This window comes from Colwellia sp. TT2012, assembly GCF_001440345.1.
Classification (GTDB): Bacteria; Pseudomonadota; Gammaproteobacteria; order Enterobacterales; family Alteromonadaceae; genus Colwellia.
Genome location: NZ_LJYX01000013.1, coordinates 1 through 57,238, shown reverse-complemented (window position 1 = coordinate 57,238; position 57,238 = coordinate 1). Strand labels below are relative to the sequence as shown.

62 protein-coding genes, 1 tRNA gene and 2 pseudogenes (1 of these 65 cut by a window edge) are annotated in these 57,238 nt (G+C 37.4%); 37 read left to right on the top strand and 28 right to left on the bottom strand.

Annotated elements, in window-relative coordinates; genetic code table 11:
- The 3 genes in view from ASU03_RS07925 to ASU03_RS21425 are tightly spaced (at most 49 nt apart) and all read right to left on the bottom strand, a layout consistent with a single transcriptional unit that may run on beyond the window.
- A protein-coding gene (locus tag ASU03_RS07925; protein ID WP_057831327.1) for an IS91 family transposase crosses the window boundary here: on the bottom strand, positions 1-696 show its 5' portion. Its footprint begins 369 nt before the window's first position; the window shows 696 of its 1,065 coding nt (coding positions 1-696); the start codon lies at positions 694-696; the stop codon falls past the left edge of the window.
- Positions 689-1,390, bottom strand: a complete 702-nt coding sequence (locus ASU03_RS07920) for a tyrosine-type recombinase/integrase (RefSeq protein ID WP_231731532.1) — start codon at positions 1,388-1,390, stop codon at positions 689-691. The genes ASU03_RS07925 and ASU03_RS07920 overlap by 8 nt, the downstream gene beginning before the upstream one ends.
- A 49-nt stretch (positions 1,391-1,439) precedes the next feature.
- Complete coding sequence (locus tag ASU03_RS21425; RefSeq protein WP_231731531.1) at positions 1,440-1,604, bottom strand: hypothetical protein; 165 nt, start codon at positions 1,602-1,604, stop codon at positions 1,440-1,442.
- Positions 1,605-1,827: 223 nt separating this feature from the next.
- Here ASU03_RS21425 and ASU03_RS07915 point away from each other — a divergent pair, with 223 nt between their 5' ends.
- The 5 genes from ASU03_RS07915 (at position 1,828) to ASU03_RS07900 (ending at position 4,181) form a co-directional block, all read left to right on the top strand.
- Positions 1,828-2,106, top strand: coding sequence for a type II toxin-antitoxin system RelE/ParE family toxin (locus tag ASU03_RS07915; RefSeq protein WP_005502904.1), 279 nt, complete (start codon positions 1,828-1,830; stop codon positions 2,104-2,106).
- The gene (locus ASU03_RS07910; RefSeq protein ID WP_057831326.1) at positions 2,106-2,402 is read left to right on the top strand and encodes a HigA family addiction module antitoxin; all 297 of its coding nucleotides are present in this window, start codon (positions 2,106-2,108) and stop codon (positions 2,400-2,402) included. The genes ASU03_RS07915 and ASU03_RS07910 overlap by 1 nt, the downstream gene beginning before the upstream one ends.
- Before the next feature lie 358 nt (positions 2,403-2,760).
- Positions 2,761-2,937 (top strand): hypothetical protein, encoded by a 177-nt coding sequence (locus tag ASU03_RS20660; protein WP_157465855.1) that lies wholly within the window; start codon positions 2,761-2,763, stop codon positions 2,935-2,937.
- Between the two features lie 131 nt (positions 2,938-3,068).
- A complete protein-coding gene (locus tag ASU03_RS07905) occupies positions 3,069-3,725 on the top strand; it encodes a c-type cytochrome (RefSeq protein ID WP_057831325.1) in 657 nt (218 codons plus the stop codon).
- Positions 3,726-3,785: 60 nt separating this feature from the next.
- A complete protein-coding gene (locus ASU03_RS07900) occupies positions 3,786-4,181 on the top strand; it encodes a rhodanese-like domain-containing protein (protein ID WP_082627206.1) in 396 nt (131 codons plus the stop codon).
- A gap of 73 nt (positions 4,182-4,254) precedes the next feature.
- On the opposite strand, the gene ASU03_RS07895 is transcribed toward ASU03_RS07900, so the two are convergent.
- Positions 4,255-4,515, bottom strand: a complete 261-nt coding sequence (locus tag ASU03_RS07895) for a Txe/YoeB family addiction module toxin (RefSeq protein ID WP_057831323.1) — start codon at positions 4,513-4,515, stop codon at positions 4,255-4,257.
- Entirely contained in the window at positions 4,512-4,763 is a 252-nt protein-coding gene (locus ASU03_RS07890) for a type II toxin-antitoxin system Phd/YefM family antitoxin (protein ID WP_057831322.1), read from the bottom strand. The genes ASU03_RS07895 and ASU03_RS07890 overlap by 4 nt, the downstream gene beginning before the upstream one ends.
- A gap of 480 nt (positions 4,764-5,243) precedes the next feature.
- Here ASU03_RS07890 and ASU03_RS07885 point away from each other — a divergent pair, with 480 nt between their 5' ends.
- A complete protein-coding gene (locus ASU03_RS07885) occupies positions 5,244-5,585 on the top strand; it encodes a DUF6694 family lipoprotein (RefSeq protein ID WP_057831321.1) in 342 nt (113 codons plus the stop codon).
- Between the two features lie 127 nt (positions 5,586-5,712).
- Positions 5,713-6,915 (top strand): alpha/beta hydrolase-fold protein, encoded by a 1,203-nt coding sequence (locus ASU03_RS07880; RefSeq protein WP_057831320.1) that lies wholly within the window; start codon positions 5,713-5,715, stop codon positions 6,913-6,915.
- A gap of 177 nt (positions 6,916-7,092) precedes the next feature.
- Here ASU03_RS07880 and ASU03_RS21420 read toward each other — a convergent pair.
- Positions 7,093-7,209 (bottom strand): annotated as a pseudogene (locus ASU03_RS21420) (IS110 family transposase); the annotation flags it as partial.
- Positions 7,210-7,378: 169 nt separating this feature from the next.
- On the opposite strand from ASU03_RS21420, the gene ASU03_RS07870 reads away from it, so the two are divergent.
- Positions 7,379-7,627, top strand: coding sequence for a hypothetical protein (locus ASU03_RS07870; RefSeq protein WP_082627205.1), 249 nt, complete (start codon positions 7,379-7,381; stop codon positions 7,625-7,627).
- A gap of 439 nt (positions 7,628-8,066) precedes the next feature.
- Entirely contained in the window at positions 8,067-8,459 is a 393-nt protein-coding gene (locus ASU03_RS07865) for a hypothetical protein (RefSeq protein ID WP_231731530.1), read from the top strand.
- Between the two features lie 133 nt (positions 8,460-8,592).
- Here the strand turns inward: ASU03_RS07865 and bioA are convergent, their stop codons facing one another.
- A complete protein-coding gene (bioA, locus tag ASU03_RS07860; RefSeq protein WP_082627204.1) occupies positions 8,593-9,930 on the bottom strand; it encodes an adenosylmethionine--8-amino-7-oxononanoate transaminase in 1,338 nt (445 codons plus the stop codon).
- Positions 9,931-10,017: 87 nt separating this feature from the next.
- On the opposite strand from bioA, the gene bioB reads away from it, so the two are divergent.
- The 4 genes from bioB to bioD all read left to right on the top strand — a co-directional run bounded on the left by bioB (position 10,018) and on the right by bioD (position 14,142).
- A complete protein-coding gene (gene bioB / locus ASU03_RS07855; protein ID WP_231731529.1) occupies positions 10,018-11,133 on the top strand; it encodes a biotin synthase BioB in 1,116 nt (371 codons plus the stop codon).
- Between the two features lie 73 nt (positions 11,134-11,206).
- The gene (locus ASU03_RS07850) at positions 11,207-12,367 is read left to right on the top strand and encodes an aminotransferase class I/II-fold pyridoxal phosphate-dependent enzyme (protein WP_057831317.1); all 1,161 of its coding nucleotides are present in this window, start codon (positions 11,207-11,209) and stop codon (positions 12,365-12,367) included.
- A complete protein-coding gene (gene bioC / locus ASU03_RS07845; protein WP_057831316.1) occupies positions 12,367-13,164 on the top strand; it encodes a malonyl-ACP O-methyltransferase BioC in 798 nt (265 codons plus the stop codon). Before ASU03_RS07850 ends, bioC begins: the two co-directional genes overlap by 1 nt.
- Positions 13,165-13,308: 144 nt before the next feature.
- Positions 13,309-14,142, top strand: coding sequence for a dethiobiotin synthase (gene bioD / locus ASU03_RS07840; RefSeq protein WP_057831315.1), 834 nt, complete (start codon positions 13,309-13,311; stop codon positions 14,140-14,142).
- Between the two features lie 24 nt (positions 14,143-14,166).
- On the opposite strand, the gene ASU03_RS07835 is transcribed toward bioD, so the two are convergent.
- Complete coding sequence (locus ASU03_RS07835; RefSeq protein WP_057831314.1) at positions 14,167-14,589, bottom strand: type II toxin-antitoxin system HicB family antitoxin; 423 nt, start codon at positions 14,587-14,589, stop codon at positions 14,167-14,169.
- A gap of 675 nt (positions 14,590-15,264) precedes the next feature.
- On the opposite strand from ASU03_RS07835, the gene ASU03_RS07830 reads away from it, so the two are divergent.
- The 4 genes from ASU03_RS07830 (at position 15,265) to ASU03_RS07815 (ending at position 17,277) form a co-directional block, all read left to right on the top strand.
- The gene (locus tag ASU03_RS07830; RefSeq protein WP_057831313.1) at positions 15,265-15,999 is read left to right on the top strand and encodes an EAL domain-containing protein; all 735 of its coding nucleotides are present in this window, start codon (positions 15,265-15,267) and stop codon (positions 15,997-15,999) included.
- A 72-nt stretch (positions 16,000-16,071) separates the two neighbouring features.
- Positions 16,072-16,608: a peroxiredoxin family protein gene (locus ASU03_RS07825; RefSeq protein WP_057831312.1), complete on the top strand. Its 537-nt coding sequence runs from the start codon at positions 16,072-16,074 to the stop codon at positions 16,606-16,608.
- 64 nt (positions 16,609-16,672) lie between these two features.
- Positions 16,673-16,924, top strand: a complete 252-nt coding sequence (locus ASU03_RS07820; protein ID WP_057831311.1) for a hypothetical protein — start codon at positions 16,673-16,675, stop codon at positions 16,922-16,924.
- Between the two features lie 137 nt (positions 16,925-17,061).
- Positions 17,062-17,277, top strand: coding sequence for a hypothetical protein (locus ASU03_RS07815; protein WP_057831310.1), 216 nt, complete (start codon positions 17,062-17,064; stop codon positions 17,275-17,277).
- A gap of 169 nt (positions 17,278-17,446) precedes the next feature.
- Here the strand turns inward: ASU03_RS07815 and ASU03_RS07810 are convergent, their stop codons facing one another.
- Positions 17,447-19,900 carry a TonB-dependent receptor plug domain-containing protein gene (locus ASU03_RS07810; protein ID WP_057831309.1) on the bottom strand — a complete coding sequence of 818 codons (2,454 nt, stop codon included), beginning with the start codon at positions 19,898-19,900 and terminating at the stop codon, positions 17,447-17,449.
- A 537-nt stretch (positions 19,901-20,437) separates the two neighbouring features.
- Complete coding sequence (locus ASU03_RS07805; protein WP_057831308.1) at positions 20,438-21,073, bottom strand: hypothetical protein; 636 nt, start codon at positions 21,071-21,073, stop codon at positions 20,438-20,440.
- Positions 21,074-21,291: 218 nt separating this feature from the next.
- On the opposite strand from ASU03_RS07805, the gene ASU03_RS07800 reads away from it, so the two are divergent.
- Complete coding sequence (locus tag ASU03_RS07800) at positions 21,292-22,155, top strand: RluA family pseudouridine synthase (protein ID WP_057831307.1); 864 nt, start codon at positions 21,292-21,294, stop codon at positions 22,153-22,155.
- A 101-nt stretch (positions 22,156-22,256) separates the two neighbouring features.
- Here the strand turns inward: ASU03_RS07800 and sigZ are convergent, their stop codons facing one another.
- Positions 22,257-22,787: an RNA polymerase sigma factor SigZ gene (gene sigZ, locus ASU03_RS07795; protein ID WP_057831306.1), complete on the bottom strand. Its 531-nt coding sequence runs from the start codon at positions 22,785-22,787 to the stop codon at positions 22,257-22,259.
- 208 nt (positions 22,788-22,995) lie between these two features.
- Between sigZ and arsH the strand changes: the two genes are divergently transcribed.
- Entirely contained in the window at positions 22,996-23,670 is a 675-nt protein-coding gene (arsH, locus tag ASU03_RS07790; protein WP_057831305.1) for an arsenical resistance protein ArsH, read from the top strand.
- Between the two features lie 27 nt (positions 23,671-23,697).
- On the opposite strand, the gene ASU03_RS07785 is transcribed toward arsH, so the two are convergent.
- Entirely contained in the window at positions 23,698-24,288 is a 591-nt protein-coding gene (locus tag ASU03_RS07785) for a phage integrase N-terminal SAM-like domain-containing protein (protein ID WP_197411221.1), read from the bottom strand.
- Positions 24,289-25,444: 1,156 nt separating this feature from the next.
- Between ASU03_RS07785 and ASU03_RS07775 the strand changes: the two genes are divergently transcribed.
- Positions 25,445-25,870 (top strand): GNAT family N-acetyltransferase, encoded by a 426-nt coding sequence (locus tag ASU03_RS07775; RefSeq protein ID WP_057831302.1) that lies wholly within the window; start codon positions 25,445-25,447, stop codon positions 25,868-25,870.
- A 22-nt stretch (positions 25,871-25,892) separates the two neighbouring features.
- On the opposite strand, the pseudogene ASU03_RS19800 reads toward ASU03_RS07775, so the two are convergent.
- Positions 25,893-26,493 (bottom strand): annotated as a pseudogene (locus tag ASU03_RS19800) (IS110 family transposase).
- Positions 26,494-26,819: 326 nt separating this feature from the next.
- On the opposite strand from ASU03_RS19800, the gene ASU03_RS07760 reads away from it, so the two are divergent.
- Positions 26,820-27,365 carry a hypothetical protein gene (locus tag ASU03_RS07760; protein ID WP_057831300.1) on the top strand — a complete coding sequence of 182 codons (546 nt, stop codon included), beginning with the start codon at positions 26,820-26,822 and terminating at the stop codon, positions 27,363-27,365.
- A gap of 257 nt (positions 27,366-27,622) precedes the next feature.
- Positions 27,623-28,462 carry an alpha/beta hydrolase gene (locus ASU03_RS07755; protein WP_231731528.1) on the top strand — a complete coding sequence of 280 codons (840 nt, stop codon included), beginning with the start codon at positions 27,623-27,625 and terminating at the stop codon, positions 28,460-28,462.
- Between the two features lie 748 nt (positions 28,463-29,210).
- On the opposite strand, the gene ASU03_RS07750 is transcribed toward ASU03_RS07755, so the two are convergent.
- The 3 genes from ASU03_RS07750 to ASU03_RS07740 form a co-directional block, all read right to left on the bottom strand.
- Positions 29,211-29,287 (bottom strand) — tRNA-Pro (locus ASU03_RS07750).
- A 153-nt stretch (positions 29,288-29,440) separates the two neighbouring features.
- Positions 29,441-31,201 carry a DUF3413 domain-containing protein gene (locus ASU03_RS07745; RefSeq protein WP_057831299.1) on the bottom strand — a complete coding sequence of 587 codons (1,761 nt, stop codon included), beginning with the start codon at positions 31,199-31,201 and terminating at the stop codon, positions 29,441-29,443.
- Between the two features lie 41 nt (positions 31,202-31,242).
- Positions 31,243-31,449 (bottom strand): DUF1414 domain-containing protein, encoded by a 207-nt coding sequence (locus ASU03_RS07740; protein ID WP_057181043.1) that lies wholly within the window; start codon positions 31,447-31,449, stop codon positions 31,243-31,245.
- Between the two features lie 123 nt (positions 31,450-31,572).
- Between ASU03_RS07740 and yejK the strand changes: the two genes are divergently transcribed.
- The 8 genes from yejK (at position 31,573) to ASU03_RS07700 (ending at position 42,439) form a co-directional block, all read left to right on the top strand.
- Entirely contained in the window at positions 31,573-32,643 is a 1,071-nt protein-coding gene (yejK, locus tag ASU03_RS07735; RefSeq protein WP_057831298.1) for a nucleoid-associated protein YejK, read from the top strand.
- Between the two features lie 150 nt (positions 32,644-32,793).
- Positions 32,794-33,861: a dihydroorotase gene (pyrC, locus tag ASU03_RS07730; RefSeq protein WP_057831297.1), complete on the top strand. Its 1,068-nt coding sequence runs from the start codon at positions 32,794-32,796 to the stop codon at positions 33,859-33,861.
- A gap of 108 nt (positions 33,862-33,969) precedes the next feature.
- Positions 33,970-34,860 carry a 6-carboxytetrahydropterin synthase gene (locus ASU03_RS07725; protein ID WP_057831296.1) on the top strand — a complete coding sequence of 297 codons (891 nt, stop codon included), beginning with the start codon at positions 33,970-33,972 and terminating at the stop codon, positions 34,858-34,860.
- The gene (locus ASU03_RS07720) at positions 34,853-35,728 is read left to right on the top strand and encodes a M23 family metallopeptidase (RefSeq protein WP_057831295.1); all 876 of its coding nucleotides are present in this window, start codon (positions 34,853-34,855) and stop codon (positions 35,726-35,728) included. The genes ASU03_RS07725 and ASU03_RS07720 overlap by 8 nt, the downstream gene beginning before the upstream one ends.
- Before the next feature lie 20 nt (positions 35,729-35,748).
- On the top strand, positions 35,749-39,576 hold the full coding sequence (locus tag ASU03_RS07715) for an ATP-binding protein (protein ID WP_057831294.1): 3,828 nt from the start codon (positions 35,749-35,751) through the stop codon (positions 39,574-39,576).
- Positions 39,569-40,192 carry a hypothetical protein gene (locus tag ASU03_RS07710; RefSeq protein WP_057180971.1) on the top strand — a complete coding sequence of 208 codons (624 nt, stop codon included), beginning with the start codon at positions 39,569-39,571 and terminating at the stop codon, positions 40,190-40,192. The genes ASU03_RS07715 and ASU03_RS07710 overlap by 8 nt, the downstream gene beginning before the upstream one ends.
- Before the next feature lie 25 nt (positions 40,193-40,217).
- Entirely contained in the window at positions 40,218-41,480 is a 1,263-nt protein-coding gene (locus ASU03_RS07705) for a hypothetical protein (protein WP_057831293.1), read from the top strand.
- Positions 41,481-41,524: 44 nt separating this feature from the next.
- A complete protein-coding gene (locus ASU03_RS07700) occupies positions 41,525-42,439 on the top strand; it encodes a DUF7281 domain-containing protein (RefSeq protein ID WP_057831292.1) in 915 nt (304 codons plus the stop codon).
- Positions 42,440-42,894: 455 nt separating this feature from the next.
- Here the strand turns inward: ASU03_RS07700 and ASU03_RS07695 are convergent, their stop codons facing one another.
- The gene (locus ASU03_RS07695; protein WP_057831291.1) at positions 42,895-43,158 is read right to left on the bottom strand and encodes a hypothetical protein; all 264 of its coding nucleotides are present in this window, start codon (positions 43,156-43,158) and stop codon (positions 42,895-42,897) included.
- Positions 43,159-43,381: 223 nt separating this feature from the next.
- Between ASU03_RS07695 and ASU03_RS07690 the strand changes: the two genes are divergently transcribed.
- The 3 genes from ASU03_RS07690 (at position 43,382) to ASU03_RS07680 (ending at position 44,699) form a co-directional block, all read left to right on the top strand.
- On the top strand, positions 43,382-43,795 hold the full coding sequence (locus tag ASU03_RS07690) for a DUF2892 domain-containing protein (protein ID WP_057831290.1): 414 nt from the start codon (positions 43,382-43,384) through the stop codon (positions 43,793-43,795).
- The gene (locus tag ASU03_RS07685; RefSeq protein WP_057831289.1) at positions 43,792-44,151 is read left to right on the top strand and encodes a hypothetical protein; all 360 of its coding nucleotides are present in this window, start codon (positions 43,792-43,794) and stop codon (positions 44,149-44,151) included. Before ASU03_RS07690 ends, ASU03_RS07685 begins: the two co-directional genes overlap by 4 nt.
- A 149-nt stretch (positions 44,152-44,300) precedes the next feature.
- The gene (locus ASU03_RS07680; protein WP_057831288.1) at positions 44,301-44,699 is read left to right on the top strand and encodes a hypothetical protein; all 399 of its coding nucleotides are present in this window, start codon (positions 44,301-44,303) and stop codon (positions 44,697-44,699) included.
- 79 nt (positions 44,700-44,778) lie between these two features.
- On the opposite strand, the gene ASU03_RS07675 is transcribed toward ASU03_RS07680, so the two are convergent.
- Complete coding sequence (locus ASU03_RS07675; protein WP_057831287.1) at positions 44,779-45,150, bottom strand: helix-turn-helix domain-containing protein; 372 nt, start codon at positions 45,148-45,150, stop codon at positions 44,779-44,781.
- Between the two features lie 218 nt (positions 45,151-45,368).
- On the opposite strand from ASU03_RS07675, the gene ASU03_RS07670 reads away from it, so the two are divergent.
- The 4 genes from ASU03_RS07670 (at position 45,369) to ASU03_RS07655 (ending at position 49,428) form a co-directional block, all read left to right on the top strand.
- Positions 45,369-46,625 (top strand): phage/plasmid replication protein, II/X family, encoded by a 1,257-nt coding sequence (locus ASU03_RS07670; protein ID WP_157465854.1) that lies wholly within the window; start codon positions 45,369-45,371, stop codon positions 46,623-46,625.
- A 288-nt stretch (positions 46,626-46,913) separates the two neighbouring features.
- Positions 46,914-47,090, top strand: a complete 177-nt coding sequence (locus ASU03_RS20655; RefSeq protein ID WP_157465853.1) for a hypothetical protein — start codon at positions 46,914-46,916, stop codon at positions 47,088-47,090.
- Positions 47,090-47,401, top strand: a complete 312-nt coding sequence (locus ASU03_RS07660) for a hypothetical protein (protein WP_057831284.1) — start codon at positions 47,090-47,092, stop codon at positions 47,399-47,401. Before ASU03_RS20655 ends, ASU03_RS07660 begins: the two co-directional genes overlap by 1 nt.
- Positions 47,402-48,174: 773 nt before the next feature.
- A complete protein-coding gene (locus ASU03_RS07655; RefSeq protein WP_057831337.1) occupies positions 48,175-49,428 on the top strand; it encodes a tyrosine-type recombinase/integrase in 1,254 nt (417 codons plus the stop codon).
- A gap of 197 nt (positions 49,429-49,625) precedes the next feature.
- Here ASU03_RS07655 and ASU03_RS07650 read toward each other — a convergent pair whose 3' ends face one another.
- The 10 genes from ASU03_RS07650 to ASU03_RS07595 all read right to left on the bottom strand — a co-directional run bounded on the left by ASU03_RS07650 (position 49,626) and on the right by ASU03_RS07595 (position 57,093).
- On the bottom strand, positions 49,626-50,108 hold the full coding sequence (locus ASU03_RS07650) for a hypothetical protein (RefSeq protein WP_057831283.1): 483 nt from the start codon (positions 50,106-50,108) through the stop codon (positions 49,626-49,628).
- 161 nt (positions 50,109-50,269) lie between these two features.
- The gene (locus ASU03_RS07645) at positions 50,270-50,620 is read right to left on the bottom strand and encodes a cupin domain-containing protein (RefSeq protein WP_057831282.1); all 351 of its coding nucleotides are present in this window, start codon (positions 50,618-50,620) and stop codon (positions 50,270-50,272) included.
- A gap of 129 nt (positions 50,621-50,749) precedes the next feature.
- Positions 50,750-51,973, bottom strand: a complete 1,224-nt coding sequence (locus ASU03_RS07640) for a S41 family peptidase (protein ID WP_057831281.1) — start codon at positions 51,971-51,973, stop codon at positions 50,750-50,752.
- Positions 51,974-52,234: 261 nt separating this feature from the next.
- On the bottom strand, positions 52,235-52,507 hold the full coding sequence (locus tag ASU03_RS07635) for a hypothetical protein (RefSeq protein ID WP_057831280.1): 273 nt from the start codon (positions 52,505-52,507) through the stop codon (positions 52,235-52,237).
- A 43-nt stretch (positions 52,508-52,550) separates the two neighbouring features.
- Positions 52,551-53,060: a hypothetical protein gene (locus tag ASU03_RS07630; RefSeq protein WP_157465852.1), complete on the bottom strand. Its 510-nt coding sequence runs from the start codon at positions 53,058-53,060 to the stop codon at positions 52,551-52,553.
- A 725-nt stretch (positions 53,061-53,785) separates the two neighbouring features.
- Positions 53,786-54,181, bottom strand: a complete 396-nt coding sequence (locus ASU03_RS07620) for a DUF3465 domain-containing protein (protein ID WP_157465851.1) — start codon at positions 54,179-54,181, stop codon at positions 53,786-53,788.
- A 116-nt stretch (positions 54,182-54,297) separates the two neighbouring features.
- Positions 54,298-54,675 carry a TipAS antibiotic-recognition domain-containing protein gene (locus ASU03_RS07615; RefSeq protein WP_057831277.1) on the bottom strand — a complete coding sequence of 126 codons (378 nt, stop codon included), beginning with the start codon at positions 54,673-54,675 and terminating at the stop codon, positions 54,298-54,300.
- 312 nt (positions 54,676-54,987) lie between these two features.
- Positions 54,988-55,890, bottom strand: a complete 903-nt coding sequence (locus ASU03_RS07605; RefSeq protein WP_082627202.1) for an alpha/beta fold hydrolase — start codon at positions 55,888-55,890, stop codon at positions 54,988-54,990.
- A gap of 211 nt (positions 55,891-56,101) precedes the next feature.
- A complete protein-coding gene (locus ASU03_RS07600; RefSeq protein ID WP_057831274.1) occupies positions 56,102-56,728 on the bottom strand; it encodes a glutathione S-transferase family protein in 627 nt (208 codons plus the stop codon).
- Positions 56,729-56,892: 164 nt separating this feature from the next.
- Positions 56,893-57,093 (bottom strand): hypothetical protein, encoded by a 201-nt coding sequence (locus tag ASU03_RS07595; RefSeq protein ID WP_057831273.1) that lies wholly within the window; start codon positions 57,091-57,093, stop codon positions 56,893-56,895.
- Positions 57,094-57,238: the final 145 nt, after the last annotated feature.

Below are 57,238 nucleotides of genomic sequence, written 5' to 3'. Positions count from 1 at the left end.
GAGGTAGGTTAAGGCTTCACTGCCTTTACCGACATATTCACAGTCAGCATTCCATTCGCTGGGTGTTTTACTTGGCAGGTAGTATGAGGCATCCCTCATCATCGCTATAAACTTACCGCGAAATACCTTGGCTAAGTTATCCGCAGTAAAAAGGTATTTACCTGCTTTGCTTAGCCAGCAGGTTTTACTTTTGTTTAATCCTCCCGCGGGCACGATAAAGTGCACATGGGGATGAAAATTAAGTTGGCGAGAATGCGTATGCAATACCGCGACTAAGCCGTTGCATTCACCGAGTTTTTTATCGTTTTTAAAGAAGTCATTGAGCGTTTCTTTGGCCGCAAGGAACATCGCCTGATACGCCCACTTTTGATGAGACCAAACAAAAGGCCGTAACTGTGCTGGTAAGGTAAAGGTTGCGAGGTAGTAATCGAGTGGCAATAATTTTTGTTGTTGCATGGCTAACCAATGACTGTTGCACTTATGTTGACACGCAGGGCAATGACGATGACCGCAAGAAGGTAATACAGTTTTATCTTCATGACAATCATCACAGTGGTATAACATCGCTCCGGCAGCAGGTGTATGACAGGCTATAATTTGTTTAAGCGCGTAGTGGTGTTTGGCTTGTAGCTTTTTACCGTAGCGCTGTTCAAACATAACGTGATATTTATGGGCGATGGTGGCTAAGTTAATCATGGTTTTGCTCCTGCCAACGAATACTCAACGTATTGATAATGTTATTAAGCATTACCGCACTGTTGTGTTTGGCTTCTTGGGTCATGCGGGTATACCTGGCGGTAGTTATTGGACTTGCGTGACCCAGGAACACTTGAATAGCACGTAAACTCAAACCGTGCTCAAACAGGTGTGTCGCAATGGAATGGCGCAGGGTATGGACATGAACATTCTTGCTAATTCCGCAGTCTTTGGCGACGATTTTAATGGTTTTTTGTATGCCACCTCTTTCCATCAACCAAGGTTTAATGGCGTTATTCTTAGGGTCAACCCTACCAGGAAACAATAGGCTTGGATGACGATGGGTTTGCCAATAACGCCGCAAGGCTAACAAGGTTGCTTGTGGTAAAGGCACGAGTCGGTCACTTTTAGATTTAGTATTACGTACATGCACCTGCATTAATTCACTGTCGATATCGGCAATGGTCAAGTTGAGCGATTCACTTAAACGTAAACCTAAGCTGTAGGTAGTGAGATAAAACACCTGATAGCGAAATTTACGGGTGGCATTGATAATCGCCGCCACTTCGTTAAGGGATAATACCGCTTGAATTACTTGGTGTTTGGGCGGTTTAACAATGTTAACCCATACCCAAGGCCGCCCTAAAACATGGCGATATAAAAACTGAATGGCGCAACGACTAATTTTAACCATGCTCCAGGATTTATGTAGCACTAAGTAGTGAAAATAAGTCTTCAGCTGCTCAGGTGTTAAAGTTAACAGGGCAGACATCAAAAAAGGTGGCCACTTGGCGAATACAGCGACTGTAACTGTCGATAGTTTTAGTACTTTTTCCTTGTAAGGTCAGTTCGTTAAGGTAAGATTGGTAGATTGAATTAAAGTAAGCTTGCTCTTGTGTATTCATCATGAATACCTCCCGTTAATCACCGCCGTTATTGACGGATAGTTTAAGTAGAGACAAGTTTGGTTTTTCTGCCGCATAGCGGCTTCGTTCAACAAGCGTTTTAATAAGGACAAAAACAGTTGGCTTTTGCTCCTGCGTCGCTTATTTTAGCCAACTATTTTATTGCCCATTAAACGGGCGTTATATTTTTATCGACAAGTGATGCGCATCACGCTACACTTATTGCATGATTAAATCTTTCAAGCACAAAGGTCTTAAGAAATACTTCCAGACGGGTAGTATTTCAGGTATTCAGGCAAAGCATCAACGTAAGTTACGTATGCAACTTGCTGCAATCGATACCGCACAAGAAATTGATGATATCAATTTACCTGGCTTTAAATTACATCCCTTAAAAGGGAATCGTGACGGGGTTTGGTCTATTACTGTAAATGGTAATTGGCGCATTACTTTCGAGTTTATCGATGGTAATGCTTATATTCTCAACTATGAGGACTATCACTAATGAGTATGCATCATAATCCGCCACACCCTGGGGAGTTTATCTATGACGTTTATTTGGAACCATCTGGTATTAGCTGTCGTTATTTAGCTAAACAGCTAGATGTTGCATCGTCTACTTTAAATAGAGTTCTAAAAGGCCAAAGCGCTATCTCACCAGAAATGGCACTTCGCTTATCGAAAGCAATTGGTAGAACTCCTGAGAGTTGGCTATCAATGCAAGACAACTACGATCTCTGGCATGCTAAACAGCAAATCAATTTAACCAATGTCCACTTTGTAAATTTTGCAGTGGCATGAAAAATATAACAAGCTGTTCAAACGGAAAATCTGATAAATGTATTGAAGCTAAAATAGATTTGGCTATTGCTGAAACAGATAAAAATACCAGTGAAATTAAAAAGCAAAGTGCACTAATTAGCAGTACGTGCATATAAGGGTTTTCAAGACGGAAAAATTACAGTTGGCTTTATGTTCGTGCCTCAGTTTACCTAAACTTGTTTTACAATAGAATTAAAAGATGGGTATATTATCCATACAAGAACATCAAACGGAAAAATTACAGTTGGCTGTTTTTCGTTCCTCAAACATTTTAGCCAACTATAATTTTCCGCTTATGTAAGCGTTAGCAGTATTAGTTCTATATGGAGTATGCATCATGGATAGAGATCAAAAAAATAAAATCAAAGAGCCAAGTCTATTTGAGCAATTATTACCTACTGAAATGGGGTTAATGCAATCACTAGGTGCATCTAAAACGTTAATAATAATGTTGGTGGTTATTTTAACTTTATTCTGTGGGTTAGGTTTGTTTTTATTAAAAATGTCGACCTAGAGGTTAGTGGTACAAACTGCTAACAAGCAAATTAATCAGGACAAATAACAGTTGGTTTTTGCTCCTACGTCGCTATTTTAACCAACAATCTTTTGCCTGTTAATTAGGCGTTAGTTTTACAAGGATGTTTTGTGCACAAATTAAAGTTAGCATTAATCGCAGGTGTTTCTTTCATTATTTTAATGGGTGGAATCAGCCAAAGGCATATAATAGAATGCCAGCTCATTACACCTTCAGGGTATTTAGAAATAGAGCCGAACATATTTTTTTGTCCTTCAATTAATAATATCCAAAGTGATGAGTTACTTTCTAATATCAACTTGGCAAAGTCTCGAATAAATAACACATTTGGAAATATGACATCCTCTCCTAAGGTAATCATTACTGTAACTGAAAACGAAGCAGTAAGCTTTGGTTCTAACCCATACGGAGTCACACATTTAAGCGTCCTTGGTCAATGTATTGTCTTGGGCCCTGAAGGTCAAAATATTGATGTGATTGCTCAAAACGAAAATATAACTCCTATTGATTTGGATGAGTCTCCTATATCGGGTGACGCTTCAAAAGGTAAAAAGATTTTTTCTAAAAATTGTGCAAGTTGTCATGGTGCAGAAGGAGAGGGGATCACTGCGCCTGCTTTAGGTGATCAATTATTCCTTTCAAGCGCTACTGATAGCTATCTAAAACACGCTATTGTAAATGGTCGGGATGGTACGCCGATGCAGAGTTTCAATGAAATTATAGAGGTTCAGGGTATTAACGATGTCGTGGCGTACCTAAGAAGCTAAGCGTCAGGTTGGAGCCGTAAACCTGCTCAACTTGCCAAGTGGCCGAATCCAAACGAGTACATTATCAACCCCATTGGTGAATCACCGCAATTTAGTTTAAGAGAAGGCAGGTATGTCCCAGCACGTGAGGTTGAAAAAGCATTAAGAAATAAGAAAAGATTTATTATTTTGGATACACGCCCAGGTTCAGCTTGGCAACGTATCCATATTTCTGGCGCAGTTCCGATGCCTTATTATCGAGATAAATCAAGAATTGCTGAAGACTTACCCAATGATGATACTTGGATCATTGCTTATTGTGCATGCCCTCATGCTGCGTCAGATTCGGTGATAAACCACCTTCGCAGTTTAGGGTACAAAAATACTGGAGTTATTGACGAAGGTATTCTCAAATGGATAGATATGGGCTTACCGGTTGTTGCAGGAAAGGACAAAATCAACCGCATAATTGAATAATATCAGGATCGAATGCAGGGGAGCATAACAAGCCATTCAAAAGAACAAAAAACAGTTTGCTGTTAATAGGGCGTTATGTGCCGTAATGGTAGCGGAGTTGTGCAATTAGAATTGAGCCGTCTTGTTGCTTATAAACTATTCTATGTTCATCATTTATACGACGAGACCAATATCCTGACAATCCATGTTTTAGGGGTTCTGGTTTTCCAATACCTTCATTTGGAGATCTTTGAATATCTTTAATAAGTAAATTAATACGTTTTAGTATTTTTTTATCGGTAGTTTGCCAATACAGGTATTGCTCCCAAGCTTTGGTTGAAAAAGTTAGCTTCATTCAATAAGCTCTCTTTCAGTACCATTACCAGCTTCAAGCTCAGCAATTGATTCTAATAGGTTTCTTGCATTGGCTGGTGATCTAAGTAAATATGTTGTTTCCTGCATTGCGTTGTAGTCTTCCAAAGACATCATAACAACAGGATCTTCACTTTTACGAGTAATAATAATTGGGGCATGGTCGTTACAAACATGCGCCATTGTGCTTGCTAAATTTGCTCTTGCTGCCGTGTAGCTTATTGCATTCATGTAGTACTCCAAAGTGTTCATGTACGTTTATTTGTACATGGTAGCGTAGTGGCACATAACAAGCAATTAAACAGGGACAAAAAACAGTTGGCACCGCTAATCAAGTGAAGTTTTATTGTAAAAGCGGTGTTTTATAAATAGGCTTGGTATGTGTTTAGGTGAGTTTTCGCCATTCTGTTTTGTTCTTTAATCAGCGAAATTCAACCTCATTTGTCAATATTAAGGTTTCATGCGTTCGCTTCAAAACGGCTAATTGCGTGGCTCAAAATTCAACTTTATTTTGTGGCGGTACGGGTATTCTTTATTATTTTTTATACAGTATGTTATGGTAATGCATTGTTATCGTAGGGATTTTAACCAAAACAACTAACAAGGCAATCAAACGGACACGCAACAGTTGGCTCGTTTCCGCTTCGCTTCACATTTTAGCCAACTGTTACTTAGCCGCTTATTCTGGCGTTATATTTATAAGGATATTCGATGAAAAATTTACTGGTAGTTATCACAATTTTTATTCTTAGCGCTTGCGCTAGCACAAAAAAGGATTTTTTATTTGACGGTTCAACAATTGAATCAACTCAACAAGGTATTTCTAAAGTCTCCAAACGTTTAAAACCAATGCAGCAAATAGAATTTATGATGGCTCTAATGGCTATTCAATTTTCAGATGTTAGTAGTGTTAATGAAATAATTGGTGATCCTACAATGACTAGTGAAATGAACTATTTCATTATTGGCAAAAAAATTGACGGTTTAAATTACTACGGTGTCCTAGATTTAGCTAAGTCTTCACCGACTAAAGTTAGTGTAGGTGCAAAATAAATATAACAAGGCATTTAAACGGAACTTGATCTTACCCCGCTTTTAGGGGGTAATTAATAACAAACGAGTAATTCTACAAGCTCGTTAAGTGCTTAGTGTAACTTTCCAATTGGAGTCATAATTAATAATGTTAAAGCTTTTATGTGCCTTTTTGTCTTTTGTTTCGCTGTGTGTTTCTGCTGAAGCTATTAATATAGGCGAGAAGTTTTCTCTTGATTCAAAAATATTAGGAGAACAAAGAGGATATTGGATTTCGTTACCAGACTCCTATAAAAAAAATGGATTCAAAAAGTATCCTGTATTTTATTTTCTTGATGCCGATCAAAATCATTTTTTTCAAACCTTTTCAGGAATGGTGAAGCAGATGGGGTCTGATGCCAGCCCTCAAATTCCAGAAATGATATTTGTCGGTATATCCATGGGGTCAGGTTCAAAACGTTATTTTGACGCCACCCCGACCGAATCAACTGTTCAATACGGGGGTAAGAAAAACGATTCTATAAAGACGGGGGGAGCTAGCAAGTTTCTTAAATATCTACAACAAGAGCTAATCCCTCACATTGATACTACATATAGCACATCAGATTATCGCTTACTTTCAGGATATTCCGTTACAGGAATGCCAGTCATTCTCGCTCTGTATACGATGCCGGAAATATTTAATGGTTACATAGCTGTAGACCCAAGTATATGGTTTGACAATCATGTGATGCTACGTCGCACCGAAAATTTCATTAAGAATGTTAAGTTAAATAAACGTCGATTATTTTTAGCTTCCTCGCACAGAGTGGGTGCAGTTTATCCTAAAGAAAATTTTACACTCGAGTTGTTGGAAAAGATGAAAGTAACACCCAAAGAAGGGTTGGATTTTGGTTCTGTAATTTACGGCCTTGAAGAAAATCATCAATCAATGCCTATATTAAGTTTTTACAAAGGCCTTCGTCATATCTTTGATGGTTACATGATCGACGAAGAAGCACGTTTTCGACCAGCCAATGAACTCAAGAATCATTTCCAGAAATTATCTGAAAAACTTGGTTCAAGTTTTTTTCTAAATGAAGGAGTAGTACAATATTTTGGATATGATAATTTGTACAATACTCAGTTTGGTAATATAAATATAAATCAAGCTATTGAATATTTTAAACTTAACGTTGAGAACTACCCTAAATCTTATAGTGCATGGGATAGTCTAGGCGAAGGATATTTAGTTAATGGGGAAAATTCTCTAGCATTATCTGCATATAAAAAAGCGCTAGAATTGAGTCCAAACAACAAAAGTATAGAAGTTCAAATAGAAAAAATTAAATTGTTAAAACAGAAAAATTAAAACGGTGCACTTAACACATATGAGCCTATCTCTCGTCAATAGCCAATAGTGTTCTTTTAGCTGCCGTTAGGCAGCTAGTTGTTATCAATCAGTAAATTCGCCTTCTTCGTTATGTCGGTCAGTCGTTAAACGCTCGTTTACGGCAAACACATATCGAAGTAAAGCCAGAGGGTCTGGGCCAATCTTTTGATGAACAAGTATATTTCCTTGTTGATCTAAGATGCAAACATAAAGAATTTTGGCATGTAAGTCGATTCCGCAATAATATTTATGTAAAGTAGTATAGAATTTCATCGAGCTTTCTCCTTTTGGTTTTGTCACCTTAAAGTTTAGCTAAACGCTGAAATTTGGGGAGGAGGCTCAATTAGTATCAAGCACTTCAAACGGACAAAAAATATTTGGTTGTTTTAACTCCGTTCAACAGTTTAACCAGCTATATTTAGCCGCTTAGCAAGGCGTTATAGTGCAAAATTTTGTCGATTGGTACAACAACAAACATAGGCATAGTAAAATAAACTTCGTTACTCCAGCGCAGCGTCATCGTGGCGAAGACAAAGTAATTTTAGCTAATAGAGCGTTAGTACTAAAAAAGGCAAGAGAGGCAAACCCAATACGCTGGTCTCGTGAGGTCAGAAATTGCGAACCAGCAGGCTCAGTATCATTGAATCCAGAAAAGGAAAGTATAAAAAATGAACAAAAAGAAGGCGCTTAATAAAATTAGGGTAAACACCGCCCATACCTATACAAATTTAGATTTACTCTATATAACCAAAAAATAGGATGCTTTGTAAAATACCGGACCAAAAAATAAATAATAATACCTTTATATTTTGTTTAATGGAAATTTTATATTTAAAACACACTCAGTCTTAATTACATCAGTTATTGCTACACCTGATGTATTAACCTTTTATTCTTACCTAATTGATTAAAAGAGCTTTATACCAAGTTGACGCTATTATTTACCCTTCACGCTAAGTGAGGGATAAATTTAAACTAAATTGCTATTATGCTAAAAATGGGGTGATATGCTACCGTGACAAGGCGTAAATGTAATGAGCAATACCAAAGTAAGGCAATGAACAATAACAAATAGTGCTTGATAGCAATAAAAAGTACATAAATGGCTGCAAACAAGTTGAATTACACCAATGATGACACAAAAGAGTGATGGAGAAAGGAAAGTGGCGCGAAGAGAAGAGCGCAGAAAAAACACCGACTTTTGGATTTACCTGCAAACAAGTTTAGCCCTGTTCAGTTGGATATTTTTTTTGGTCGCACTGATCATGTCATATTATGCGGCACCCGATCAATATTATGGGATATTACGTTATTATGATATTGAAATTCGACAATTTTGGTTAACGCCACTAACCGGGTATTTATATATACTGTTATGGCTGAGTACCTTGGGCGCTTATATAGCGCTGATGACGGATAAATATCGCTGTCGCCGGTACATTGATAACCGCCATTACCACTTGATGTTCTTAATTGTCGTTAACCTTATTTGGTTAGTGTATCTATTAGTTGAGGCTCCTTAACTAATGAACCAGAACTAAGGCACTGAAGGTAAGGCCAAATGATTATCCTGTGCCAATGGCTTTAAGGCAGATGCCTCTAAGCCATTTAAATCTTGATGAGTGGCAATTCACTTTATAGACTTGCTATCACACTCTAACTAAAACAATCATCTTCGTCTAACACAGTAGCGATGGCATGTACTAATGTTGTTAACTGCTCAGTATTAATGATCAGTGGCGGAATAATATAGATTAAAGTGCCAAAAGGTCGGATCCATACACCTAATTCAACAAAGCGTTTTTGTATCTTAGCAACGTTAACCGTTTGTCGACATTCTATTGCACCAATGCTGCCTAACACACGTGCATCGATAACTCTTGGGTGGTTATGCAAAGGTTTTAGCAGATTAATAAGCGTACTTTCAATTTTTTGTACCTGAGCTTGCCAATCATTTTCAAATAATAAATCAATGCTAGCATTAGCAACGGCGCAGGCGAGGGCATTACCCATAAACGTTGGACCATGCATAAAGCAACCAGCAACACCCTCACTAATGGTTTTGGCAATGTTTGTAGTACATAAGGTTGCCGCTAGGGTGATATAACCACCTGTTAATGTTTTACCTAAACACATGATATCTGGGCTAATGCCTGCCCATTCACAGGCAAATAGTTTACCGGTACGGCCAAAACCGGTGGCGATTTCATCAACGATAAGCAAGACATCATACTGATCACATAAGTTTCGACAGGCCTTTAAATACTCAGGGTGATAAAAACGCATACCACCCGTCCCTTGTACTATGGGCTCAATAATAAAGGCGGCTATCTCGTGATGATGCTGAGCGAATAAAGCCGAGAGCTCAGTGACATCATTACTGTCCCATACTTGACCAAATTTAACTTTCGGCGCGGGGGCAAAATAATGCTGCATTAATACTTGTTCAAATATTTGATGCATGCCGGTCACAGGATCACAAACCGACATGGCCGCAAAGGTATCACCGTGATAACCATTTTTAACCGTTAATAATTTGGTTTTAGTTAACGTATGCTGGCTTTTTTCGGCCTTAGCATGTTGATATTGCAAAGCCATTTTCATCGCTATTTCAACACTGACCGAGCCGGAATCAGATAAAAATACTTTTTCCAGACCTGGCGGAGTTAACTTCACCAACTTCTCACATAAGCGGATAGCACTTATATGTGTTAAACCGCCAAACATCACATGCGACATCTTTGCCGCTTGCTGTTGCAGGGCGGCATTTAACTTAGGATGATTATAACCATGTAAAACAGACCACCACGAAGACATGCCATCAATAAGTTGTTCACCGCTGGCTAAATTGATGGTTACCCCTTGGGCACTGTCAACCAAATAGCTTGGCAGTGGCTCAGACATTGAAGTGTAGGGATGCCAGACATGTTCTTTATCAAGGCGCAGTAAGGAATTTTGATCCGACGGGGTTATGTTTGTATGTTTATTGTTCATTTGTTAACTAAAAATCTTATTAATCGTTGACATCATGCTTAGTCTGGCTAGACTACCCGTTAAGTTAACTAGATGCAATTGAGTTCTATGTCAGATTTAAATATGTCCGAAGCAGTATTAACACCGCAAATAACACCACCCGTATCAGCACCAACACAGTCACTAAATTCAATCGTTCGTCACAATTGGAATTTAAAAGAAGTCCAAGCATTATTTGCTATGCCTTTTAGTGACTTAATGTTTAAAGCGCAAACAATACACAGAGAAAACTTTAATCCCAATGAAGTACAAGTGAGCACTTTATTATCGATTAAAACCGGTGCTTGTCCTGAAGATTGTAAATACTGTTCACAAAGCGCACGTAATAAAACTAACTTAGAAAAAGAAAGTTTATTAGCCGTTGATAAAGTATTAGAAGCGGCACAACGCGCTAAAGACATGGGCTCAACTCGTTTTTGCATGGGCGCTGCATGGCGTAACCCGAAAGAACGTGACATGCCTTATGTACTTGAGATGGTTAAACGTGTTAAAGCCATTGGTATGGAAACATGTATGACTTTAGGTATGTTATCTGTTGAGCAAGCAGGTCGACTAAATGATGCTGGTTTAGATTACTATAACCATAACCTAGACACTTCACCTGAGCATTACAATCAAATAATTACCACCCGTACCTTTCAAGATAGACTCGATACTTTAGGTAATGTCCGCAGTGCCGGTATGAAAGTTTGTAGTGGTGGCATTGTCGGTTTAGGTGAAAAAGCAACAGATCGTGCCTCTTTATTAATACAACTCGCTAACCTAAGCCCACAACCAGAAAGTGTGCCTATTAATATGTTAGTGAAAGTTGAAGGTACACCTTTAGCCAATGTTGATGATTTAGACAGTTTCGATTTTATTCGCTGTATTGCCGTTGCCCGTATTATGATGCCGAAAAGCCATGTACGATTATCCGCTGGACGTACCGCTATGAATGAACAAATGCAAGCCATGTGTTTCCTTGCCGGCGCTAACTCAATCTTTTATGGTTGTAAGTTACTGACTGCCGATAACCCTGAAACAAATCAGGATATGGCTTTGTTTAAAAAGTTAGGCATCAATACCGAAACGGTGGTTGATGATAGCGCTTCAACAGAGCAGATACTTAATACCGCCATTGTTGATCAACAACATAGCGATCAGTTTTACAACGCATCTACATAACAACAGTCTTTGAGCTAACGATAAACTTTGTTAGCTCATTGTTGAATTTATCCTTTCAGGAAAATATTCATTTATGACCTTTGATTTTATTCGCACTGACGTTGAACAGCAAAAATCTAAGTCTCGCTATCGTCAATTGGTTTGCAATAGTATGGCTAGCCAAGGCAATGAAATCGTTATTAAAGGCAAGTGTTACTTAAATTTTTCTTCCAATGATTATTTAGGCCTAAACGGTCATGCGCAAATAAATAAAGCGCTACAAGAAGGCGTAGATAAGTTTGGTACTTGTGCAAGCAGCTCAAGTTTGGTCACTGGCTATCATTATGCTCATCAAGCATTAGAAGAGGATATATGTCAGTGGTTAAATAAGCCAAAGTGCTTGCTTTTTACCAGTGGTTTTAGCGCTAACTTAGCACTATTTCATGCCTTAGGTAAAAATGAGCACAGCCACTTTTATCTGGATAAGCTAAGTCACGCGTCAATGATCGATGGTGCTTATCAAAGCAAAGCCAAAGTAAAACGCTTTAACCATAATGATATTGACCAGCTTGCTCGACTACTCACACGTACTGACCACAGTGCACTGGCTAGTAGCAATAAACTGATTGCCTCAGAAGGGGTGTTTAGTATGGATGGTTGCCAAGCGAAAGTGTTGCAACTTGCTCAGCTAGCAAAATCGCACCATGCTTGGCTTTATTTAGATGATGCCCACAGTATTGGTGTCATTGGACCTAAAGGTCAGGGCAGTAATAGCTTTGCTAATATTGATATTACCATGGCCACGTTTGGCAAGGCCATTGCAACGAGTGGCGCCTTTTTAGCCTGTGATGAAAATTTACATGAGTACTTGGTCAATTTCTCTCGGCACTACATTTACTCTACGGCAATGTCACCCGCCATGGCTTGGGCAACAAAAAAAAGTATTGCCCTTATCCAAACTGAGCATTGGCGCCGAGAAAAAATTAGTGAACTAAGTGCATTATTTAGTGTCCTACTGGCAGACAATATTGAGTTAGTCACCACACAATCTTCAATTCATGCCATAATAATTGGCGATGAAAAAAAAGCGCTTATGGTCAGTGAAAAACTAAAAACTCAGGGTATTTGGTTAACAGCTATTCGTCCACCCACGGTGGCAGTCAACAGTTCTAGGTTACGCGTTACCATTTGCGCCAATCATAATACCAAAGATATCAAGTATTTAGCAGAATGCATTAATAAGGCTATCGCTTAATGGCTCAAACAGAACAAACAAATACAGACAGAGTAAAGATTGCCAAAAGTTTTGGCTCTGCCAGTAAATCCTATGATGTATCCGCAAGGTTACAACGTTTTTCCGGTAAACATCTGATGCCTTGGTTACCTAATCGCAATGATCTGACCGTGTTAGATTTAGGCTCAGGCACAGGATTTTTTACCGACTTGTTAGCCGGGTCTTATGAGCAAGTTATCGGTTTAGACATTTCAACTAAGATGCTCAATTTTGCCAAAGAACATCGTAATAAAAAAATAATATGGCTTGAAGCGGATGCCCATGACATTCCGCTTAAAGATAATAGTATCGATTTTATTTACTCAAATTTAGTGATTCAATGGTTCGAGCCACTCGATGAAGCCATTACGGAAATGTTAAGAGTATTAAAACCCGGCGGATTACTTATCTTCACCACCTTAGTGGATGGTACGTTACATGAATTAAAATCTTCTTGGCGACAAGTGGATGATGATCAACACGTCATTGATTTTAAAACCGTCACTGAGCTAAATACTTTATTCAATAATGATAACGGTAAATTGGTCGAGCAAAAATGCCAAGATATTATTTTAGAATATCAAAATGTTATTCATTTAGCGCGTGAGTTAAAAGGTTTAGGGGCTAATCATCTGGCGCAGAAAAAAAATAGAGGCCTGTCAGGAAAAGATAAGTGGTTTAAAATGACCGAGCATTATAAAGATTTTCTTGAACCCAGTGGTATTTATCCCGCCACGTATCGTTTATTTTCTGGTTTGGTTGTTAAGTTAAATAACTAACAATAACAATAACAGTAAAAAGTTAAATTCTTCTACTATTCACCTTAGTATTAATAAACACTAAGGTGCTACTATTAACAAAACAATGAGCAAAATATCCGCCAAGCTATCCTCTCGTATAGAAAGCCTATTTAAGCAGTTTTTATGAAACAATTTTTTATCACCGCCACAGATACTGATGCCGGTAAAACGTTTGTCAGTTGCGCTTTAATTAAGGCGTTAACTCAGGCTTTAATTCGTCATAACAATCACTCCACCCATAAAACCATAAGCGTTGCGGCCTTTAAACCCATCGCCGCCGGTTGTGAATTAGTCGATGGCCAGTTAATAAATGAAGATGCTAAGCGACTCAGTGAATTTGCTAATTGCCAGCAAAGTATTGCTGATATCAATCCAATTGCCTTTGAGCAAGCGATTGCGCCACACATTGCGGCAAAAAAACAAAATATACGGCTTAGCGTTGCGCAAATAAATCATCATTATCAACAAGTAAAATCACTTAACGCCGATGTTATTTTAGTCGAAGGGGCGGGCGGTTGGCGATTACCCCTTGGCCCTTTACCACGTATAACCAATTCGGTAAATACCAAAAATCACACCGATAAAAAAATTGAAAGTAATGCGGATGATATAAAACCGGCTTACCAATTTTTGTCAGACTTTGTTAAAGTGGCAGAGCTAGACGTTATTCTCATTGTTAATATGAAGTTGGGTTGTTTAAATCATGCCTTATTAACGCATGAAACGATAAAAGCAGATGGTCTACATTGTATTGCTTGGATTGCCAATTGTGCAGGGAGTGAGCCGATGAATAATTTGTCAGAAAATATCAGCGAGCTTGAACAATTATTACCTATGCCCAAAATTGCCCAGTTTGATTTCTATAGCGATATTGATAGCCAAGGTAAAGAAATAACTTTTCATGAAAAAATTCGTCTTGCGGCTCAGAAAATTAATTTAGCACCCTTAGTAACATAATTTTTTGTTTACTGATTGGCAAAACTATTTTTGTAATTCAGCAAAGCAAGCACTGGCAATGAATCCTGAGCGAGTTTTGTAATCCGATGATTTACTTACTTTGTCATCTATTTGAGCAATAAGTAATTCAGGCAGGGTAACATTTATTTTATGGCTCTTACCAAGGTAGGGGGTAATATCAATACTGACTATCGCCCAAAAAGCGTGGACAAAAGTATGTGGATTTGCCAAAATATAGTTTTTTCTATGTTGTTCTAAGCCTTGTGCATTTGGGATTTTTTCCCCGTATTCCGCCAAAATAGCAAGATGTGATTGTATTGCTTTTATCACTTCTTCCATGCCTAAATCAATGGTCTTCTCGGTAATTTGACAGCCCGGAAGATCAGGTACGGACACCTGATAATCAGTGCTTTTTTCAGCTTGAGTAAACACCACAGCATACTTCATTTTTAACTCTCAACAACAGCAAAAAGACCCATTAGTCATAATAACTCTGATAACTCATACTTACAATATATCGATAACCCCTCTAACCCCACTGAAACCGTGCAAATAACTCCGGTAACTCTATGTGCTGATAGTAATGGTAACCCCGACAACCCCGTAATCTTTCTGTAGGTGAATGTTTACTATGATTGCAACTATTTAATAATCAGAGAATGAATGCATTAATCATCGGTAAGTTAGTTTATTTTTATAAGTGTTTTTTATCTACGCTAGTTGAAACTTACCAAGTTGGACTTAATGATTAAGCTAGGTGGCTAGAGTTACCATTTATCATGGCTCAGCAATACCTAGCTCAGCCAAAGGACAAGAAAATCCCATAACATATCAGTAATATTAGCCACTATTATTAGTCGTTATAGCAAATAATTTAATTGCCGGTGTTCGATATAAATGAAGGCAAACATGGTCACAAAGTAGCCCGAATAAAGTTATGATGCGCTTAATTTTATTTATTGAGGCACGAGTATTACTGCTATTTTAGCCACATTGCGTAAATTAATGGCAATCAAGCACGATTTTCGAAACACTTCTTTACATGATAATCATTCTTATTTACAGTTGGGCTTCCATATATGTTGTAGGAATTGCTGACTAAGTAATTATCAGCTGTAGTTAATGAAAGATAAGAAATTACTCAACGCAGAGTGTTTAATTGATCTATTGGAAAATAGGCGCTTTGGGGTTGAATACCAACCAATAATTAGTTGTAAAAGCCAAGAGATTTTTGCTTATGAATCCCTCGCAAGATTCTATACTGCCAATAACGATTCAATTCGGCCTGACCTTGTTTATGAATCGCTACATACTAGCCCATTAAGTTTGTTTCAAATTGAATACCAACAAAAGAAATTACAATTATCTTATGCCGTCAATGGCCATGATATTTTTGTAAATTTAGATCAAGACTCTTACTTTGCCTGTGGTGTCATTGGTCAAAATAATCCCTTTCTAAAATTGTTTAAAGATTTCCAAAAGTCTAAGGTCGTGGTTGAGTTAATAGAAAACTCGGAAATTAATGATGCTATTAGGAGTTTGGCCATGATTGATAACCTAGCTCAAAACAATATTGCTACCGCGATAGATGATGTTTGTAATCCGCAATCCATGATTTCCACCTCTGTTATTCAACTTGTTGATTACATCAAACTTGATAAGTTCGTGATAAAAAACAAAAAAAATCGTAACTTTATGTTACTGGTTAAATCGATTATCGATTACGCCCACAGTACAAATAAAAAGATAATACTAGAAGGGGTAGAGACCGCAGAGGATTTAAATCTTGCTAAACAGCTTAACTGTGATTTTGTCCAAGGCTTTTATTACCGTCATCTTTTTAAGAAGGTAGGTTAAGGTCTGTTAATCACGTTATTAACACCATACACTGATACTTACTTACCTTTCCCCTCAATATTGAGTACTCATATGAAAAATAATATCAAAAAATCTATACGTTTACTTTGTAGTCTAGTGACTTTTGTCGGCTGCTCAGCTTTTGCCTCTGATCTAAAGGTTGGCGATAGCGCGCCAAACTTTAACTTACAAGCAACCACAGGTGGCTTTTACCAGCTGAGTGATTATCAAGGTAAACAAGCCGTCGTCTTGGCTTGGTATCCCATGGCAAACACACGTGGCTGTACTATTGAATGTAAATCGTTAACTGAGCAAGGCCACCTTATTCGTGAATATGATGTCAGCTACGTCATGGCAAGTGTTGACCCCATTGATGATAATCGCGCCTTTGCTGAGAAAACGGGTGCAGATTTCCCTATGCTAAGTGATCCCACTAAGGCCACAGCAAAAGCTTATCAAGTACTTAATATGTTTAGGGTGGCTAGTCGGGTAACATTTTATATTTCTAAAGAAGGCAAAATTTTAAAAATAGATGACGATATTACCCCCAAGTCTGCCGCGCAAGATATTGCTAATAACCTAGCAGCGCTAAATATAGATAAGAAGTAGCCTAATCGACTCAGCATGAGTTTAAAGCCTAGGTATATCAAGGCTAGACTGAAGATAATATTTTATGGCAAAACCCAATAAAAAAGGTCCAAGTAAAACAGTCGATATCTATTGCAAGGGCTGTAACTTTCTCCTGTTCAAATATAGGAAAGCCGGTAAGGGTGCTTTACTCAAATGTTTTAAAGAACGTATTAGTAAAGATTTTACCGATGTAGCTTGCACCTGCCCGCAATGCGATAAAGTATTTGCCCGAGAATGTTTAATTCGAGGCACGCCCGCGTTTAAAATGATCGGTGGTAAAGTCTGGTGTAAATAGCTTGTTAACGTATTGTTGTGGATATACTCTATTTGGTAACTAAAAACAATTGAACACATTTTTAGCACAACTTATAGCATTTATAAATTTTTTGTCCGCTATGATATGTGCACATAACTTATATTAGGATTGGCTCATTGGATATCGAACAAGCGAGAATAAAAGCTGTATCTAATCATATGACTACCATCAGCATTGATAATAAACCTTTTGTGCCATTAATTAAGGTCAAGCGAAGTGAGGCATTACTTGCTAGCAATATCAGAGTGATGCTATCGAAAAGACGTTCTAACCGTATTCATTATTTTTTGCAGATGTATTCGAATAAAATCACCTTGGTTAATGAAGATTAGGCTGAGGACGTTTATCGCTGTGACAGACCCTTCCGCTTAGTATCTGCTTTGAATTACATAAAATGTTATGTCTAATAAAAAGCACCCGCTAAAAACGGGTGCTTTTTTTATGCATAACGCTAAAAGACTTAATCGTTATTGGAATATTTATTAGCTAAATATGACTTGATCAGAAATTATACGAAGCTCTCATATAATATTCCCGTCCGGAAAGAGAGAAGGGGAAACTCGTCCAGCCATATTTAAAACCAATCTGAGGGAAAAATCCGCCGTTATCGCCCCATTCATCAGGATACTCATCGGTTAAGTTTAAGATACCGCCGCTGATGCTGACGTTATCGGTGACTTGCCATTGCGCGGTAACATCAAATAAACTTTTTGCACCCCATGTCGTTTCTTCTGTGCCATAAGAAGCTGAAGTAACTTCACCATAATAGGTCATTCGGGCTGTTACCGACCAGTTATCCATATCAAACATGGCTGATAAGGCCGCTTTGTCTTGTGGTTGTGCTTTCTCCACTAATAATTCTTGTGCATGATTGAAAATAATTTCATCAGGCACCATAGCAGAAGAAGTATTAATACCACTTACTTGGGTATTATTATGGTGATAAGAAAGCTCATAGACTACATCCATATTGCTTAGCGTTTGTGTATATTGATTAACCCAATCAAGACCAAAGGTCTCAGTGTCAATAGCATTAGTGAAAATGGAAACATTTTTCACTCCGTCTAAAGCCTGGTTTGCACCAGAGTGGCGGTCAAAAAACGCATCGATGTCAGCATTAATACCACGGGAAATATTACCAGAGTAAACAATACGATCATCAATATTGATTTGATAAATATCAAGGGTAGATGAGAAATCACCCTCATTATAAACCACACCAAAAGATATATTGGTTGAGTTTTCTTCTTGTAAGTCACTAAAGCCGAGTTCACCTGCTAATGATTCATTAGGACGTAAAGTCACTAAATCAGCAAGTTCACCATTATCTAACGATATTGAACGTTGAGTGAAATTAGCTTGTTGCATACCCGGCGCTCTATAACCGGTAGAAGCAGAAGCTCTAATGGCTAAACTATCGGTCAAACTTAAATGTGTTGATAGCTTACCAATAACCGTACTACCAAAATCATCGTAGTTTTCATAACGAACCGCACCCGTAATTAACCAATCTTCGGTCACTGATGTTTCGGTATCAAAATAGAAAGCAAAGCTATCTCTGTCGGTATCTATCTCCATTGCGGGGCTATATCCTTGGAAACCTTGCATGCCAGGAACGGTGATCTCATCGCCAGTACAATTTGTCATTGTCGGGTCGCCGCTTGGGTTAACTGATTCAGCACATAATGTATTACCACGCGCGTAAGTGACCATATCACCCGCTTCTTGGGCGAAACCATCAATTCGATATTCAAAACCAAAAGCAATAGAGGTTTCATAATAAAAACCTAAATCTACTTCTGTCACCGCATCAACATTAAAGGTAGTTTGACTGTAAACTAGCGCACCATCATAAGCGGATGTTGGGCTGTCTGGGCCATAACTGGCGTTTAAAGAGTCTAAATTACTGAATTCAAATCTATTTTCACCCGTTACTAGGCTAGCATCAAAGTCCCATTCACCGATTTGTGTTTTAAAACCAGCGGCTAAAGAAAAATCTTCTGATTTTGAGCCAAGTCTTGGGGTAATGCCTTGTGGAAATAACGCGCTCCATACTCGGTCATCCGCAGCGGGGCGATAAAAACCTAATGATTCACCCTCTTTGGTGGTATAGCCACCAAATGCATAGAACTCACTACTTTCACCTATATCGTAAGAAAAGTTAGCCCACAGACTGGTCATTTCAGTGGCGGCTTCACCAACAAGTAACAGTTGGCGCGGTTCATCAATAGAGCCAAACCAATCTGTAGGTGTTGCTCTATTTATCTCACCACTATCTGAATATTCGAAGGTTAGGTTTAACATACCTTTAGTACCAAGGGCTAAACCATAATTACCACCAAATTCAGTTGATTCACCATCACCTTCACTGGTTTGACCATATTGTGCCCAAACAGTGCCGCCTTCATCGCCTTTTAAAACGATATTAATAACACCGGCAATTGCGTCAGAGCCATATTGGGCAGCAGCACCATCGCGTAGTATTTCAATATGTGAAATAGCCGTCATTGGGATTGAGCTTAAATCAGTACCCGCACTTCCTCGACCAACATTTTCTTGTACGGCAACTACCGCTTGTTGATGGCGACGTTTACCATTGATTAGTACTAATACTTGATCTGGACCTAAACTACGTAATGTTGCCGGACGCATTAAATCTTGGCCATCTGAGGTAGTAGTATTATTCATGTTAAAGGAGGGCGCTAGTTTTCGTAACATATCAGGTATACTGGTTGCACCTGAGTTTTTAATTGCCTTTGCAGAGATAATATCAATAGGTGCTGGGCTATCAGCAACGGTGCGGTTAGATATTCGTGTACCAATACTGATAATTCGCTCAATGTCGGCGTATTTAGCGCTGTCAGAGCTCTTTGTTTCTGCGGAAAAACTTGAAGTACTGGCTAGTGATAAGCAAACAGATAAAGCGATAGTACTGTAATTAAAGCGTCTTTTCATATTCTTAATCCCATCATTATTTTTATTAAATTAGCTATTCGGTAGCACTACTACTTTGATTTTTTTTGTTATAAATTATTGCTTTTAGGTAATGAAGCGCAAATTTTTGTTACCTAAGTAACATACAATGAAAACTTTCATCTGAACAGTCATTCTTTAGTCTTAGATTAATCAGGAAAGCGAATAGTGATTTTTTGTCAGTGCTTAGTTAAGTTTTGGTAAATACAGTGGAGGGATAATTTTCACGGCTACGATCAAAAGTTTACCGGCGAATGAAAACGAGTCATAAGGTCGGTATTCTTAATAACAACTGAGGAACTTAATATTTAAAAGCGAATACTTTATATTTATCATAAAGTTAAATAGCCTATAGTGAGTATCTATAGGCTGTTTTTGAGTTATAACAGCAGTTTACGTGGTAACGCGATACGATAATTTATGGGGTTGTAACTGAATAACCCGCTAGTATGTTAGATGAACTGCCTGAATTATGGCCATCCTTATAGATAGAAATTAACCTTAATATTCCTTTAACTCTTAACGATAGATATCATCCAACTCGCCATTTTTAAGGTTTTTATTCACTGTTTTCAAACACAGGTGTGCATGGCTGATCACCTGCTGCATATTTTCATAACAACGACGCTCATTTTTTCCGTAGGCAAAAAATGTCAGTACCACTTGCTGGCCCATGCCGCCGGTATCTTCTTTATCGCCAAGGGCGAGATAACAAGTGGCCGATTGTGATAAACAAATGGCGCCAGCACGAAAACCTAGTTTGCTGCTAGCAACGTTTAGCAAGATATTTTTCATTAACCAGTCAATGCTGCGCTGCTGACAGTTTTCTTCAATATCGCGGAACAATATCATTAACCGAGCACTGCATTTTATTGCATAGGGATATTGTTCATCGGGATTTTTTTCTGCTGTATTAAAAGTACAATCATTACTCTCTAGTAATGACGACGAGCTATTGAGCCATTCGAGCAGCGAATAGAAAGTATCGGCAAAAGGCCAGTGATTAAAGGGCTGAAAATCTTCTAACGAACTACGTATCAATTTAGGATTTTTTTTGAAATCCATATAAATACTACTTTCGTCTGTTGTCATCGACGTCCAAGGATGAGATCGGCCCTCGGTGTGTTCGGTTTGCTTGGCGGTAAAAGCGTCCACGGTTTAACCCTTTAATACTGATGTCGACCAAAGTGCATGGTCTAACTTTTATGAAAGCCATATATTAACAGCAATGGATAAAATAAAAAACGCCAAAGCGGTTAGTAATCTAGCTAGTCGCTCTATTCAAAGGTACACTGCCTGCCAATATTGTAAATAGTGCTAGCCGTGCAATTATTCCCGGTTAATAGCAAAATTGTTATGAGGATATACCATTAATGTCAGACAAATTACGAGTAAGCGAGGCCGGAAGCCTGTTAATTTTTCTCAATGCCAAGTTGCAAGGTTGGTCTAAAAAGAAGATTAAACAGCGTCTGCAACTAGGTTGCGTGCTAGTCAATGGTGAGTCTGCTGTTAAACATGATCATCCACTAAATGCAGGTGATGATATTGAGGTATTGGCACAAGGTAAACGTTTTGACGCCAGTAAAACTAAGTCAGCTAGTGCAAAATTAGAAATACTGTTTAGTGATCATGATCTCATTGTCATTAATAAACCGGCGGGTTTGTTGTCTGTTGCCACGACGCAGGAGAATAAAGTGACTGCGCTGGCGATTTTGCGTAATCAGCTATCAAAGGCCAAGAAGGCAGTTAAACTGTGGCCTGTACACCGACTAGACCGAGATACCTCCGGCGTGTTGATGTTTGCTACTTCACGGGAAATGCGCGAGGCTATTAATGCCAAGTGGGCCGAAGCCGATAAAGTTTATCTGGCCGTGGTCGAAGGTGTGCCAGAGCCTAAAAGCGGTACGATAAACCAACCTCTTCGCCTAGACGACAAACAATACAAGATGCACGTAGGCGCCCATGAAGACGCTAAAAACGCCATCACTCATTTTAGTACGGTGCGCAGTGTTAATCAGCGCTCTTTACTGGAAGTTAAACTCGATACTGGCCGTCAACATCAAATACGTGCGCATTTATCTTGGCTAGGTTATCCCATCGTCGGTGATCCGCGTTATGGTAATGACGGAGATCGTATGGGACTTCATGCACAACGCTTAACCATTACTCGGCCAAAAGGCGATCGCCTGACCATTGAAGCACCAATGCCTAATGATTTGATTACCTTATTGAGGTAGGATCAGCTTGCTAAGCTATTTATTGTTATGGTGAGGGTGTTGTTACATTCAACTCCTTCACCATCAAAAAACGAGGATAATGGCAATTAGGCACAATCATCTTATCTCTTGGTCTTAACTTCATAATCATAAACATTGCCGCTCTTATCAATGTTAAAATGGCAACAATCATCAAATACCTTTTTAAGTAAGCCGCGACTTTTTTGTACACGGGATTTAAGCGTTGAATAACTTACCCCTAATTGCTCAGCATATTCTTTTTGTGATTGGTTATTCATATCAATAGCGATTAATAAGCTTGCGTGTTTCTCTGGCAGGGCGTTAATAAAAGGTGAGATACAGTTTGCTAAGTCAAGGTTGTTATCTTGAGGTTCTTCAGTGGGCCAGAGTTCCTCAATATTCGCGTTTTGCTGTCTGCTTTTCTTGCGGTAGTAGTCAATGATGGTATTATTGGCGATTTGAAATAACCAAGACTTAACGCTCTTTTGTGTTTTTACTGTATTAAGGTTGTTATAGGTTTTTATCAAAATGTCTTGCAACAAATCTTCTACATCCGCTTCATTTGAGATCTTAGCATGTAAGAACCGCTTTAACGCAGCTCGGTATGCTAACCATATATCTTCTATATTCATTTAACTGACCATCTCCAGTGCTTTGACTAGGCTTTCAAGCGTAGACATTCTTCTATTCGATATAACGCTGTTTCTATAGTAGACGAACGGTAAATTGGAAAGACCAAAAGATCGCATAAAAATCATCCTATTTACATTTATTCATAAATTTTTCGTCTTTTTGTGCGGTCAAGCGTCTTATGGGTAAATGAACTAATTAGAGAGTTTTATGAACTTCTTACAAAACGAACAATTTAACCTAAAGCCTAGCGTTAACAAAGTCAGTATACATAAACCAAGAGTATTAATGTTATATGGCTCTTTGCGCGCAACTTCATATAGTAGATTAACCGCTGAAGAAGCTGGGCGTATTTTGACAGCAATGGGCGCGGAAGTTAAGTTCTTTAACCCTAAAGGACTGCCATTATTTGATAACACTGACTCAGCTGACCATCCTAAGGTAATAGAGCTTAGAGCGTTGGTACAATGGTCTGAAGCACACGTTTGGTCGTCACCGGAGATACACGGCAATATGTCTGGTGTAATGAAGACCCAAGTAGATTGGATCCCTTTGTCAATGGGCGCAGTTAGGCCAACACAAGGAAAAGTATTAGCGGTCATGCAAGTCACTGGCGGCTCACAAAGTTTTAACGCAATCAACAACATGAGAATTCTAGGCCGTTGGATGAGAATGTTAACAATCCCCAATCAATCCTCTGTGGCAAAAGCTTATAACGAGTTTGATGAGCATGACATCATGAAAGCTTCGCCCTATAGAGACCGAATTGTTGATGTGATGGAAGAGTTGATGCGCTTCACTTATTTAACCCGAGATAAAAGTGACTTTTTGCTCGACAGATACAGTGAAAGACGTGCGGGTAAGCCAAAGCTAATCGCCATGTAAAGCTTGGAACTGTGGGTCGTAATGATGTTAGCCTCGTACGAAGAAATTATCCCTTATAAAGGGTATTCGCAACTGACTGACTTGCTCGAACACATAGCGTATTAATAAACGATTCCTTGCTTGATTGGAACTAGTAAGGTCAATTCCATTGCCTGTGTCGTCATCCACTACTGTCGCTATTTGGTCTTTTAATGGTTCGATAAGTGAATAGGGCAAAAGAGTCATCCTGTCTTTCGCACCTTTACCACGGAAAACATAAATAGAGTTTTCAGTAAAATCAATATTCTTGACCCGCAATCTTAATAACTCTGCTTTTCTTAACCCGTTTCCATACAACAAGCTAAATATGAGGTGATGCGGATGTTTTAATTCATTAATAATTGTCATTGCTTCATCATTCGATAATACCGTTGGAATTATCGTTGGTGCTTTAGCCCTGATAGTGCTGGTTAATAATGTTAAGTCTCTTTTTAAAACATGTTTGTACATAAACACAATAGAGCAAAGTGCTAAGTTTTGTGTAGATGAAGTCACTTTTCTATCGACAGCCAGGTAAGTTAGATAATTACTTACTTCTTCTTCCCCCATATCTTTAGGGTGGCGTTTGTGATTAAACAAAATGATATTTTATATCCAAAGCAAATATTTTTTTTTCAGTTTGTATGCTGTAATGCATAGTACGAATAATGTGGCGAATACTTTCTAAAATGGAGAAGCAGACATAACATAAAACCTATAACTGTATATTTATACAGTTATAGTAAGTGATTAAATAAAAATCAAATATTTCATCAAAGTGTGTTACTAAGACGTCTTAGTAACACACCATAAATTAAAAAAACCACCCACAGAAACCACCTAACCACATGAATTTACGTCGATTTATTTGTTGCATGGTGAAAGTCAGTTACTAAGACGTCTTAGTAATCTCTTTACTTGGTATTATATTTAGTGTTAATTGTTTCTAATGCATTGAAAATATGGGATATTAATGTAAATTAAATGTTATTTATGGTACGAAGGTTACTAAGACGTATCCATAATAAGCTGTTATGCAACAAGAGTCATAGCTGATGTATTGAGTTAATTTCAAGCAGTGAGCTTTGTTCAGAAAGGTCTAAACCATGTTTTCAATAGAGTCATGCCCGCTTCCAGATAATGCATTACTGAATACCTATCAACAGAATGGGGCTTACACCGATTGTTATTGTACCGAAATATCCCGTACAGTAACTCATTCACAATATGTGAACGCTTTTTACACTACATCAGTTTTTAAGTTAGAACGGTCAATTTTAAAGTGGGTAGTATCAAAACCGTCATCAGATGCACAAGTTGTTCTGTTAGCAGATGGAGAAACTGATACATTTTCTGCTTGGAGCGTGGAAAAACGCTGTGAAAATCAATTGCTATTGTGCGATTACCAAAAGCGCACTAGGTCGTGGCTCATGATTAAACATGTGGAGAGTGAAAATGGCATTACAACAAGGTTGTATTTTGGGTCTGCTGTTGTCCCTATAAAAAACATCAAAACGGGTAGCTCTTCCTTTGGCCTCGTTTTTCATGCTCTATCTTGGTTTCATAAGATGTACTCTGTTGTATTACTATTCTCAGCTAAGGCACGTCTAATGCGGTGTAATTCATAGGGGATAGTTGCATAACAAGCTGTTTAAAAAGGACAAAATTCAGTTGGCTGTTTTCGTTCCTCAACATTTTAGCCAACTAACTTTTGCCTCTTAACAGGGCGTTATAACTCTCTCGGATGTAGGTATATATGAATCTCGTAGTAACAACTTCACCGACTCAGGAAGATCTTAAAGCATTAAGTGTCGGTATTGGCTCCTATAATAAAGATTATCTACCCGATGACGTTGGCTTTGAGAAAGACACCAAATTTGCTGTCCTTGCTAAAGATGAAAATGGAAAAGTTCTAGGAGGTATTAGAGCAAATGCATTCTGGAACTACTGTACTATTGAATTACTTTGGCTGTCTAAAGAAGCGAGAGGTTTAGGGCTCGGTAGCAATTTAATGGAAGCAGCTGAAAAATTTGCTAAAGATAAAGGGTTTGGCTACATGCGCACTGAAACACTGAGTTTCCAAGCAAAGCCTTTTTATGAAAAGTTAGGTTACAAAGTATTTGGTGAGTTACCTGATTATCCAAAAGGTCATACAACATATTGTTTAGTAAAAGAGTTATAACAAGTGACTATGGTGTCAATTCTTAATTTTTATTGATTTTAGGATCCCAATAAACACCATCTCTCACCATCGAATTTAAGATCACAACCATCTTTCTTATACAGGCAATCATCGCTACTTTCTTTGGTTTTCCTGCGGCAATTAGGCGCTGATAAGTGGCTTTAAATACAGGGTTACATTGCATGGCCGACATCATCGCCATTAACTGGCAACGTCTTGACATTAAATCACTCATTAATCTTAACGTAGCCGGTTTTAACGTTGATAATTTTGGTTTGATTGCCTCACTGTAATGGGCAATTAACTTGGCATCTAACTTATCCGTTTTTGCTAATTGACCGATGGCACCCGCGAATTTTTTGACATGAGAAGGATTCGCGATGACAAAGGGTAATTTTTGTTTGGCACAGGCGATAATAAAGGCCTGTTCAAGTCGTCCTGTAGCTTCAATTACAATGCGTGTAGAGTTTGTATCTCTTTATCTCTCTAATCGCCTTATTAATACCTTTTTCATCGTTGGGCACGGTGAAATAAATGTCTAGGGGACGAATGTAAATGTCGAATTGTTTTTTACCGGTATCAACACCTACGTTAATTTCATTTTGATTATTTTTGCTATTCATAATAAGCTGACTCTTCCTTGCTAATTCGGGCTCGAGGCCCAGTTGACTATCCGAGTTTAGTACTTGGAGTTTTATACGGCATTCGTTCTTGTTATCGGTCTCTCAATAGAGGAGCCAGGCAATCAGCGAACTACCGTATAAAATGGCTTTGGTTGCAGCCAATGCTTGGGCCTCACTTTACCTAAACTTGTTTTACAATAGAATTAAAAGATGGGTATATTATCCATACAAGGCAATCAAACGGAAAATTTACAGTTGGCTGTTTTTCGTACCTCACACATTTTAGCCAACTATTTTTAGCCGCTTAAAACGGCGTTAGGTTTCTAATGGAAATAATCTTAATTCGGCACGGAAAGCCAACATCGGCAAATAGTCCAGTTCTAAATGCTTTAGAGTATACAAAGTGGATTCGTCGTTATAACTTTTCTGATGTCTCTGAAAATAGTCGACCTGAAGTTATAAATACTGATTTAAAGTCATATTATATTCTTTCCAGTCATTTCAATAGGGCTATACATTCAACCGAAATATATACAGGCCGAAAACCTGACCAAATATCCCCTTTATTTAAAGAAATGGATATACCAAGGTATAAATTGCCGTTTCGACTTAAAGCTATGACATGGGTTTACCTTTGCAGGGTACTTTGGATGTTAGGCCTAAAGGGTCCTTTTGAGTCTTACCGTTCAGCTAAAATACGTGCTGAAATTGCTGCTGAAGAATTAGTTCAATTAGCTAAAAAAAAAGGTAAAGTTGTATTGTTCGGACATGGCTACATGAACTTACATATCCGTAGGGTATTAATTCGACAGGGTTGGTCTTTAAATTGTAAAAGTAATTCATTTTGGGGGATTTCAAGCCTCGAAACCTAAGAAAATCAACTAGGACTAAAAACAGTGGGCTTTTGCTCCTTCATCGCTTATTTGAGTCACCAAATTTTTGCCTGTTATTTAGGCGTTGAGGCTGTAGAATAACTAATTCAGTCAAAACTACTAAATTTTTGTACTCCTATATCGAACGGTAGACGATTAACTCGATATAGGTAATGCATTTTCCACTCCGCTTTTAGGGGGTAATTAATAACAAACGAGTGATTCTACAAGCTCGTTATACGCAAAACGGAGTTTGAGTGAAATTTCTGCCTTATATATTTATATTTCTTTTCATTAATTCGACTCAATTAGTAAAAGCTCAAGATACAAAGGTCTTTGAAATTCCTCGAAGCAATGTTGTCGAAATTAAAGACCCTGATTCAGAAAGGATTTACCCTCTTTTTATAAAATTACCACGCTCATATGACTATCAAAAAGATAAGTCATATCCTGTTATCTACTTAACAGACGCATGGTATAGCTTCCAAGTTGTATCTGGCGCTACTCGATTTCCGATGAATACTGGAAAAATGCAAGAGGCTATAATTGTCGGAATTTCATACTCAAAGGGATCTAGAGGGCCTTCTAGTAGGATTCGTGATTACACTCATATTGAAGATTCAAGCTGGAAGTATCAAACAGGAAAAGCGAAAGAACATATTAACTTTATTGAAAAATCAGTTTTCCCTTTCATTGAAAAAAACTACAGAGTGAATGAGTCTAGGACTTTTGTCGGTAATTCACTTGGTGGGCTACTTGGCGTATACATATTGTTTACTAAACCTGATATGTTTAATAATTATGTCTTAGGTAGCCCATCTGTGTGGTTTAAAGATAATGACATTCTTAAACTTAAAACAGAGCCTAATTTAAATATACATAAGGTGTTTATTGGTGTTGGGGCTAATGAAACTCTTGAACTGGATTCACCAAAGCACGATATGGTTAAAGGTGCAAAGAAACTTGAGTTAAAGCTATCGGGTAAGTTATTCCCTAATACAAAAGTGAAATTATTAACCATTCAAGGCGCTAACCATGAAACGGCGTTTCCAACAACTGCAATTCAGGGATTGTATTGGCTGTTTAAAGAATCGTGATAAGTGGCTTGGAGTAACTATAAGAAAATTAACAGGACTAAAAATAGCGGGCTGTTCGCTTCGCTACCATTTTAGCCCGTTATTAGGGATATACCCAGTATTGACCAGTAAACACCAATGTTTGCTACTGCCTTTGAGCAGTCCGGTACATACACTTACTCGTGTTGTCATGGAAGTGGCAAGAGTCGCAATTCAAATGCCACTCTGTTACTGATACCGTCTTATTACCTTGGCGTGCATTGCTGTTTGACTAAAGTAATTATATCGCTATTTTGACTCACAAAATATAGGCCATCTAAAAACTCGATGACCATGCCGTGCTTAATTACCTAACGCATTGGTTGTATTTTTCTTGGCTGCCTTTGCGGCTTTCTTCTCTTTTGCGGTTAAAAGTGGTTTCTTTTTGGTGCTTTTTTTACTGTCTTGTCCTTTACTCATGATACTTTCCTCTTGAGGTATTCTATTAAAAATAAAGTCAGTTTTAACCAACTTAATGACTATGGCTACGCAGTGACTGGCATTCAAACTTCCAAGGCGATGCGTAATAACATGAGTATGGTCCTATGGACGATCAATTGATAGCAATCACTTAAATGAGCGGCTCTTTATCGGCATTAATGTCCGCTTTATAACCCCAATCAACCGAGTTTATTAGCAATAATTTAGGTGAGTTTACCCGTCATAGGCTTTTGCTAAACAGTAGACATAAAAAAGCCCTGTAAAAACAGGGCTTTCATACTAACTAATGTGGTCGGAGTAGCAAGATTCGAACTTGCGACCTCACGTCCCCCAGACGCACGCGCTACCAAGCTGCGCTATACCCCGACAACGTAAACTCTTGGGCTTCACGAGTTTACCATCGGTATCATAATGATTTATCAACGTATTGCAATGACAATTAGCGTAATACTTGCTTCATAGTGCCTAAGTGGCTAACTTATGCGCAATTCCACTCAGCTTTGCCTAAATAAAGGGCGCTTACTGTTTTTCCTGCTGAGTAAACTGCTTAATAAAGTGCACACCATCAATCATTAAGGGGAAATCCTCATTGACGGTAATTGGCGATGAAAATTTACGTGAGTAACTTTGAAAGTTGCCATTTTGATCGACAAACACTGATTTATCTTTATTAAAGATAATAATGCCTTTATCGGTCGTATTAGCAATAACTCGGTCTTTATTTAATCTCGGTAAATCAGTGCCATTACTGTGCTTGCTCACCTTACAGCCTAACCACTGACTCATTAGCGTGGGTTGTAAGTCCATGTTACTGGTATTAAAGCTTACGTCCTTATGGCTTACTGCTGTGCCTTGAGGATATATAAATAACGCCGGTTTAGTGTTTAAACGTGTTTCATTACTTTGATTGCCGATAGAGCTGATCCAAATGATATCTTTAGCGGATTTTTGCTTTTGTGCTAACAGTAGTGCATCAACAAATAATTCAAATTGATATTGGTTATTGTTTTGTTCGGCTTTATTGGCCTTAATACCATGGCTATTTTTAAAGTAAATAATATGCAACCCCGGGGTTTTATTATTTAACTTCTCTGCAAACAATAAACTTGAGACATTGCTCAGTTCAGTTTTTTTACTGAATAGCGCTTCAAACCAGCGAGGTTCAGTGATGTCGATATTTTCATCTGCACCATCTCCTGTCACTGAGTTAACGGTAAACTCAGCAGAGATAACCGTTAAGCTCGTTGCCAGGGCTTGTTGGTCGATACGTTGAAACAGTAGCGGTTTAATACCTTGCTTTAAAATATCTTGTTGATAAATGCTCGGTAGAGAATAAAGCAGGTTAAACCAAGCATCATCACTTATACCGGTATCAATATTATTGGTTAAAAGTAAGCTGCTAACACTTGCTCGGCGGCTAAATTGATTAAGCTGACTGATTGATACTTGTTGCTCGGTAAGAATTAAAAATACCGAGTTAGTCGGAGTTTTATTTGCTGCTTCACTAGGACAAAGCTCTGCCGTAATAGTCGGGTAATTGGGAATAGCCTGACTAAACGATAGCGGGCTATTTTTACGCTCGATATAATCTTCTATGTTAAATAAGCCATATTTGGTTAACAGCGTTTTTGCCGTGGCTGGATAAGACAAAGGTAAGACAGTGTCTTGGCGTAAAATATCATAATTAAGATTGGCATCGGCCCAAATATGGCTTACATGACTAAAGAAAAATGATAAAACCAAGGCGAAAATAACAAAACGGGCAAAGATTGTTTTTTGCAATTTCTTTAAGTGCTTCCAAGCATAGTTACTTACGGTAAATTCAAACGCTAAAATAACGATAGCCAAGGCACCACTGAGGCTATAAAACAGGCTATTTTCCTTGGCGATGTCTTGTAACAAGCTAATAATTTGCGTACTTGAAGAGGCATTTAAATGATAACCCAAGCGACTATAGATAAAGGCATCTAATACCAGTAGTAATAAACCCAGGGTAAAAATAATGGAGCCAATGGTTCTGATGAACTTGGTATTAGGAAAAACTAGCGTTAAAGGAAACAACACCAAGACAAAACTCATAAAAGTCAAAAAGGCAATATGACTGACCCAGGTCGTTATTAAGTAGACTTGGCCAAAGAGGGTTGTTGGTGCGGGATCACTAAATAAATAGTAAGAGGAGAGGGCAATTGCTGCTAAAATATTGAAAAAGGTGAACCAATGGCTCCAACTGATCAAATGTAATAGTTTTTTGCTGTAGCTTTTTGTATCAAAAGAAACCATTGATAATAATTCTTCTTGCAGGTGAAATTAATGTCGCGTCTTTAAACTGATTTTTTTAATGCGCTGGTAAAGTTGTCTACCACGGCAGTACGTTTGCTTTCGGGTACTTGGCTAACAACGTGTGTCACGGCATTGCCTAAACACATTAAGGCTAAATCAGGGGTTGTTTCTTCTTTTATAAGTACATCAAGTAAATCTTGGATAATTTTTTCTACACGTTCGTTCGAATATTTAGATACAATAGGCATAATAAGTGTTTTCGTTAATGATAAATTTAATTTCTCTAGTTTATCAAATGCCTGCACAATTTAATATATAGCAGATATAAAACACCAACATTAACTTACATTAGTAACTGAACCTAAAATCCTATGAGCTTAATAATTACAAACATAGCACTACATTACTTGTCTAAAAAAGAAGACACCGGTGAAGTTGTCTTACGCCTTGGTCCGGAAAATATTGATTTTACCCAAGAAAGTGCCAAAACAACTAACTTTGTTGATGGTTTACACACCATTTATAATGCCAAAGGTAATAAAGCGTATGGCAGTTTTTCCGACATGCCCAGTGAAGGGGATGCCGCGCGCTTTGTTGATTTGATGGCAAGCTATTTAACGGAACAGCAAAGTTTCTATGACTTTAGTACCCAAGCGGCCAATGTATTAAAAAATGAAATTGAAAAATATGACATAGACGAGACGGGCTATTTTGTTATCTGTCATTATGAATACATGGGTGGACGTTACTTATTAATAGCGGTTATACCGGTGTCAGAGCATTACAGCGTTGATGGTGAGTTAAATATTTCAGCCGCGCAGCATCTAGATATCAATAAAATACAACTAGCCGCGCGTATTGATTTATTCGATTATAAAGAAAATGCCCAGGGCAATCGCTATATCTCTTTTATTAAGGGAAGAGCGGGTCGTAAGGTATCAGACTTCTTTTTAGACTTTTTGGGTTGTGAAGAAGGCTTAAACGCCAAAGAGCAAACCCAAACACTGGTACAAGCGGTTGAAGATTATGTTGCAGTTAATCAACTAGACCCAAGTGAAAAGCAAAAAACACGTAAAGATTTACTGAGCTACTGTAAAGAGCAAAAAGCGAGTTCTCAAGATGTGTCACTGCAAGAGATTGGTAAAGTAATTGAAAGTGCAGGCGCAGAACAAGACTTTTATCAGTTCTGCCAAACACAATCGTATGCTATGGAAGAATCGTTTCCACACGAGCAAGCCGTGGTTAATAAAATCACTAAATATTCAGGCTATGGTAATGGTATAAGTTTGAGCTTTGAACGTAGTCATTTTGGTGAAGATGTAATTTATAATCCACATAATGATTCCATTACCATCTTTAAAGTACCACCGAATTTAAAAGAACAATTAATGGCACTTCTAGATAGTGAAAAAGTTGAGGCTGAAAAAGTCCCCGAAGAGTAACAATAGCGCCGAAATATCGGTAACGCATAACCATGAAGGTACCGCGTTACCATTTATAAAAGGTGTTTTTACCAAAGTAAGTATTAAAAATCAGCCAGTTACAACTGTATGTAATAAATTGACTGTAATCATCAAAAATTGGAAATGAACATGACAAATGAACGCAATAGCGCAACTAATCACTCAAATAACACCTTAACCATCGCTCGCCCTGATGATTGGCACGTACATTTACGTGACGGCGAAGTCTTAAAAAATACCGTTGCCGACATTAGTCGTTATATTGGCCGCGCCATAGTCATGCCAAATTTAGTACCACCAATAACCACTGCAGCGTTAGCAAAAAGTTATCATGAGCGCATTATAGCCGAGGTGGAAAATGCCCACTTTAAACCACTAATGACTTTATATTTAACCGATAAAACCACGGCTCAAGATATTATTGATGCGAAAGAATCTGGTGTGGTGTATGCGGCAAAATTATATCCTGCTGGCGCAACAACCAATTCTTCATCGGGTGTAACCGATGTTGCCAATTTAACGGACGTTTTTGCCGCCATGCAAGCAGTTGATATGCCACTATTAGTACACGGCGAAGTAACAACGGCTGATATCGATATTTTCGATAGAGAGCAGGTATTTATTGATACCATTTTACAGCCCTTGGTAGCTAACTATCCTAACCTTAAAATAGTGTTAGAACATATCACCACTAAAAATGCGGTAGATTTTGTTAGTGCAGCTGGTGATAATGTTGCTGCTACTATTACTGCGCATCATTTACTCTATAACCGTAACGACATGTTAGTCGGTGGTATCAAACCACATTATTACTGTTTACCTATTTTAAAACGCAATATTCATCAACAAGCGTTAAGGGCTGCCGCAACAAGTGGCAGTACAAAGTTCTTCTTAGGCACTGATTCTGCGCCACATGCACAACATGCTAAAGAGTCAGCATGTGGTTGTGCGGGTGTGTATTCCTCTTTTGCTGCCATTGAGTTGTATGCGGAAGTGTTTGAACAAGAAAATGCTTTAGATAAATTAGAAGCCTTTGCCAGCATTAACGGCGCCAATTTTTACCAATTACCGGTAAATACCGACACCATCACCCTAGTTAAAAAGGCCTGGCAAGTACCAGCAACCATGACTTTTGGCGGCGATGTCGTGGTACCAGTGCGTGCCAATGAAGAAATTTTGTGGACAGTAGCAGACTAACTTAAGCTAAACGCAGCTTTATCTAGCGAAGTTTAAAGTAGATAAAGCTGGCTGAACGAGTTAAGCCCGAATAAAAAGTAGAGAGCTCTAAGTAAATTAAGGAAAAAAATGCAATTATTTGTAGATAATCTTACCGTTATTGATTTTTCATACCTGTGTAAACAGCGCGGTATTGTCGGTGAAAGCTGGATTGTTGACGTATTACTCGATGGCTCGTTAAACGAGCAAAGTATGGTATTGGATTTTGCTATTGTGAAAAAGCAAATCAAGGCCATTATTGATGATGCCGTTGACCATAAACTGTTATTGCCGGCGCAAGAGCAAGCAATAACCTTGGCAGACTCGCCACATAACCAAGGTCATCAAACCATTGACTTTAATAGCGATGTGGCAAATTACTATTTACAATCTCCAGCCTGTGCTTTTGCGACTATAGACTGTTTAAGCATTACAGTCGCTGCGGTGACGACACATTTAACGACTATTATTTTGGCGCACTTGCCTGAAAATGTGCAAGGTTTGTCCTTAGTATTGCGCCCGGAAGTTATTTCGAGCGATTATTATCATTACACCCATGGTTTGAAGTTACACGATGGCAATTGTCAGCGTATTGCCCATGGTCACCGCTCAAAAATTAAAGTTTATGTTGATGATAAAAGAGATGCTAAGTTAGAAGCCGCTTGGTGTCAGCGTTGGCAAGACATCTATATTGCCAGTGAAGCTGATAGAATTTCACGCGATGATATAGAGTTATCTGCTCATGCAATGAACAATTTGACTCCCGATCATCAATATTTTAGTTACCATGCACCACAAGGTCGATTTGATATCGCCGTTGATAGCAAGGTACTTGATGTGGTTGATTGTGATTCTACGGTAGAGTTATTAGCCGATTTTATTTTAAGACAAATAAAAGCCGAACATGCGGAGCTCGCCAATAATGACGTGAAAGTTGTTGCTTACGAAGGTGTTGCTAAAGGGGCAATTGTTCATGGTTAGCTCTTTCACTCATGGCTTAGCTAAAATATTACCTAATACCTTAAACAAAGGCTTAGTGGCTTTTGCACTTGCCGCTAGCTTTTCTGTTAGTGCGGTTAATATCACTAGCCCAAAGATAGTATTAAGCGGTGAAATTAAGCAAGGCGGTTTAATTGTCGGTAAAACACGGCCAGACAATACCGTCAGCTTAAATGGCAAGGTAATCACAGTTTCTAGTCAGGGGGATTACACGTTTGGTTTTTCCCGTGATGACCAACAAAGTTATCAATTAGTCATTACCTCAATTAATGGTGATCGGGCAACAAAAACCCTAACACCTTCAATACGCAGTTATAATATTCAGCGTATTGAAGGCATTAAGAAAAGTATCATGCAGCCAAATCCTAAGTCGGTTGCCCGAGCGCAACAAGATAGCAAACAGGTAAAAACTGCCCGAAAAGTTGCTAGTAGTCTTAATTATTTTGCTCAAGGCTTTATTGCACCAATAAAAGGCCGCATTACCGGTGTTTATGGCAGCCAACGTGTTTATAACGGCGTACCTAAAAATCCACACTTTGGCTTAGATTACGCGGGAAAAACCGGCGATCCGGTCAAAGCTCCAGCTTCTGGTACGGTATTACTTTGGGTACCCGATATGTTTTACTCGGGTGGCACCATGATTATTGATCATGGCCAAGGTGTTAGCTCTACCTTTTTACATTTAAGTCATTCTTATGTAAAACAAGGTGATAAAGTTAAACAAGGGCAGGTAGTCGCCGCAGTAGGTAAAAGCGGCAGAGCAACCGGCCCGCATTTAGACTGGCGCATTAACTGGTTCGGTGTAAAAATTGACCCCGCGCTAGTATTGAAATTACAACCTCTTCATTAATTTTCCCTTAAGGTCACACTATGGCAGAACACGGCTATTCGCTGCTCCGCATTATTATTATCGACAGTTTTTGGCAGGGTCAAGTCAACGAACTTGATTTAACGGGTCACACGCAACTTGAAGGCACCAACGGCGCAGGCAAAACGTCATTAATGCGACTGTTGCCACTTTTTTATGGCATGCGACCCAGTGATATTGTTAGCAAGGTTGATCAGGCGAAAAACTTTGCCGATTTTTACTTACCTCGTGAATCCAGCATTTTAGTGTACGAATACTGTCGACCCTATGGACAAATATGCCAGGTGTTAGCGACCAGTGATGGTAGAGGTGTACAATTTAAATTTATTGATGCCCCTTACGATGCACAACACTTTATCGCCAATAACCAAGGCAGCAAAGCCAAACCTTTTACCATCAGTGAAATAGAAAAAAACTATCGTAATATCAATGCAGAAAGTTCAAAATTCCTCGGCATAGATAAATACCGTCAAGTGATTCAAAATTTGCGCAGCGGTCGTCAACACAAAGAAATAAGACTACTGCAAAATCGCTTTTCTTTTAGTGAGCAACCTTGCCCACATATTGATAAAGTAATTAACGGCACCATAGAAAAAAATCTAGATTTTGAAGCGGTTAAACGTATGTTAGTGGCTATTGCCAGTGATCATCTTGCCCGTAATACCAATGAGGAAAAAGAGCAGCTCAGTTTAAATAAAGCCGATATTACTGGCTGGCTGGCTGATATTCAGGCCAGTCGCGCCATTAAAAAAGTTGCCGAAAAAATCTCTGTTTGGCAAAACGACTTTAGTGCCTTTGCCAGTTTATTAAATAAGTTACAACATCTACATGCTGAAGTGATATCACATCAACAGCGCCTTGAAATAAAGCAGCAAGATAGAGACGAGCTTAAAAAAATCAGTATCGTAACACGCAATAAACTCGATACCGAGTTAGCCAATGCCACAGAGCACTATCAAAAAGCCTTATTTGATTTAAACGCTAAGATTGATGCCGATTTAAGTAAAATAGACTTACTTGATGAAGACAAACTTAACTACGAAGATGATGATGCCAGTAGTTATCAAATTAAGGCCGAGCAAGCGCCACACATTCAGCAAGAATTGAATGAAGTGATTGCCGTTATTGATGCCTTTGAAGGTAATATCACTAAAATAGGGCAAAAATTTGATAAGCTGATTCAAAAAATTGAAGTTGAAAAACTTAAAGCAGTCAGTAGTAATAACGAAAAATCGGCGCTTATTACTGCCACGACAAATGAGCAGTTAACCCATATAAATGATGTTTTTCATCAACAAGAGTACGCTCTTAATGCCCAACTACATAAAGAAGAGCTTAAGCTGCAAAAAGATCGGCAACAAATACAACATCAATTAGACAATGCTAACCAACAGTTAACCCAGCCAATAATACCGCAGCAATTAACTCGCGATATTGACGATAACATGCAAGCGTTAACTCACGCTCAGCAAAGTTATAATCAACTACTGCAGCAAGAGTCAGAGTTGCAAAAACAGCAATATCAACTAGAGAAACAACAAGACCAGCAATTAGCGCAACGTAGTGACGCTAATCGCTATCTGGAACAGTTACGTCAAGATTATCAGCAAGTAGAATTACAACTGCTGCCCCAAGCAGGCTCTTTACATCATTACCTTATTAACGAGCCACAAGCGGGTAATTGGCAAAATGATATTGGCCGCTTACTTACTAGCGAGCAATTATCACGGTCTGATTTAAATCCACAGTGGCTAGCAAGCGATAGTGCCACAGCCAGTCTTTATGGCTTATCCATAGATTTACAACAACTGCCTTGTGACGATTCATTGTTTTTAGATGAAGCGCAACTGCGTGAAAAACGTCAAGTTATCGAAACTAAGTTACAAAACCAAACAGATAAAATTGGCCAGCTTGATGAGCATTTAAAAGGCTTGGTCAAAACGCTTAATCAGCTTAAAGTCAATGTTACCGAGCAGAGACAGAACTTAAACCAACAAAAATTAACCTTAGGGCAATTGCAAACGCAGCAAGAAAGCCTAGTGATTAAAAAACAGTTGGCCATTAAGGCACACCGTCAAACCATCGAGACACAATTACAAAGTTTCAATCAGCAAATAAAAATGCTGGAAAAAAAGCAGCACAGCTTTGAAGAAGATAAAACCGAGCAATTGCATGATTTAACCAATGATAAATTAGAAAAATGCATGGTGGTTGAAAGTGATAGAGACAATCAGTTAACACTGTTAGCCGAGCAACTTATCAGCTTAAAAACCAATGCTAAGCAGCGCTCTGCCGAGCTTAAAAAACAACAAGCCAGTGATATTAAACACCTTGACCCCGAAGGGGAAGTAGACAAACGCATTGCTAAGCGCGTGACGCTAGAGCAAGACTTACAGCAATGTTCGCTGTTCGCCCAAAAGGCGCGTGACTATCAAAGTTTTCTTAATGAACGCTATTGTCACCGTGATGCTTTGGTTGAAGAAAACCAGAACAGAAAAATTACCAAGCGTAATCTAGAGTCAAATCATGAAGATATTAGCATTGAACTGACAACTAAAATTAGTGAATTAAGACAGCTGATTAAGAAAATCAATCTAGAAAAACAAGCCACCGATGATTTATTAGTACAACTGAACGATAATAAGCGTTTGTGTGAAATGTCCGCCATTGACAGTAAATTGGCTGAGCAAGAGCCAGCCAACCAAGCCGATTTAACCGTTAGTTTTTGCCATGATTTTTACCAACAATTTAAAACCATTGAGAAACGCTTGGCTAGTCAGCTGAATACCTTCAGTGAGCGTTTTAGAAAAGATCACTCTGGCAGTGAGCTTTATGAAAACTGGCAAAATCTATTAGTTGAAAACGATAACTACTCTGGCGCTCAAGCACTGTTTAAATATCGTGAGCCCATTAGCGAGTTATTAAATAGTGCCGAGCAAAAGCAGCAAAGTACTTATCAACTGGTTACCGTTAACGCCACCATGATCAACGAATTTTATCAGCACATCGAAAATTTTGGTCGGAATATAAAGCGCATAGGTAAACTTTTATCCGCTAAGGTTACCGCTTTGGCGCACTTTGAGGCATTAGCCGACATCAATGTGACTACGGTAATGAAGCAAGAAGAGCTAGAGTACTGGGGACCTTTGAAAAGTTTTGCCGAAGTGTTTGAACTACATAAAGATCAATTACGTGATGGTATTGGTGAGGTACCCGATGATTTGGTTTTCGCTATGCAAAAATTGGCTAATTATTTGCCCAGTGAAGGCTTTGTCCTAGTACACAATAATTTGTTTGATTTAGAATTTACCATTGTAGAAAAAGGCCAAATAAAATACGCCCGTAATGCCAAGCAGCTGAAAAAAGTCAGTTCAACCGGTTTATCTTATTTAGCCATGTTGTCCTTATTTGCCGGTCTTTTAGGCATGTTACGTGGTGACAGTAAACATGCCAGCCAAATTATTTTGCCGGTTGATGAACTAGGTGAACTGGCTGCAGAAAATATCGATCTGTTATTACAAATGTTTAACGACAATAATATCAGTATGTTATCAGCATCACCCTCAACTGACCGTCATATTTTATCCTTGTATAACCGCCATTATAAATTAAAAGATAATAAGATTTATCATGCTGAAATCCCGCAATCACGCTTAGATGAATTACTCGCGCAACGTAATAAAGTACCGGATATTACTGATGAAAGTACCAAGGTAGTAGCTGAGGATAAAACAGAAATTAGCGCGGATGAAACTACAGCAGTAACGGCAGGGGAACATACCGAGGAAAGTGAAAAACAAAGCAGTAAAGAGGAAATAAACAATGTTTAAAGAAAGTATTCAAAAGCTGCTTTGTGGCACTGTTATTTGTCAAACGGCTTATGAAGCCGAATATTTGTATTTAAAAGCAGAAAGTCATAGCGATAAAGTGAATGATTTTTTAGCCAATTTAGATAGAAAATTGACCTACCTTGAAAGCGCCGATGCCTATTACTGTACCTTTAATCAGGTTGATGACAGTAACCACGCCGAGCTCAGTGTTTTATTTAGTGATATGCGTAGCACCTTTAGACCACTGGTGGAGTTTTTAGATTTACTGTTAACGGCAACGCAAGCAGATTTACCTATACGTGCTAAATCGGTGTTGAATATCAATGAATTATTCGAGCCCTTTGAACATGATCAAACCTTGAGTGAGCAATTACGGCGCTTAACCACCATCAAGCCTTTCAAAACGAATAAAACAGAAACGCGTGAGCAACTGGTGATGGTCTTTCAAAAGCTGGAAGAAATGCATTATTTTGTCCGTAAAAATGCCGGCAGCAGTAGATATTATGCCACGGCGCGTTTTGACCTCATTTACTTACTGATAGAGTTTTTGAATGATGCCGAGCTGGTCACTTTACCCGAGCAAGAAAAAAGCCAACAAGATGAGTTGTTATTTTAATGAATAGCTTTAATGGAGAGCCCTAATGGCTGGTTTTGATTCTTCGCAAGTCGCAACGTTACTAAGACAAATTGGTGCCTACAATGACTTACTCGCCAATGCCTATGTTTATGGCTCGATAGCGAGTGATGAACAAGATGTCAACACCTTGAATTTGTTGCATAAATCTGGCTTGATCAGACCTGATGATTCTCCAGGTGAGTATCGAGTAACTACCGATCTTAAACGCATGTTAAACCGATTAATGCGTAAACAAACCAGCTATCGACAACTTACCGACATGGGTAAAGTGATTGAAGCGATTGAAGAAGTAGTAAAAGATTATCAACTGGCGACCATAGCCAAAGAGCAAGAAGATGCCGAGTATTATTTAGATCAACTCGATGATTTACTTTATGAAACTAAAGACAGTTTAAACAATAACTTAGAAAATATGCACTTTGCTATTGTTAGTCAATTTGGTTTTGTTAGTAGCTTGTCTAACAAGATACGCCAAAATGAACGTTACTTATCTCATGCACAGAAACTATTGAATGAGTTGCAGCAAATTGATCCACAAGACTGTTACGAGTGGCTAGATTGGCTGTGTCCTAATGAGTTTGCCCGTAAAATTTCTAACTTTGTTTACTGGTATAACCAAATTTTGCCTAAGCTACGTTTGATTATTGATAACATGCGTATTAGTTTGTTTCGCTTACGTCGGGATGAAAAACAAGCCAGCCAATTACGCAATATGGCGCGTTTTTTACGGAAACATCCTGAATTTGATCTTGATGAGCAGTTATTTGAGTTGCCAAATTTACCAGAGCAGCTGAAATATTCGCCACCAATGCCACTGCTCAGCTATGTCGATACCAAGAAGACCGACATTGAACAACCCTTACTTGAGTTGATACAGTCCTTACGTAAACAAGCCGTCGTTAGCCCCATTAAAGTAAGAACAACCAGCGAGGTCAGTTTCGAGCCAATTGAAAAAATTTCCGCCGAAGAAGATTTTTTTGAAGAGCAAACAGAACTGTTGTTTGAACGGGTGATCATCAATAACTGTGCGGTTTCAGCCTTAGGTTTTTATCAAGAATTCCAAAATATTTGGCTGGAAAAATCACAAGTTATCGCGCCAAAAGAATGGATAGAATTAGTGTTTAGTTGCTACTGCAAATTAACCAATGCACAGCAAAATGCCCTCAATATCAAAATGAAAGGGATGGCAGTTACCGGCACTACCCATAACTATAGTTATAGTGATGTCGTTATCGAACTTAAGCCTGAAATCAAAGCTAGTGCCTAAAAATCAGTGAGTTATACGTAAAGAAAGGCAAAGTTAAAACAATAATGAACAAACAACTTTATAATTTCACCCAAGATAAACTGCAAAATAATCGGCAGGGCGGTCAGATAAAAAATAGCGCCTTAGCAATACGCTTGCATAACGATTATCATTTTGGTCAATGGGATTTGAGTAAAAAACACTTAACGTTTAGCCTGACTGATATTTTGGCACTAAGCAAAGAAATACAAAGAACGCTTGGTGTTGAGATTAGAAATGATTCATATCCTAATAAAACCAGCAGAGTAACTAATGCGGGTGTTCACCGAGCTGAAAAAGAAAACAGCTATGCCGTTAGCAAAGATTTCATCTTGATTAATAGCTTATCTGAGCTAAAAATTAATAAAACAATTTATAAATCGTCGCCGTTTACTTCATTAGGTAACTATATAAAGGCAGATGAAATTCAATCGGTTGAACATAGTGTCATTGTTTTAGTTGAAAATCTTGCCGTGATGGCTAATCTCAAGCTAATAAATTTAACAGCACTATGTGATGAAATTGATTTTCCGATTGATTTAACTAAAGCACTTTGGCTTTATCGTGGTGATGTTAAGCCGCAACAAACAACCAATACCAGTTATCAATTTTTTCGACGCTTTAAGGGGAAAATTCCACTGATCTGTTTTAGTGATCTCGATCCTAAAGGCATCGAAATTGCGCTCACTAGCCAGGCTGATTTTTGGCTAACCCTTAAAAATACCCATGAAGTTGCTATGGCATTACTAGGTAGTGAACAAGAATGGTATAAACAAAAAGCTGCCATTGATTTTTTACTAAAGCAAGAAAAGACTAATGAAGAAAAACAGCCATGGCAATATAGCTTTGAAATACTACAGCATCATAAAAAGACGCTTAAGCAAGAGCACATGCTTAAACATAAACTTGAGTTAACTTTAGTAAAAATAAATGACAAATAACATTCAGTAAAATAAACAAAGCTGAAGCTAGGTACAATCAGTTAGGCTAAGTTAGCTAAAAATAATTTCACCCATCTGCACGGTTATTAAAATGGCAATGGTCATGACTTAACATTTTCAATAGCTGATAAAACAGAGTGTCAGACATAAGTTAATTTAGAATTTTATATTTAAAGTGCTGGTTGAAAGTATTAGTTGTAAAGCGAGAGATGTAAAACTTATTGTTGAAAGTGAAAACAGTAAACAATAATGAAGATATCTAAAACGAACAGTAATAAAATCAGTAACTATATTAGCAAATATAACTAAAGTCATAGCTGAAGCAATTCAGTACAAAGCCTAGAATACCAAGGCTAGCAAAAACCATGTAATAGCGTAAATAGCAGCAGAGCACAGATATAGACACCCACTATGTCCGATACTCTTCAGAATAGGGCTAATGTACCAATAGAGCTTTATTGTGGGCTTTTGGGGCGTGTATGGTATCGCTTGTGGTACTTCTGTTTTGAAACATGACTAAGTAGTTCTCTTAACCTTTCTATTTCATCTGACATTGATTCATTTTGTCCGCGTAATATTTCACATTCAATTTCTAATTCATAAAACTCATTTAGTGCGGCTTTAGCTGCTTTCGAGTTTGCACCTGTCTTATATTTCAATCTGAGTAAATTGATACGTTCTTGAAACTCAGGTTCGTCTGAAAGTATTTTTATTAGCATTTGCGGATTATGCGTTTAAATCTTTCTTATTGGTAGATTATTTCTAATTATTAACTGACGAACACCGAGGACGAGGGCGAAGCCTGAGCAACGAGGAGGAGAGTGTGTCATATATTGTATTGATTTTTTTGTTTAAGACTATAAAAATCCAAGGAAAATTTAAATTAAATAAGTTAAAATTAACATTATTAGTTGTTTAGTGTTAATTTTAAATGAGATAAATATGAGTGATTCACCGGAAAAAGCTGGTAAAGAGGTTCAAATCGAGTTGATAGATCAGCCTTCAATACCAAGTAGTCCATATTCTAAAATTCGGCGTGAAATATCTGAAGATGATTTACAATCTCCTGCAGTACAACGACTTTTATTAGGAGAGGTTGACCGGCTACAAACACAAATTTCCGATCTTGAATTAATTAAGATTAAATACCACGTTGCTGATAAGCAAACAGCAATTCTTAACGAAAAAATTAAGGCATTAACTTCCCATGAAGTTCTTTATGGTATTTGTTTAACCATCGGTTCAGCAATAATAGGGTTAGCTTCTCTTTTATGGGCAAGTGGCTATGGGATAGTAGCAATAGCTATTGGGAGTGTTTTGGTTGTTGGTGGTGTTATTTCTAAGGTATTAAAATGAAATTAGTAATATCTAGTATTGGTGATAAAGGTGATCTTCAGAACGAAAGAATTGGTTTTCTGGTTAAATCTATAAGTAACCTTAAGTACTTTCTTGTTAATTCAACTAGCTTTACAGAAAACGGCTTTACCAATCGCAGTAACAATTCATACTGGTTTTTACCAACTGATGTGGTACCTGGCGATAAAGTAGTTTTGTATAGTAGAAGTGGGAGTGACTCTATAAACACAAAAGAAGATGGTACAAAAGTATATTTTCGCTATTGGGGATTAACAAAACCTATTTTTACTGATGCTAGTAAAGGGGTTGTTTTAGCATCTTTAGATGATTGGTCTTCTACTAGTAATATTAAATAACCTAGCTTAATCTTAGTTCGGGTACTAGTGACACCCGAACTAAGTCCTGACATCAGGATTATTTCTTTTTAAAAGAGTACTAAATCAGTACAGCCTTGCACCAAATTATTCTTTTTTATAGAATACGATCTCTTTAAAAAGGATTTTGTATGAATTTCATAAAATGGGTTTTTATTATTGTTTTTAGCTTGTTTTCTTTTGTGTTTTTGTTTTTTAAATTTCTTTCTATTGGTGTTAACCATGCTATTGAAAATGATTTGATTTCTAATGATAAAACTATTCAGAAGATTCAAAAACAATATGTTGATACCGCTTTGAAGATGTCAAAAGAGATGACAAAACAATTTCAAATACCTCAACCAAAACCACGTCCTAAAATTTCTAAAATTAGCTTTTCAAAACTTAATAAACATTCAATTTCTAGTGCTGACAAGCTTTGTAACGCTGCGATATTTATTGCTATGAATGATCGCAGTATTGAGGCTAAACAGGCAAAAAAATCAGCATGTTCACACAATAATGTAAATCAGTTTAAGCTTGATAAGTAACAGCGCTTAAAATGTCGTTTTTGATTAAAGAGTCCACATACTATAACAGTGGACTCTAGTACGGAATTCGTACTTTTTATTATTTTATTTTTACTAAATCTTTCGAGTTTTCACTAATTTGTTTCTCAAAACTTGAAGCTAACGATACCATTCTAATCATTCGTATTAACATTTCTTGGTCAGGTTCTCGCATTTGAGTTATGTTCGCGAATACCTGACGAAGTTCTCCAAACTTATAATAATCATCATGGCTGAATAATATCTCGTCTGCAGAGCAATTTAGTGCTCTAATTATTGGCTCAATACTCGATATTTTAGGGTCTTGTACTTCACCTGTTTCTATTCGATATATCGTTTTTTCAGGTACGCTACATATTTCTGACAATTGCTTAACTGTCATACCCTGTTGCGTACGTATTTTTCTTATTTGCTTACCAACGTTCATCGTCATATCGACAACTCCTAAAAACCACACCCAAGGGGCTTAAATACCCATTACTGACCAGTATACATGTCTTTTTTACCCATTGGTGTTAAATACCCCACTAATGTATGGTTAAATTACCCATCGATGGGTATTGACAGGTTTTTAATGTATGTTTTTTTTGGTTAATTCGGAAAACCTAATAACACCTGTTTTCTTCCGATTTTGGCAGTATTAGGTGCAAAGTGATTGACTTGATACGGATGTCCATACCATTTAATGAGGACTTTTGTTGTGGAGACGCTACTGAAGGGCATGGCCTCGTAGACTTACAAGTTTGTCAGTGGAATGGTGCAAAACTTGAATCAGGTGAAGTTGAGTATGAGCCTGATGGCTCTGTAACAGTTTCAAGATTACGTCATCCGTTTGAATCCATCGCCAGTTCTAACTCTTCGTTAAGTTTTAAAATATATTCTGGTGGTCTAAATTACTGGCCTCATATCGAACTAAAAGCAAGCCCTGCAAAGTTACTTCAAAGCCATAATGTCTATGGTTCTTGTGATGTTGAGAAGTGTATTTTTGCACTTGTTCAAGCTTTCAATACTGGAATGCCTAGCCTAACCACTATGCTTGATTGGCATTTAGCAGAAATAAAACATATTGATGTGACATTTACAGCCCAAATGGAAAACCAGAGTCAGGGTCGACAAGCAATTGCAGCACTTAAAAATATCAGTAGTGGTCAAACACGCAGTTCAAAAAATAGTCATGCAACTACTTGCTACTTCGGTGTTAACTCACAAGGTAAAAAATCTTCAAGGCATAAGCAACTTAAAATATATCTCAAAGGTGCGGAGCTTGAACATCAAATTAATGAGTTACTTCAAAAGGTTAAAAATTCAAATTTACCCCTTTATAAAAAGCAACTGGATATTATGCAAAGCGCTGAGGTGAGGGCGTTTGCAGAGAATGCTTTACGTTTTGAAGCATCCGTTTTATCGAGAATGTTACAAAGATTAGGTATACCAAGATTGGTTAGTGAATTTATTAATTATGCACAAAATTATAAAGGTTGTTTGATTGAGGCGTTATGGACGGAAGCATTTAAGGATGTATTTACCGCACTGGGGAATAAAAAAATGACAGTATTTGATGATGAAGAAATATTAAATAAATTAAAAATAGAATTTGGAAAAATTAGTGAGAAGTCAGGCAACACAAGTTATGCAAAAGCTAATCGTTTGTTTCGTTTTTATCGCTCATTTAAAAATGAAGGCTATGAAGAGGTAAAGCGCACTACGGCAAAAAATACTTTTCACGATAATATGAGACAACTTTGTTTCGTTGTTTCAAAAGCTCATTTACAAAACTTAAAAGGTATAGCCTCGAATGTAGTTCCAATGCTACGCGTGATTAACGTTGATTTTTCTAATCAACACCCAGCAAGTTATGTAGAGCCCGAGCACTTGTGTGATCAAATATCACTCAGGGCTGTTAGTTAAATGGAATTAGATAAATTTATTAGATGCAGTTGTGGAAAGAAAAAGAAGATCAATTGGATTGATAAAGCGGACTACAGAAAAGGAAAGATTACTTTTTGTGTTGGTGTTTCAGAGTGTTCTAAGTGCTTGGTGTCGCAACAGCATTACTCAGGGAATTTAAACGACATTCAAAAATTTCTTACTTATGTAGAAAGCCTATCAATGTAATTCTGCGTTGTTCAACCATGATATTAGTAGGCTGTAACCTACCAATATCACTAAACAAAACAAACCGAAAAGGGGTTTATCATGCCTAAAGAAGATTATACTTTGTTAACGAGAGAATTAGAAAAAAACGATCAATTTTGTATGTCTTTAAAATCACTAATTGATAATGACTGTAGCAAAGAGGTGCTTTCAGCTTTAGCCGAAGAGCTGTGCGACAAGTCTGAATATATGAAAAATAGATTCGGAGTGTTCAATTAATGCATAAATATGAACGAATTTCCGAGTTAGATTTTGGTTTAGAAATGTTGGTTTATGAAAGTAAATCTATCTATCCGCTTGAGGCTGTTTCATCTGTCGAGTTTACAGATGATGATGGTGTTTTCTACGCGCCTATCATTCCAGATTATGTTACTGGAATAGAAAAAATTACCGGCTCTCTAGATGGTTATAATACTAGGCAAGAATTATTATCTTGTGTTGGCCGTTGCTGGGATTTAGCTATAGAAGATATTAAAAAACAAAGTAACAATCAACGAACAAGCGAGGAGCTACCGCACCACAGCGATTGAGGCGGTTGTTTCTTGTTATGCGTAGCATGGAAGCGGAGCGAAACATAAAACAAAGTTTTATTAGAGATGGTACAACTAGTAAAACTATTTCTTCGCGTTATTGGTGTTCCAACAAGTAAAAATCTTCTTCGCGTCCTGCAAAACATTTCTTATTATTTTTTGTGAACATATCAAAACCCCAAGTTTCTAGTAACACTTGGGGATTCGGTCGTGTACGACTTTCTTGCATATCAGATAACAAAGGTTTTTGCTATTTTAAAAGCCCCAGGTTTCTAGTAACACCTGGGGATTGTTCAGTGTACTGAACCTTTATGATGATCGAGTAAGTATTTTCTTAATTTCAATTACAAACTTTCTCAACAAAGTTAAAAGCCTTATGATAATAATTAAATCACTTATGGCATCGAGATATGAGATTAGATCGGTATACATAAATATTCCTTATTAAGTTATTGAGCGTTTATGCTCTATAGAAAGTTCTAAGGATTATGTTATCGATATGACTAATTAATAAGACGGGGATTCATCAGAAACTGTTAGGTTTAAAGTTCGATGTATTTCTTAGAGAGAAGTCATTAGTGGTATAATTCAATGATGATCGGATGCCATATTAAAACTTTTCTTAATCTGATTAACGACAGGGATAGCACCCTCACAGATATAGACACCCACTATGTCCGATACTCTTCAGTATTGGACATAGTGGGTGTAGTGGTTTAAACTGGCTTTAACCTATGTTTCCCTTGTTAGAATTAAAATTTGGACTTCAATCAATGTCACTAACTCAGACCTTTTCTAAACCTGTACCTTTATATCCACCATACCTTGATTTATGTGATTTCGATCTTGAAGATTATCCTCAGCTAGATAAAATATTTTCCGCAAATGAGCCTTGGTGGCTTGAGCAATTTAACTGGGGAAAAATATTCCTTACCTATATCGGTAGAAATAAATCTAACCATACGTATGACAGATTTAGAAATGACGTAGAACGTTTTATTTTATGGTCGTTTATTGAAAAGAAAAAACCAATTGACCAATTACGTAAAACTGACTTGCTTGAATATGCTGACTTTTGTTGGCAGCCACCAGTTACTTGGATTGGCACATCAAATCAAGAACGTTTCAAACTATCCAATGGTTATTCAACGGCTAATGAACTTTGGTTTCCATTTAAGATCCAAGCACCTAAAAGTCAAAAATCTCAATATGTCATTGATAAGAAAAAATACCGACCATCACAACAAACACTTTCATCCATGTTTACCGCACTTATCGTTTTTTATAACTACCTAATGGCTGAAGATTTCTGTATTGGTAATCCGGCACAAATTGCTAAAAAAGATTGCCGCCACTTTATCATTGACTCACAAGTTAAAGAAATTAAACGTTTAACCGCTAGCCAATGGCAATACGTTTTAGATACTGCTGTTGAAATGGCTGATGAAGACCCCATATTTGAACGAAACTTATTCGTAATTGCATCATTAAAAACCCTCTTTTTAAGGATTTCAGAGTTATCTGAACGGCCCAATTGGTCACCCACCATGGGACATTTTTGGCAAGATGAGGATGAAAACTGGTGGTTGAAAATATTTGGTAAAAGTCGAAAAATACGTGATATTACCGTGCCCGTAGATTATTTGCATTTTTTAGAACGTTACCGCGCTTACCGTGGTTTATTAGGTCTACCAATAAGAAATGAAAATACAGTTCTTGTTGAAAAAGTACGTGGTCAAGGTGGTATGACCTCCAGGCATTTACGACGTTTAGTGCAAAGTGTTTTTGATTTGGCTCATGAAAATATGCGCAGAGCTGAAGGTGAAACCAGGGCGATGAAATTAAAAGAAGCGTCTGCCCATTGGCTTAGACATACAGGTGCCAGTATGGAAATTGAACGTGGCCGCCCTCTTAAAGATATTTCAGAAGATCTTGGTCATGCCAGCATGGCAACCACCGATACTGTTTATGTGCAAAGTGAACATAAGAAACGTGCGGAAAGTGGCAAACGTAGAAAGGTAGATTAAACCACCCTACCCTTTATATTTTAATTGCTCGAATATTAGCAACTAAAACAGTACGCTACGTGATTATTTACCAGTAACGACAGCCGATGTTTATTAGCATGCACGTAGCGTCACAACTATAAAAACACCAGAGGAGATGTACTATGGAATATAATCGTTATTGTTGCACTTCAAACTTGATACTAGGTTGCACTTAACTAGTGGCTTACAAAATTGCCATAGAGTTTATTTCTGACAGGTCGTTTGACTAAATAAATAGCGCCATCATCCCTCATTTCTTTAATTTGGCTAAAGGAAATATATTCCGGTATTAGCATAAAATATTCATCGTTACTTAAATCACCATACTGAATGCTATTTACTACTGAATATTGCCATTGATATAAAACCCTTCCATAAACTATGGCTACGTTATCATCACTAACACGTACAACTTTTGCTAATTTATATTTGTTCTTCCTTTCTAATTTATCACCGAGTAATCTGAAGTCTAAAAAATAAATATCATTCACTTTAGGGGTTAAAATCAGGACCGATGTTTCAGCTTGCTCAGTTTTATGCGAAGCATATTTTTCATATCCAAAATAAAAAACCACAAGTAAACAAGTCAATAAAACGAGTTTATTTAAGGATAAGGATAACTTGGGTATTCGATGTTGTGTCTCGAAGGCATGTGGCACTTTAATTATTCCTTTTAAAGTTAAATGTGTTTAATTGACTTACTCGAGTTGATTCAAACTTCAATGCTCATGTGCAATATAACGCCCTGTTAACAGGCAAAATGTAGTTGGCTAAAATAAGCGACGAAGGAGTGTTTTGTCATTGTTTAACAGCTAGTTAGCTATACTGATGTAACCTTAACTACAGGTTTTGATTTACTATAAACGACACACTCAACCTGCAATATTCGCATTTTATGATTGGAATCTGTTTTTGCTGAGTGAACAACACCTTTTGGAATAATGAAAGAATCACCCTCTATTACCTCAAACTCTTCATCACCAAGTAAAACTGTACCCTTACCGCTTACGATATACCAAAAATTATCTTCTTTATGGTGTTTATGTTTCAAAACTTGCGAATTATTATCCAGACAAAAAGTTGCAGTCTGAAGTTGTTCCGTTGTGAAGTCTGAAGGCCAGTGATCTTTTTTCCGCCAATTCGATATTTCTTTTAGATTTTTAATATCCATAATATGAAGTAAAACTCCTGTATAGCTAACGCCCAAATAACGAGCTAAGTAATAGTTGGCTAAAATGTGTAGCGAAGCGAAACGCAGCCAACTGTACGTGTCCTAGTTTATTTTCTTGTTATAAGCCGACTAATTCATACCTATATCATTTAATATCCATTTCAATTGAGGATCCTTTTTTGAAATGTAATCATCGATTGAAACCCCTATATAGACATGTGGATATAATGCGTCCTTTTGATCTCGATCAAAATGATACAATCGCTTTGAATACGTCACCTCTAGCTTGGAATTAGGTAAATCAAACTGCCCCATATCTTGATAACCTGAAGGTTTAGCGCCTGTAGGCTCCCCAACTAATTTTGCATTCAGTAATTGTGAAAACTGGGCCGCGTTACTCATTGCAGCTGAAAATGTAACATTATCAATAAGAACATAAACGCCAGACTTCCAATCAATACTGTCAGCCAACACAAGAAGTTGAGCTAATTTTAAACCTACAAAAAAATCTCCTCCATAATTGTCTCTAAGATCAATTATTAACTTTTCTATTTTATTTTTATTAATAAAAGATAATAAATCTTCGCCCAGTGATTCCATTTTTGACATTGATGTGTAGCGGCGAAACTTAAAGTAGACCCCTTTTTTATTGTTAAAGGCCCCAAACCAAAGATTTTCGTTTAGCTTTTCCTCAACTGAAATAAAATCATTGTTCTGATAAGAGAGGTGGTGACTGTATTCATTTGAGCTATGAGCTTCTAGTTGCTGCGCAATTAGTTTTTCGCCAATTTTGAATGTAAATCGAGCTTGAAGTTCATCGTTAATAACTCCTAACCCATTAAGTAATTCAGCTTTCGGGATATATTGTGCTGCTCTTACTTGCGTTGAGTATTTATTTTCAGAAAAAGGGGCTAGTTGAGCAAATAAACGGTAGATTTCTTCTGCATTTATGTCGTTAATTCCCACAAGCTTCGCACCAAGGAGGTGTCTAAAAGCCTTGGTTGTTTTAATTACATAAAGCTTTTCTTCTAGCATCTTTAACTGAATAGGAAAGCTGTGTAGATTAGCTCCCCACAAGGGAAATGATGTATGTCCATCACCAACTTTGTGCGTTAGTCTCATCAGTTCAACTAAAACTTGGTTGTTCGTTAACGAAGTTAGCGAACCTTTAAGTCGTGTTACTTCTTCACTAAAACTTTGCTCAGAGATAGTATGAAAAAGATCTATATGTTTTTCTGACAATGTTTGAGAATAAAACTCAAGGTCAGCTTTCCAAGCTTTAACCTCATCATCGGTAATTCCATGGCAATGGAGTGAGATTATTGATAATAGAAATAAAAAGGGAAACTTCACGCGATATTCCTTTAGGCTTATAACGAGCTTGTAGAATTACTCGTTTGTTATTAATTACCCCCTAAAAGCGGGGTGGAAAATGCATTACCTATATTGAGTTAATCGTCTACAGTTCGATATAGGAGTACAAAAATTTAATAGTTTTGACTGAATTAGTTATTCTACAGCCTCAACGCCCAAATAACGGGCTAAGTAATACTTGCTAAAATGTGAAACGAAGTGGAACCGAGCAAGTGTTACGTGTCCCTGTTGATTTTCTTATTAGGTGTTGATATTAGGCCAGTTCTCGTCTGGCTTGTCATTTTTTTGTGATGTAAACATAAGTAAAAACTCACAAATTATGTATGGTGGTATTAATACTACACATCCCATAACTATTGCCAAACCTGCATCACCCCCGTTATTTTCAATAATAGAAAATATTGCAACAGTCCAGCCTCCTAGAACACAACTAATAACACCGAATAAGCCAAGACAATATAAACTAAAATAAAAAATTGAACGCATAGGTTTATATTTTTTTTTAACAATCATGTAGACCACTGTTTTTGTTCCGTTTGAGTGCTTGTTAGGCGTATTAGTGTAATGGTGGCTCCATAGTTAAACCAATAACCAACATCCCCAAGCCTATTATAGGTAATGCGATAGTTGTTATAACTACATCCGCTGGGATACTAAGTATCAGTAAACTTTGAGAAGGGTAGCTATACCAAGTCCTATAATCATATTCTAATTCAACCCAATTATGAGATTTAAAAACTGAAAAAGTAAGTAATTCCCCTTTGACCAATAGATCTATTTTACCTCTTGTTGAGCCTTTTTCAGTCCAAATAATATCTTCGTAATTAAATTTCACAGAGACGGTATCATAAGGTTCATTATCAATATGTAAATTAGTAAATGGTAAGGCATTTCCTTCCATAAAGCCTAATGGGAAAGAAATCCTTTCTGCGTAGATTAAATTTGTATTCGTTAAGTGAATACGAGTATCTGCATGTATTGATTTAGCTCCGATTGAAGCAATGTATGACGAAGCAACACACCCATTGAGCAATATTGTAGATAAGATGAATAAAAACAGTCTCATGTGTACTCCATGTACGCATAACGAGCTTGTAGAATAACTCGTTCATTGTAAATCACCCCTAAAATCGGGGTACTAAATGCATTACCTATATCGAGTTAATCTTCTACTGTGCGATACAGAAGCACAAAAAACTAGTTGTTTTGGCTGAATTAGTTATTCTACAGCCTCAACGCCTAAATAACAGGCTAAGTAATGGTTGGCTAAAATTATGTAGCGAAGCGAAACGTAGCCAACTGTCACCTGTGATCTTCCCCCGATAAAAACTACAATGCGATCAAAAAGAGTAGGAGTAATAGTCAGATAATAAAAATAAACCAATCCTTCCCCTGGTGTATCTGATAATGCTCATAATAATTAGAGATATAAAAAACACCTTCAGTTAAAAACTCATCAATATCCCAAAATAGGAAAAATAGAAACGACTATAGTTTATATAACTTTATCATTAGAAGCACAATTAGTTATAAAGTCTTGAACCTTATCTTTATCACTAACAGAGCTTTCAAAATCTGAACCTCTATTTAAAGTTTTAGGCTGAAATTTGTTATATGCTTTTTCGCATTTAGGGCATTGCCAATGAGGATTACATTCATTTTTATTTCTTCGGTAACTGCAAGATGGACACCGCATATTAGTAACCTAACGCCCTAATAATGGGCAAATAATTGTTGAAGAACGAAAACAGCCAACTGTTTTTTGTCCTTATTAATTTGCTTGTTATAAAGCTATTGGTACGTTTTACCTTTGTGCTTTAACCAACCACCAACATGATACCCGTTTGGATCTTTATGAGTCCAGTGAACCACACCACCTTTTTTGTTCCACTCATATTCACCATAAAATTGGACTTGGTCACCGTTGGAAATTGATTTAATTCTTGGCGCAAGATCGATGTTATGAGCGATTAAGATAGTTTGACCAGATGAAAGTTTAAGAATGAATTTTTGATGGCGCGAGCCTTTATTATCGTCATTTAATATACGGACAACAGTACCAATTCCCTGAACCTGAACATCACTTTTATGATTATCGTATGCTTCTTGAAGAGACGATGCTTCAGCAAAGCTTGTCCATTGGAGTAATATGAAGCTAACAAAAATTAATACTGATAGTTTTCTCATACGCAAAACCTTCCCTAGCTTTATAACGCTTTGCTAAGCGGAAAATAATGGTTGGCTATAATCGCGAAGCGATGGCCAACTGTTATTTTTCCGTTTGAGCAACTTGTTATGTGATTTTATAAATTATTACCTGCGTAATGAACTATTGCATCACCCAAATAATCAACCATTTCGGGGTGGTAAGCATTATGGAATTTTTTCATATCTTCATTTTCTTTATAAAAAATCCCCATACCGATATATGCTTCTTTTGATGGGGTATAAAATCGACAAGCGATTTCAAAGTGCTCTTCCATTAACGTTTGAACACTTGTGTTATCAACTGCTATTTCATCGGCGTATTTTGCTAATTTTTTATATAGAACATCCCAGTCTTGATGGACAAGTTCTCTATTAACATGTGACCAATTATCAGTGGTTGATAAACTGTGAGTCTGCTCCACGTCAAGAGCATTTTTACATTCCGTTAAATACTCTTTACTCAATTTATTCATTTATAGATATTCCATTAATTTAGATTTATAGATGCCTTACTTGGCGAATCACATAACGAGCTTGTAGAATAACTCGTTCATTGTAAATCACCCCTAAAATCGGGGTACTAAATGCATTACCTATATCGAGTTAATCTTCTACTTTGCGATACAGAAGCACAAAAAACTAGTTTTTTGGCTGAATTAGTTATTCTACAGCCTCAACGCCACATTAAGCGGCTAAAAATAGCTGGCTATAATAGCGAGGAACGAGCACAGCCAGCTGTTTGTGGCCGTCTTGAAAACACTTATTAGTGGGCTATGCGCAACGGCTTAACCTGCTAAGAAATCAGATAAACTATCGACATAATCATCTGGTAATATATGACCGCCAGAAAAATCAATTCTTACTTTTTTAGGCGATGATATATGTTTAAAAATAAAATTATTTTCACTTTTTGATGCATTTTCATCATCGTCAGCTGTAAGCAATAATACATCTTGGTTTTTTAAAAGTGATATGAAATTCTTAGGTGCAACAAGCGCGGTTTTATCGTCAAGATACGGAGGTACAATAGAAATTATTTTGCTAATTCTCTGATCGAGACTAGCTAAAATCAAACCAATTTGTCCGCCCATACTATAGCCAACAACAGAAATATTACTTTTATCTAAGTTATTCTGCTGTGATACCCAGTCCAACAGGACACGATGATCTATTACAGTATTTTTAATCATAGCTTCATAATCAGTTTTATCGCCAAAAAAGTGTAAATCATTCATGATAGATCTTAAAGTTCTGTCAGGATTTTTTCTTTTACCATGATATCTAGCATCTATTGAAATAACTACATAACCATTTTTATCAGCAAGTTCCGTAATTTTATTTACTTGTGTCACAGTTGGTCGACCCTTAAAAGATTCAGACCACCATCGTTGATACCCTCTCCCCATAGCTGAAATACCAATAAGTACAGGATATTTATCTGCTTGGTTCTTAGGGTAGGAAATTTGACCGTTAACAAGGCTTTGGTCAAATGATTTGTAAGTAAAAGTGAATAGATGTGGTTCTATTTCCGTTAAAATCAACTCAACAGCTTGTTCAGAATTATACTGATATTGTTGTATGATTTCTGCTTGCTCCATTGGTATTTCATCAAGAGCTAAAAAGCTATACCAATATCCAAAAACTAGAGAAAAAGTAATTGCCAGTATCATTCCTATTATTTTTATCATGTCGATCCTTGGATAGTAATATAATTAGAAGTAAATCACCGTACGGTCAAGCCCACTAACGCCGCAATAAGCGGAAATTAATAGTTGGCTATAATTTGAAGCGAAGTGATCTTACACCACTTTCGTAAACACATTTCAAAATACTAATTTCGCATATTTTTCGGGTGTTGTATAACCTAAACTGGATACTAGGAGCAATTACTCAAATAGTTTAAGGCCTTATATTCTCTTTTTTGCAAACTTCACGAATAGTAGCGTGCTTAGCTAATTTTCTGAGGTACGAGCCAAGGCTAGGAAATGAGAGTGGTGATTTCTCTATTTTCAATGACCACTCAGCCAGCATAAAAAGGAAAAAATCACAGGCAGATATATCATTTCCCAAAAGGAAATTTTTCCCCTTTAACTGATTGTCGAGAATTAACAAAGCCTCTGAAATACGCTCTTCTTGTGCTTTAATTATGCTGGGAATACAGGATTCATCTGTTGTATGCTTTTGTGGATAATAATATACCATCAGTTCAGCTTGAAGAGTGTTATTTAAAAAAGTAAGCCACTGAAAGAATTTAGCTCTATCAACGCTCCCTACTGGTGGGATTAATTTCTTACTTGGATTTTGTTCACAAAGGTGAATACAAATAGCAGGGCTTTCAAAAAGAACTAATGAGCCATCAATTAAAGTAGGAATTCGCCCAGCCGGATTTAATTTTAAATACTCCGTTGATTTTTGGGTATTTGATTTACGATCCACTAGTTGTAATTCATACTCTAAATTCATTTCATGCAATAAAAAATGGGGAGCTAAACTAGCATTATTGGGGTAATAATAAAGCTTATACAATTGATCATTCCTTGCTTAAAATTAACACTAAACTTTCGTTGCTTATAACGCCTAAATAACAGGCTAAGTAATGGTTGGCTAAAATTGTGTAGCGAAGCGAAACGTAGCCAACTGTTACGTGTCCTAGTTTATTTTCTTGTTATGTGTAAATTTAAATTGAGAGGTTATAGCTTCGTTTTGAAAAGCTCAGGTCTCTTAATAGACAAATATAGGAAAATAGATAAGGCTAACATTCCAAAACTTTTAAGAGTCGCAAACCCAAAATCTAGCCTCACGAAATCCATAATAAAATCGACACTTGAAAATGCAGCTAAAAAAATAGCCAAATACTCTATGAACTTTGCTAATTTAGTTGAATCCGACATTAGGTACTCCTTTACACATAGACATAATGACTCCCACGAGGTGCTAGCCTCCAGATTCGTGGGTTAGTAAAACCAGAGCCATAATATATGTGTTAAACAATATAAACTGGAGGCTAACATGTACAAACATAACATACTTTTCATT

Excerpts from the sequence above, each read along its gene's own strand:
- ASU03_RS07920 (WP_231731532.1), bottom strand. The coding sequence starts at position 1,390 with ATGGTTAAAATTAGTCGTTGCGCCATTCAGTTTTTATATCGCCATGTT.
- ASU03_RS21425 (WP_231731531.1), bottom strand. The coding sequence starts at position 1,604 with ATGATGAATACACAAGAGCAAGCTTACTTTAATTCAATCTACCAATCT.
- ASU03_RS07915 (WP_005502904.1), top strand. The coding sequence starts at position 1,828 with ATGATTAAATCTTTCAAGCACAAAGGTCTTAAGAAATACTTCCAGACG.
- ASU03_RS07910 (WP_057831326.1), top strand. The coding sequence starts at position 2,106 with ATGAGTATGCATCATAATCCGCCACACCCTGGGGAGTTTATCTATGAC.
- ASU03_RS20660 (WP_157465855.1), top strand. The coding sequence starts at position 2,761 with ATGGATAGAGATCAAAAAAATAAAATCAAAGAGCCAAGTCTATTTGAG.
- ASU03_RS07895 (WP_057831323.1), bottom strand. The coding sequence starts at position 4,515 with ATGAAGCTAACTTTTTCAACCAAAGCTTGGGAGCAATACCTGTATTGG.
- ASU03_RS07890 (WP_057831322.1), bottom strand. The coding sequence starts at position 4,763 with ATGAATGCAATAAGCTACACGGCAGCAAGAGCAAATTTAGCAAGCACA.
- ASU03_RS07885 (WP_057831321.1), top strand. The coding sequence starts at position 5,244 with ATGAAAAATTTACTGGTAGTTATCACAATTTTTATTCTTAGCGCTTGC.
- ASU03_RS07880 (WP_057831320.1), top strand. The coding sequence starts at position 5,713 with ATGTTAAAGCTTTTATGTGCCTTTTTGTCTTTTGTTTCGCTGTGTGTT.
- ASU03_RS07865 (WP_231731530.1), top strand. The coding sequence starts at position 8,067 with ATGATGACACAAAAGAGTGATGGAGAAAGGAAAGTGGCGCGAAGAGAA.
- bioA (WP_082627204.1), bottom strand. The coding sequence starts at position 9,930 with ATGAACAATAAACATACAAACATAACCCCGTCGGATCAAAATTCCTTA.
- bioB (WP_231731529.1), top strand. The coding sequence starts at position 10,018 with ATGTCAGATTTAAATATGTCCGAAGCAGTATTAACACCGCAAATAACA.
- ASU03_RS07850 (WP_057831317.1), top strand. The coding sequence starts at position 11,207 with ATGACCTTTGATTTTATTCGCACTGACGTTGAACAGCAAAAATCTAAG.
- bioC (WP_057831316.1), top strand. The coding sequence starts at position 12,367 with ATGGCTCAAACAGAACAAACAAATACAGACAGAGTAAAGATTGCCAAA.
- bioD (WP_057831315.1), top strand. The coding sequence starts at position 13,309 with ATGAAACAATTTTTTATCACCGCCACAGATACTGATGCCGGTAAAACG.
- ASU03_RS07835 (WP_057831314.1), bottom strand. The coding sequence starts at position 14,589 with ATGAAGTATGCTGTGGTGTTTACTCAAGCTGAAAAAAGCACTGATTAT.
- ASU03_RS07830 (WP_057831313.1), top strand. The coding sequence starts at position 15,265 with ATGAAAGATAAGAAATTACTCAACGCAGAGTGTTTAATTGATCTATTG.
- ASU03_RS07825 (WP_057831312.1), top strand. The coding sequence starts at position 16,072 with ATGAAAAATAATATCAAAAAATCTATACGTTTACTTTGTAGTCTAGTG.
- ASU03_RS07820 (WP_057831311.1), top strand. The coding sequence starts at position 16,673 with ATGGCAAAACCCAATAAAAAAGGTCCAAGTAAAACAGTCGATATCTAT.
- ASU03_RS07810 (WP_057831309.1), bottom strand. The coding sequence starts at position 19,900 with ATGAAAAGACGCTTTAATTACAGTACTATCGCTTTATCTGTTTGCTTA.
- ASU03_RS07800 (WP_057831307.1), top strand. The coding sequence starts at position 21,292 with ATGTCAGACAAATTACGAGTAAGCGAGGCCGGAAGCCTGTTAATTTTT.
- sigZ (WP_057831306.1), bottom strand. The coding sequence starts at position 22,787 with ATGAATATAGAAGATATATGGTTAGCATACCGAGCTGCGTTAAAGCGG.
- arsH (WP_057831305.1), top strand. The coding sequence starts at position 22,996 with ATGAACTTCTTACAAAACGAACAATTTAACCTAAAGCCTAGCGTTAAC.
- ASU03_RS07775 (WP_057831302.1), top strand. The coding sequence starts at position 25,445 with ATGAATCTCGTAGTAACAACTTCACCGACTCAGGAAGATCTTAAAGCA.
- ASU03_RS07760 (WP_057831300.1), top strand. The coding sequence starts at position 26,820 with ATGGAAATAATCTTAATTCGGCACGGAAAGCCAACATCGGCAAATAGT.
- ASU03_RS07745 (WP_057831299.1), bottom strand. The coding sequence starts at position 31,201 with ATGGTTTCTTTTGATACAAAAAGCTACAGCAAAAAACTATTACATTTG.
- ASU03_RS07740 (WP_057181043.1), bottom strand. The coding sequence starts at position 31,449 with ATGCCTATTGTATCTAAATATTCGAACGAACGTGTAGAAAAAATTATC.
- yejK (WP_057831298.1), top strand. The coding sequence starts at position 31,573 with ATGAGCTTAATAATTACAAACATAGCACTACATTACTTGTCTAAAAAA.
- pyrC (WP_057831297.1), top strand. The coding sequence starts at position 32,794 with ATGACAAATGAACGCAATAGCGCAACTAATCACTCAAATAACACCTTA.
- ASU03_RS07725 (WP_057831296.1), top strand. The coding sequence starts at position 33,970 with ATGCAATTATTTGTAGATAATCTTACCGTTATTGATTTTTCATACCTG.
- ASU03_RS07720 (WP_057831295.1), top strand. The coding sequence starts at position 34,853 with ATGGTTAGCTCTTTCACTCATGGCTTAGCTAAAATATTACCTAATACC.
- ASU03_RS07715 (WP_057831294.1), top strand. The coding sequence starts at position 35,749 with ATGGCAGAACACGGCTATTCGCTGCTCCGCATTATTATTATCGACAGT.
- ASU03_RS07710 (WP_057180971.1), top strand. The coding sequence starts at position 39,569 with ATGTTTAAAGAAAGTATTCAAAAGCTGCTTTGTGGCACTGTTATTTGT.
- ASU03_RS07705 (WP_057831293.1), top strand. The coding sequence starts at position 40,218 with ATGGCTGGTTTTGATTCTTCGCAAGTCGCAACGTTACTAAGACAAATT.
- ASU03_RS07700 (WP_057831292.1), top strand. The coding sequence starts at position 41,525 with ATGAACAAACAACTTTATAATTTCACCCAAGATAAACTGCAAAATAAT.
- ASU03_RS07695 (WP_057831291.1), bottom strand. The coding sequence starts at position 43,158 with ATGCTAATAAAAATACTTTCAGACGAACCTGAGTTTCAAGAACGTATC.
- ASU03_RS07690 (WP_057831290.1), top strand. The coding sequence starts at position 43,382 with ATGAGTGATTCACCGGAAAAAGCTGGTAAAGAGGTTCAAATCGAGTTG.
- ASU03_RS07685 (WP_057831289.1), top strand. The coding sequence starts at position 43,792 with ATGAAATTAGTAATATCTAGTATTGGTGATAAAGGTGATCTTCAGAAC.
- ASU03_RS07680 (WP_057831288.1), top strand. The coding sequence starts at position 44,301 with ATGAATTTCATAAAATGGGTTTTTATTATTGTTTTTAGCTTGTTTTCT.
- ASU03_RS07675 (WP_057831287.1), bottom strand. The coding sequence starts at position 45,150 with ATGACGATGAACGTTGGTAAGCAAATAAGAAAAATACGTACGCAACAG.
- ASU03_RS20655 (WP_157465853.1), top strand. The coding sequence starts at position 46,914 with ATGCCTAAAGAAGATTATACTTTGTTAACGAGAGAATTAGAAAAAAAC.
- ASU03_RS07660 (WP_057831284.1), top strand. The coding sequence starts at position 47,090 with ATGCATAAATATGAACGAATTTCCGAGTTAGATTTTGGTTTAGAAATG.
- ASU03_RS07655 (WP_057831337.1), top strand. The coding sequence starts at position 48,175 with ATGTCACTAACTCAGACCTTTTCTAAACCTGTACCTTTATATCCACCA.
- ASU03_RS07645 (WP_057831282.1), bottom strand. The coding sequence starts at position 50,620 with ATGGATATTAAAAATCTAAAAGAAATATCGAATTGGCGGAAAAAAGAT.
- ASU03_RS07635 (WP_057831280.1), bottom strand. The coding sequence starts at position 52,507 with ATGATTGTTAAAAAAAAATATAAACCTATGCGTTCAATTTTTTATTTT.
- ASU03_RS07630 (WP_157465852.1), bottom strand. The coding sequence starts at position 53,060 with ATGAGACTGTTTTTATTCATCTTATCTACAATATTGCTCAATGGGTGT.
- ASU03_RS07620 (WP_157465851.1), bottom strand. The coding sequence starts at position 54,181 with ATGAGAAAACTATCAGTATTAATTTTTGTTAGCTTCATATTACTCCAA.
- ASU03_RS07615 (WP_057831277.1), bottom strand. The coding sequence starts at position 54,675 with ATGAATAAATTGAGTAAAGAGTATTTAACGGAATGTAAAAATGCTCTT.
- ASU03_RS07605 (WP_082627202.1), bottom strand. The coding sequence starts at position 55,890 with ATGATAAAAATAATAGGAATGATACTGGCAATTACTTTTTCTCTAGTT.
- ASU03_RS07595 (WP_057831273.1), bottom strand. The coding sequence starts at position 57,093 with ATGTCGGATTCAACTAAATTAGCAAAGTTCATAGAGTATTTGGCTATT.